We start from the raw sequence: 55,963 nt of genomic DNA on the forward strand, positions 1-55,963 counted from the left end.
CCATCCCCAGATCCTCTTCAGATGTCTCTTAGAGAATCGCAGATTCGCGATTTACGCAAAGCCCTCGCAAGCGGGAGCGGTAAGAACCCCCGCAGCCATCCCGTTGTTATCCGGCCTTATTTTTCCTGCTCTGGACGGAGCCGGCGACCGATGGTTAATCGCGTCTTAACCTCGCCCTATCTATGGTGAACTGAACCGCTTCCCGTCGGCGCCTTGCTGCGACCGGCTGTTCCAAGAGTGCTGGCGTCCAGAATGGCTATGACCGCTTCATCCCGTGCGCCGCAGGACAGTGGAAGCTCCGATAGCGAACGCTCTCCCTTCGTCCGGCTGAACGAGCTGCTGGCACCCCATCAGCCCGGCAAGCCGTTGATTTCGCTTGCCGTCGGCGAGCCGCAGCATCCCGTGCCCGACTTCGTCGGCCCGGTACTGGCCAAGCACATCGCCGATTTCGGCCGTTACCCCGCGAACAAGGGCACCGACCCGTTCCGCAAGGCTGCCGGCGCCTGGCTGTCGTCGCGGTTCAAGCTGCCGCGCACCCTCGATCCCGAGAGCGAGATTCTCGTCCTCAATGGCAGCCGCGAAGGCCTGTTCCTCGCCGCGATCGCGGCCGCGCGCTATGTCGGCCCGCGTCCCGGCAAGCCGGCGATCCTGATGCCGAACCCGTTCTATCCGGTCTACGGCGCCGGCGCCCGCGCCGCCGCTTGCGAGCCGGTCTACCTGCCGACCACGGCTGAGAACGGCTTCCTGCCCGATCTCGACGCCATCGACGAGGCGACGCTGGCGCGCACGGTGGCGTTCTATCTGGCTTCGCCCGCCAACCCGCAGGGCTCGGTCGCCTCGCGCGATTATTTCACGCGCCTGAAGCAGCTCGCCGACCGCTACGGCTTCGTGATCCTCAGCGACGAGTGCTATTCGGAGATCTACACCCGCGAAGCGCCCGGCAGCGCGCTCGAATGCGCCGGCCCTGATTTCACCCGCGTGGTTGCGTTCCAGTCGCTGTCGAAGCGCTCCAACCTGCCGGGCCTGCGCGTCGGCTTCGCCGCCGGCGACAAAAAACTCATCGGCATGTTCCTCGAGCTGCGCAATATCGCGGCGCCGCAGGTGCCGGTACCGCTCCAGCATGTCGCGACCGTCGCTTACGGCGACGAGGCGCATGTCGAGGAGAACCGCAGGCTCTACCGGATCAAGTTCGATCTCGCCGACCAGATCATCGGCAATCGCTACGGCTATCGCCGGCCCGATGCCGGCTTCTGCGTCTGGCTCAACACGTCCGAAATCGGCGACGACGTGTCTGTGTGCCTGAAACTCTTCAAGGAAGCAGGCGTGCGCGTGGTGCCCGGCAGCTATCTGGCGCGGCTCCAGCCCGACGGCTTCAATCCCGGCGCAGGCTACATTCGCCTTGCGCTGGTGCAGGATGGCGAGACTACGGCGCAGGCGCTGCACCGCCTGGTCGAGACTCTGGGTTAGGCGGGGCCCGTGAGCATGTCGACAATCGAACGTGTCATTCCCTTGGTCGGCCATCTGCCGCCCTCGATCCGCGAGGGGTTGGCGCGGCGCGTGCGCGAGCTCAGCGGTCTCGGCCTGATCGCATTGTCGGGCGTCGCCTCGGCGGCGCTGATGACCTGGTCGGTGCAGGATCCCAGCCTCAGCCACGCAACGTCGCGGCCGATCCGCAACATTCTCGGCTATGCCGGCGCAATCGGCGCTGACCTTGCGATGCAGATCCTCGGGCTCGGCGCGATCATGCTGGTCCTGACGATCGCGGTCTGGGGGTGGCGCATGCTGACCCATCGCCCGTTCGACCGCGAGGCGCTGCGGCTCGGCTCCTGGATTCTCTGCACGGTGATCGCGGCGGGCTTCGTCAGCTGCTGGCCACATGGCGGCGCCTGGCCGCTGCCGACAGGCCTCGGCGGCGTGGTCGGCGATGCCTTGGTTCGCGCGCCCGCGGTGATCTTCGGACCGCCGGGCATGATCTATCGCATCGTGCTCGGCACGATCCTGTTCGCGGCGATGGCGGCGACCTTCCTGATCGCCTGCGGCCTCGGCGCACGCGAGCATGACGACGAACTCGCGGACATCGAGGACGACGACAAGCCGCTCGAACAGGACGAGGACAGCGATCGCGGTTCGGTGTCGCTGGGCTGGCTGTTCCATGCCTTGATGAGCACGAAGGCGCGACTGACCTGGTTGCTTGGTGCGGCCTACCGCTCGCTGGTCTCGAGCGGACCGAAGACCAAGGCCGTTGCATTCAGCCGCCAGGAGCCGAAGCTCGGTGGCGGCCGCACCGCGCCGTCGATCTCGCCCCAATCCGAAGACGAGCACGACGAGGACGAACACGAGGACGACGAGGAGGAGGAAGAGGAGGAGGAGCCGGCCGCGCGCGCCCCGCGCAAGAAGGCTGCGCCCAAGGCCGCTTCCAAGAAATCCTCCGACAAGTTCGAGCTTCCGTCCGTGTCGGTGCTGGCCGCGCCGAAGGCCGGCGATCGTCAGCCGCTCAGCAAGGCCGAGCTGGAAGCCAATTCGCGCGCGCTCGAAGGCGTGCTGCAGGATTTCGGCGTTCGCGGCGAGATCGTGAAGGCCCATCCGGGTCCCGTGGTCACGCTGTACGAGCTGGAGCCGGCGCCGGGCATCAAATCGTCGCGCGTGATCGGATTGTCCGACGACATCGCGCGTTCGATGAGCGCGCTGTCGGCGCGCGTCGCCGTCGTGCCCGGCCGCAACGCCATCGGCATCGAGCTGCCGAACGCCCATCGCGAAAAGGTCTATCTGCGCGAGCTGCTGGTCGCCAAGGAGACCGTCGATTCGGTTGCGAAGCTGCCGCTCTGCCTCGGCAAGACCATCGGCGGCGATCCCGTCATCATCGACCTCGCACGCACGCCGCACATGCTGATCGCCGGTACCACCGGCTCCGGCAAATCGGTCGCCATCAACACCATGATCCTCAGCCTGGTCTACCGGCTGCGCCCGGACCAGTGCCGCCTGATCATGGTCGATCCGAAGATGCTCGAACTCTCCGTCTATGACGGCATTCCCCATCTGCTCACGCCCGTCGTGACCGACCCGAAGAAGGCGGTGGTCGCGCTGAAATGGGCCGTGCGCGAGATGGAAGAGCGCTACAAGAACATGGCCAAGCTCGGTGTGCGCAACATCGACGGTTACAACACGCGCTTGCTCGAATTGAAGGCCAAGGGCGAAGAGCCAACGCGCACGGTGCACACCGGCTTCGACAAGGAAACCGGCAAGGCGATCTACGAGGAAGAGAAGCTCTCGCTCGACCCGCTGCCCTACATCGTCATCATCGTCGACGAAATGGCCGACCTGATGATGGTTGCCGGCAAGGACATCGAAGGCGCGGTGCAGCGTCTGGCGCAGATGGCGCGCGCAGCCGGCCTGCACGTAATCCTCGCCACGCAGCGTCCATCGGTCGATGTCATCACCGGCACCATCAAGGCGAACTTCCCGACCCGCATCGCCTTCCAGGTCACGTCCAAGATCGACAGCCGCACGATTCTCGGCGAGATGGGCGCCGAGCAGCTGCTCGGCCAGGGCGACATGCTCTACATGGCCGGCGGCGGTCGCATCAGCCGCGTGCACGGACCGTTCGCGTCGGACGACGAAGTCGAGAAGGTGGTGCGCCACCTCAAGACGCAGGGACAGCCGGAATATCTCGAAGCCGTCACGGCTGAAGAACCCAGCGAGGACGAGGACGGCGCGGTGTTCGACGCCTCCGCCATGGGCGCGGATGGCGGCGGCGATTTGTTCTCGCAGGCCGTTGCGATCGTCAAACGCGACCGCAAGGCCTCGACCAGCTACATCCAGCGCCGCCTGCAGATCGGCTATAACCGCGCCGCATCGCTGATGGAGCGCATGGAACTGGAGGGCATCGTCGGACCCGCCAACCACGCCGGCAAACGCGAGATTCTGGTCGAGGAAGAAGACAGCCATATGTGAGGCGAGCCGCCTCGGACCACCATTTCACGCAAAAACGTTATCTGCTTTTGGCCGAAATCACGCTAAAAGGGCGCCCAGCCACACAGGACGACGCGTTGATCAGACATCCGGACATTCGATTCGCTGCCATCGTCGCCGCGCGAAGCGCGCGCATGGCCGGCGTGATTCTCGTCACCGCCGCGATGGTGAGTGCGGCGTCGTTCGCGCAGACCGTTCCCGTGCCGAAGCCTGCGCCGAAGGGCCGCGATGGCAGTCCGGCCGGTGGAGGACCCACGGTCACCGGCGCGACCCAGACGCCGCCGAATCCGGTGATTCCGGATCCGCGCCGCAACGTGCCGAGCAGCATCTTCCAGACCTTCGATGCCAACCAGAAGGCCCAGGCTGCCAAGGTCAGCGCCTATCTGTCGTCATTGTCGACGTTGGTCGGAAATTTCGTCCAGGTCGGCCCCGACGGCAGCAAGACGCAAGGCGACTTCTACATCCAGAAGCCGGGCAAGGTACGCTTCGAATATGACGCGCCGAGCCCGATCGACATCGTCGCCGACGGATCGTCGCTGGTGGTGCGCGACCGCAAGCTCGCGACGCAGGACGTTTATCCGCTGTCGCAGACGCCGCTGCGTTTCCTGCTGTCCGACCGCATCGACCTGATGAAGGACACCAACGTCGTCAACGTCTCGGCCGACGACGTCTTCGTCAGCGTCACCATCGAGGAGAAGCAGGCGCTGGTCGGCACCAGCCGCCTCTTGCTGATGTTCGGCGCCAAGGACGGTCAGTTGAAGCAGTGGACCGTCACAGATCCGCAGGGCTACGACACCACGATCGCCGTTTATAATCTGGACACGAGCAAGAAGCTCGATCCCGGCATGTTCAAGATCGATTTTACCAATTACGGCCCGTCGCCGGGCTAGGTGCCGTAGGGTGGGTTAGCCGAAGGCGTAACCCACCATCTCGGTCCGCAAATTTGGAAGCATGGTGGGTTACGCTGCGCTAACCCACCCTACGATTCCGCTGCTGTGGACAAGCATTTTCCTCGCGCAAATCCATGCTAAGACGCATCCCTCATGCGTTTTTCCCTGACAACCTGGAACATCAATTCGGTGCGGCTACGCATCGATCTGGTCGCAAAATTTCTCAAGAGCTCGCGGCCGGACGTGCTGTGTCTCCAGGAGACCAAGTGCATCGACGACGCCTTTCCACTGAAGCGCTTCAAGCGGCTCGGCTACGAGCATGTCGCGCTGAACGGGCAGAAGGGTTATCACGGCGTCGCCATCGTCTCGAAGATTCCGTTCGAGTCGAAGGACATCCGCACCTTCTGCGACAAGGTTGATTCACGCCATATCTCAGTATCGTTCGGTGAGAAGGCCGGGATCGCGAAGCCCCTGGTGGTGCATAATTTCTACGTGCCGGCCGGCGGCGACATTCCCGATCCCGCGCTGAACGAGAAGTTCGATCACAAGCTCCGCTTCCTCGACGAGATGAAAGCGTGCGAGCCGTTGCATCCGCGCGGCGAGGATCGCCACATCCTGGTCGGCGATCTCAACGTCGCTCCGCATGAGAACGACGTCTGGTCGCACAAGCAGCTTCTGAAGGTGGTGTCGCACACGCCCATCGAAACCGAGAAGCTGCAAGCCGCGCTCGCCGCCGGCGAATGGGTCGACGTCGCGCGGGACCGCATTCCGATGTCGGAAAAGGTCTACACCTGGTGGAGCTACCGCTCCGCCGATTGGACCCTCGGCGACCGCGGCCGCAGGCTCGACCACATCTGGGTCTCGCGCGCGCTGAAAGACGCGGTCGGCGATTTCAAGATTTTACGCGACGCGCGGAGCTGGGAGCGTCCGTCGGATCATGTGCCCGTGACGGTGACGCTCGAGGTGTGATCTTGTAGCCCGGATGGAGCGTAGCGAAATCCGGGGCAGCTTTTCCGGAGGCACGAATCCCGGATTGCGCTTCGCTCCATCCGGGCTACGGCACTGCTAGCTGGTCAGCTTCGCACCCGCCATCAATATATCGCTGGCGATCTGGCTGGAGCGCACCGCGAATTCATCGCGAAGGCGGACGGCCGCAGCGGGGTCGCTTTCGAGCACACGCTGAAACAGGCTGCGCGCGACGCGGATGACGGAGGCGTGCTCGATCGCGATCGCGCTCGACGGCCGCTTCATCGGCACGATCAGCGCGAGCTCGCCGATCAGCGCACCGGGACTTGCGATCATCTCCGCGCCGGCGCCGTCGTCGACCCGGAAGGCGCCGCGCTGGACCACGAAGCCGGCATCGGCATCGTCGCCGAGATTGAACAAGACGTCGCCGCGGACGAAGTCACGCTGCTCGGAGCCGATCGCCAGCATGCGCAACGAAGCGTCTCCCAACAGGCGCAGTGTCGGGACACGCTCGAGAAGCGCTACATCGTCGTCGATTGACATTCAGGTCCGGGGCTCAAGGGCATGCAATCTAAAACGATTCGCACGCCCCAGAAGCGTATCACGGCACCAGCTTGTAGCCACCGGCTTCCGTGACCAGGATCTCCGGGTTCGCGGCGTCCTTCTCGATCTTCTGGCGAAGGCGGTAGATGTGGGTTTCCAGCGTGTGGGTGGTGACGCCGGAATTGTAGCCCCAGACCTCCTGGAGCAGGGTCTCGCGGGAGACCGGCATCTGACCGGCCCGGTAGAGGAAGCGGAGGATCGCGGTTTCCTTCTCCGTCAGCCGGACCTTGCGCGCGTTGGCGGCGGTCAGCATTTTGGAGCCGGGCCGGAAAGAGTAGGGGCCGACCGAGAACACCGCGTCCTCGCTGGCTTCGTGCTGCCGGAGCTGGGCGCGGATGCGCGCCAGCAGCACGGCGAAGCGGAAGGGTTTTGCGACATAGTCGTTGGCGCCGGATTCCAGCCCCAAAATCGTGTCGGAATCGGTGTCATGCCCGGTGAGCATGATGATCGGAGCCTTGAACCCGCCCTTGCGTAATGAACGCACCACTTCGCGGCCATCGGTGTCAGGCAGGCCAACATCCATCAGGACGAGATCAGGGGCATTGGCCTTCGCGGCGCTCGCGCCCTTGGCGCCGGTATCGACCGCGGAGGCTTCAAATTCTTCGTGCAGCGACAATTGCTCCACCAACGTATCGCGCAGATCGGTATCGTCATCCACGATCAGGATCTTGCGGGCATTGGCCATAGGGGGTCATCCTTTTGGGGTCCGGCGCGGCGCGCATCCATGCTGCACCCAACCGAGAGGGAAGTTTAGGGGTCGCCGTTATTATTATTGTTCGTGTTGAAGTAGTGGGCTGTTACCGATTCACAAGCCAGAACCACTCTAACCCAGAATAGCAGGCCGTTTTGATGAATGTCCTGTAATGAATTCGACATCGCACGTTCACATGAAAAATAAAGCTGCTTCAGCTAGTTACACCATGAACCGAAGCGCCGGGCCGCTGTCGGCGATCCGCGTTAAGCCTGCCGCCGGGAATCCGCGCCGGGGCTGGCTGACCGCCGGAGCGCTGACGATTCCGGTGGCGCTCGGACGCGGCGGCATTTTGGCGAACAAGCGCGAGGGCGATGGCGGCACCCCGAGGGGCAGCTTCCGTCCCAGACGATTGTGGTGGCGGGGCGACCGGCACAGCCGCCCGCAGACCTTCCTGTCGGCCCGGATCATCACCGGCGAGGACGCCTGGTGCGAGGATCCCAAGGACCGTCACTACAATCAGGCAATCCGCCTCGGCGAGGGGCAGGGCGGCGACCGGCTCAAGCGGGCCGACCATCTCTATGACTTCATCATCGAAATCGACCACAATACGAGGCCTCGGATCGCCGGCCGGGGCAGCGCGGTGTTTTTGCATCTGGCCCGCGACAATTTCGGCCCGACCGCAGGCTGCGTCTCGATGACCGAAGCGGCGATGCGACAATTGCTGCGGCGGCTGGGACCAAAAACAAAAATCATCATCGGGTGAGGACACATGCTCGACAGGGATCAGATCGCCGCCGCTTCGCAGGTCCTGATCAAACATTGGCGCGACGGCACCAAGCTTGACGCGCTGGAGCCACCGTTGCGGCCTCAGAACCGCACCGAGGGTTACGCCATACAGGCCGCACTCAGCGGGACTTTGTTCGGCTGGAAGATCGCGGCGACAAGCGAGTCCGGACAGAAGCACATCAACGTCGCGGGACCGCTGGCCGGTCGGATCATGAGCGACACCGTGATCGCCGATGGCGGCACAGTCTCGATGAAGGGCAACGCGATGCGCGTCGGCGAACCTGAGTTCGCTTTCCGCATGGCGCGCGATCTGCCGCCGCGCGCGGCGCCGTATACTGTCGACGAGGTGCTCGCCGCCGTGGACAGCTTGCATCCCGCGATCGAGATTCCCGATTCGCGCTTTGCCGATTTCGCCAGCGCCGGCGAGGCGCAGCTGATCGCCGACAATGCCTGTGCGCATCTGTTCGTGCTGGGCGCGGCGACGAATGCGAACTGGCGTGCCATGGATCTCGTCGAGGAGCGGCCGCAGATCACGCTGCGTGGCCAGCGCTATCTCGGCCACGGCAAGAACGTGCTCGGCGATCCCCGCATTGCCCTGGTCTGGCTGGCCAACGAGCTGCGTGGCCTCGGCATCACCTTGCGGGCAGGAGAGGTGGTGACCACGGGCACGTGCCATCCGCCGCTGCCGATCCAGGCCGGCGATCAGTTTGTCGCGGACTTTGGCGCGCTGGGAAAGGTGGCGGTGGGGTTTGAATAGGTTCTTCCCCACTGTCGTCCTGGCGAAAGCCAGGACCCATACCGCGTGATCTACGCAAAGGGCAGAACGGTCGTTGCCGCGGTCTTCGTCAAACAGACTATCGCGGTAATGGGTCCTGGCTTTCGCCAGGACGACCAAAAACAAATTCGCTTATGATCACCGGTGCCCGAAGATCGAACTGCCCACGCGCACATGCGTGGCGCCGAGCATGATCGCGGTCGCATAATCCGCGCTCATGCCCATCGAGAGCTTCTTCAATCCATTGCGCGCGGCGATCTTGGCGGTCAGCGCGAAATGCGCCGCCGGCGGCTCGTCCACCGGCGGGATGCACATCAACCCCGAGATTGTCAGCCCGTAGGTGTCGCGGCAGCTCGCGATGAAAGCATCGGCCTCGCCGGGGGCGATGCCCGCCTTCTGCGGCTCCTCACCGATATTGATCTGGACGAACAATTCCGGGTGCTTGTCCTGGGATTCGATTTCCTTGGCTAACGCCTGGCAAATGCTCGGGCGGTCGACCGAATGGATGGCATCGAACAGCGCGACCGCCTCTTTCGCCTTGTTGGATTGCAGCGGGCCGATCAGATGCAGCGCGATATCGGGGTAAACAGAAGTTAACGCGGGCCATTTGCTTTTGGCCTCCTGCACGCGATTTTCACCGAATACGCGCTGTCCGGCGTCGATGACCGGGGTAATTGCATCCGCGGCGAAAGTTTTCGACACCGCAATCAGCGTCACGGAGGCACGTTCGCGCCGCGCATCCCTGCAGGCGCGCGCGATTTCGGCTTCGACCGCGGCGAGCGCGTTTGGTGAATGGCCGGTTAGCGGCGCGGCGTTGGCTTCAGTCATGATGTCGCATCGGAGCTGTTGTTGCGGAGCTAGTTCTAATTTTACCGAGTTCAAGAAAGAGTTTTTGAACCCTTTGCTTTACCTTAGCCGCGGGGTGGGCAGCGAAGATGGCAAACGTCAGTTTCAACCGCAAACGAGCGAAACTCAAGCAGGTTCTCGGAATCCGGGCGCGGCTTGCGTTGCTCGCGGTAATTCTGGTGACGCCTTTGATGTTCGAGCGCATCCGTTCGCTCGAAGACACGCGCACGCGGCAGATCGCGCAGGCCACGGCCGAATTCACCACCGTTGCAAGACACAGCGCCGACGCGCAGCGCGAGGTGATATCGTCGGTCGAGACCATCCTGAAATCGGAAGCTTTCATCCGCGCCTCCGTCGGCGGCATCAGCAAGAGCTGTGACGTGCTGCGCGCGAGCCTGCCGTCGAATCTTCCCTGGATCCGCACGCTTCTGATCGCCGGCCAGGACGGGCGCATCCAGTGCGCCACCAACAACATGTATGTCGGCCTCGACCTCGGTGACCGGCCGTACTTCCAGCAGGCGCAGGAAACCGGCCGCTTCGTGCTGAGCGACTTCATCCTGTCGCGCCCGGTGCCGACACCGACCGTCATGGCGGTCTACCCGGTGTCCGCCTTCAGCGGCGTAGCGGATGCCGTCGTGCTCGCCACCGTCAACCTCGACTGGATGTCGAAGGTCATGAGCAATCTGGGTGGCCGCGCCGGCATCACGGCCGTGCTGGTCGACAGCGCGGGCACCGTGCTGGCGGCACCGGCCGACCAGCATAGTGCGATCGGACGTCCGCTCGACAACATGCCGCTGATGTCCGCGATCGCCGACAAGGCGCTGAGGTCTGACCAGGACGAAGGTTCACTCTCCTTCCTCGCCGCGGACGGCTCCCGCCGCGCGGTCAGCTATATCCGCATCGCCGGAACCAATGCCCGCCTGATCGCCAGCATCGACGAGGACAAGGTGTCCGCGGCCGTGAGCCGCGACATCCGCACCGCCTATCTCCAGCTCGCTTTCGTCGTCGTGTTCGTGCTGCTCGGCGCGCTGATCGCAGCCGAGAAACTGGTGATCAAGCCGATCAGGATGCTCGCCGACATGGCCAAGCGTCTGGGCGAGGGCGATCTGTCGGCGCGCGCCGCGCGCAATCGCCTGCCATCCGAGTTCGTGCCGCTGGCCCGTGCGTTCAACGCGATGGCCGCGCAGCTCAGCCAGCGCGAACGCGAGCTGATGGCGAGCAACGACCGGCTCACGGTGATGGCCTCGATCGACATGTTGTCGGGGCTCGCCAACCGCCGCGGCTTCCAGAGCCGCCTCGACTTCGAATGGATGCGCGCGCAGCAATATGGCAGCGACCTCGCGCTGTTGATGATCGACGTCGATCATTTCAAGCTGTTCAACGACACCTACGGCCATCTCGAAGGCGATTCCTGCCTGACCAGGCTCGGCGAGTCGCTGTCCGGCATCGCCGCCGACACGATGGGCTTCGCGGCCCGCTACGGCGGTGAGGAATTCTGCCTGTTGCTGCCGAACACCGACATCGCGCGCGCCGTCGAAATCGGCGAACAGGCGCGCGCGGCCGTGCTGAAGCTGTGCCTGCCGCACATCACCTCCGACCACATGATCGTCACCGTCTCGATCGGCGTTGCCGCGACGAAGCCCAACGAGAGCTTGCGGCCGGGCGATTTGATCGAAGCCGCCGACGCCGCGCTCTACGCCGCCAAGCACCGCGGTCGCAACAACGTCGTCGAACACGGCATCATGGTGATCGACAACGGCGCGGCGGAAATGATGATGGCGGGTTGAGGGCTAACCCGCAGCCCCGGTGGCATCGAGCTCGCGCTCGGTGACCACGCGATTGCGGCCGTTGTTCTTGGCGAGATAGAGCGCGCGATCGCAGCGCTCGATGAGATCTGTGATCGGTCGAGATCGTCGAAGCTGGTGGCCATCGCAAGTCTTCGGGTCCTGGCCACCAACCTGGCATCGACCTCTTAATCACACCCCAATGGCGGCCGCACTATTTGCCCGGGACGGTCGCGAAGGTTCCCAAATTGCGGCAACCCATTGACCCCTTGAGGACTTCTATGGCCTAGTCCGCCGTCTTTAGCTGGCCCAGATCCACGAAAACCCAACGATTCCATGACCTCCGAACGCTACAACGCCCGCGACGCCGAACCGCGCTGGCAAGCCGCCTGGGACCAACAGGCGATCTTCGTCTCCAGAAACGACGATCCGCGGCCGAAATACTATGTGCTGGAGATGTTCCCCTACCCGTCGGGACGCATCCATATCGGCCATGTCCGCAATTACACGCTCGGCGACGTGCTGGCCCGCTTCATGCGCGCCAAGGGTTTCAACGTGCTGCATCCGATGGGCTGGGACGCTTTCGGCCTGCCGGCTGAGAACGCCGCGATCGAGCGCAAGGTGGCGCCGAAAGCCTGGACCTACGACAACATCGCCGCGATGAAGAAGCAGCTCCGCTCGATCGGGCTGTCGCTGGACTGGAGCCGCGAGATCGCGACCTGCGATCCCAGCTACTACAAGCACCAGCAGAAGTTGTTTCTGGACTTCCTGCGCGAAGGCCTCGCCGAGCGCGAAAAGCGCAAGGTGAACTGGGACCCCGTCGACATGACCGTGCTCGCCAACGAGCAGGTGATCGACGGCAAAGGCTGGCGTTCGGGCGCCGTTGTCGAACAACGGGAAATGAACCAGTGGGTCTTCAAGATCACGAAGTACTCGCAGGAGCTGCTGTCGGCACTGGATACGCTGGACCGCTGGCCCGACAAGGTGCGGCTGATGCAGCGCAACTGGATCGGCCGGTCCGAGGGGCTGCTGATCCGCTTCGCGCTCGACGCGGCGACGACGCCGGCCGGCGAGAGCGAGCTGAAGATTTTCACGACGCGCCCCGACACGCTGTTCGGCGCGAAATTCATGGCGATCTCGGCCGATCATCCGCTGGCGCAGGCGGCCGCGGCGAAAAATCAGGAGCTCGCCGAGTTCATCGGCGAGATCAAGCGGATGGGCACGGCGCAGGAGATCATCGACACCGCCGAGAAACAGGGATTCGATACCGGCATCCGCGCGGTCCATCCGTTCGATCCGAGCTGGAAGCTGCCGGTCTATGTCGCGAACTTCGTGCTGATGGAATACGGCACCGGCGCCATCTTCGGCTGCCCTGCCCACGATCAGCGCGACCTCGACTTCGTCAACAAGTATGCTCTCGGCAATACGCCGGTGGTGTGCCCCGAGGGCCAGGATCCGAAATCGTTCGTCATCACCGATACCGCCTATGACGGTGACGGCCGCATGATCAATTCGCGCTTCCTCGACGGCATGACCATCGATCAGGCCAAGGACGAGGTGGCGAAGCGTCTCGAGAGCGAGCTGCGCGGCAACGCTCCGGTCGGCGAGCGTCAGGTCAATTTCCGCCTGCGCGACTGGGGCATTTCGCGCCAGCGCTATTGGGGCTGCCCGATTCCTGTCATCCACTGTCCGAAGTGCGACGTGGTGCCGGTGCCGGATGCCGACCTCCCCGTGGTGCTGCCGGAGGATGTGAGCTTCGACAAGCCAGGCAACGCGCTCGATCATCACCCGACCTGGAAGCACGTGACCTGTCCGCAATGCGGCGGCAAGGCGCAGCGCGAAACCGACACCATGGACACCTTCGTAGATTCGTCCTGGTACTTTGCGCGCTTCACCGATCCCTGGAACGAGAACGCGCCGACGACGCCAGAGGTCGCCAACCGGATGCTGCCGGTCGACCAGTATATCGGCGGCGTCGAGCACGCGATCCTGCATCTGCTCTACAGCCGCTTCTTCACGCGCGCGATGAAAGCGACCGGGCACATCGCACTGGACGAGCCGTTCGCCGGCATGTTCACGCAGGGCATGGTGGTGCACGAGACCTACCAGAAGGCCGACGGCACCTACGTCCAGCCGGTCGAGGTGAAGGTCGAGACCGGCGCCAACGGCCGCCGCGCCACGCTGCTGACGTCAGGCGAAGACATCCAGATCGGTCCGATCGAAAAGATGTCGAAGTCTAAGAAGAACACGGTCGATCCCGACGACATCATCGAGACCTATGGCGCCGACGTCGCCCGCTGGTTCATGCTGTCGGACTCCCCGCCCGAGCGCGACGTGATCTGGAGCGATGAGCGCGTCCAGGGCGCCTCGCGCTTCGTGCAGCGGCTGTGGCGGCTGGTGAACGATTCCGTGGAACCCGGCAAGGCCGCGCCGGCGGCCCGGCCGGCCAGCTTCGGCCCGGACGCCACCGCCTTGCGCAAGGCCGCCCATGGTGCGCTGGACAAGGTCACCACCGGGATCGAACGGCTGCACTTCAACGTCTGCCTCGCCCATATTCGCGAATTCACCAATGCGTTCGCGGAGGTCTTGCAGCGTCCCGGCCAGCCGGCTCCAGATTTGGCTTGGGCGATCCGAGAGGCGAGCCAGATCCTGGTCCAGCTGTTCTCCCCGATGATGCCGCATCTGGCCGAGGAATGTTGGCAGGCTCTCGGCCACAGCGGGCTGGTTTCCGAGGCCAATTGGCCCCAAATCGAACGTGATTTGCTGGTTGAAGACAGTGTGACCCTGGTGGTTCAGGTCAACGGCAAGAAGCGGGGCGAGGTCACAGTTGCAACAGCGGCCGAGAATCCGGAAATCGAGGCTGCCGTTTTGGCCCTCGATGCGGTAAAACTGGCCCTGGATGGCAAGCCCGTCCGCAAGGTGATTATCGTCCCCAAGAGGATCGTGAATGTTGTCGGCTAGGATCCGCATCGCAGCCCGCTTGCTGGCGGTCGCCGCACTGGCGGCCATGACGGCCGGCTGCTTCCACCCGATGTATGCCGAGCACACCGACGGCACGCCCGGCCTGCGCGAGAAGCTGATGGGGGTCGATCTGCCCCCGATCTCCAAAGCCAATGCCTCGCGCGAGGCCCGCGTCGGCGTCGAGGTCCGCAACGCGCTGGCCTTCAAGCTCTATGGCACCGCCACCGGCATGCCGCCGACCCACCGCCTGGAGATCCGCTTCTCAAGCAGCAAGTCGTCGCTGATCGTCGATCCCAATACCGGCCTGCCGAGCAGCGAAAACTACGGCCTCGACGCCCAGTACAATCTGATCGAGGTCGTCAGCGGCAAGTCGGTAATGACCGGCACCACGTTCTCCCGCGTGTCCTACGACATGCCCGGCTCCTATCAGCGTTTCAGCCGCAACCGCGCAATACGTGATGCCGAGGATCGTGCCGCCAACGAGATCGCCGAGAACATCACGACTCGCCTCGCCTCGTTCTTCACCGCGGGCACTTAATTCATCCCGTCCCCCCGGTTCGCCCGGAATGACGAATCCCAGGCAACATGGTCGCGCTGCGCGGAAAAGAGATCGACGCCTTTCTCGCCCGCCCCGATGTGGGCCGTTCGATCATCCTGCTCTATGGACCTGACGCCGGCCTGGTCCGCGAACGCGCGGATGCGCTGATTGCCTCGGCTGTCGACGATCCCAACGATCCGTTCTCGCTGGTCAAGGTCGATGGCGACGAGCTCTCCGCCGAGCCGTCGCGCCTCGTCGACGAGGCCATGACGGTGCCGCTGTTCGGCGGCCGCCGCGCCATCCGCGTGCGCGCCGGCTCGCGCAGCTTTGCCAGCGCTATCGACACGCTGGCTGAGATGGGCGTGAAGGATTGCCGCATCGTGATCGAGGCCGGCGAGCTGCGCCCGGAATCGCCACTGCGCAAGGCCTGCGAACGCGCCAAGACGGCCGTCGCGATCGCCTGCTATCCCGATAGCGAGCGCGACCTGGCCAAGCTGATGGAAGACGAGCTCCGCATCGCCAATTTGCGCATCGCGCAGGATGCCCGCGCGGCGCTGATGTCGTTCCTCGGCGGCGACCGCCAGGCCTCCCGCAACGAGCTGCGCAAGCTCACGCTCTATGCCCATGGCAAGGGCGAGATCACGCTGGATGACGTGATGGCTGTCGTCGCCGATGCGTCGGAGCTGAAACTCGATCCGATCGTCGATGGCGCCTTCGCCGGCCGACCCGAGATCGTCGAGAACGAGTTTGCCAAAGCCATGATCGCCGGCACCTACCCCGGCGTGATCATCTCTGCGGCGCAGCGCCAGGCGGCGTGGCTGCACAAATCGGCGCTCGCGATCGCCGACGGCACGCCCGCTTCCGCCGTGCTCGACAGCGGCTATCCGCGCCTGCATTTTTCGCGGAAGCCCGCGGTCGAAACCGCACTGCGCAATTTCAGCGTGGCGCGGCTCGCCGCCATCATCGAGCAGCTCGCGACCGCCGCGCTCGACACGCGCAAGCAATCCACCCTCGCCGCCGCCATCGCCCAGCGCACGCTGATGGCGATCGCCGCGAACGCGAAGCGGCGGAGCTGAGCACGCCGCTCTGCCCCCCGTCATTGCGAGGAGCCCTTGCAACGAAGCAATCCAGAATCTCTCCGCGGAAAGATTCTGGATTGCTGCGCTCGCGATGACGAGGACGGTGCGTGCCCCTCATCCTGAGGAGCGCGCTCTTGCGCGCGTCTCGAAGGATGCAGGCCGGGCCCTCGCCCTTCGAGACGCCGCTCCGCGGCCCCTCAGGGTGAGGGTGAGAGAGCGGAACTAGCGGCTACAGTGCGCCCTTCGCCAGCCGCCGCATCACCTCGTCGAGCTGATCGAGGTTGCGGTAATTGATCTGCACGGAGCCGCCGGGGTCGCGGTGGCTCACCGTGACCTTCAGCCCGAGCGCATCGCTGACGCGCTTTTCCAGATCGATCGTATCAGGATCCTTTTCCTTCCCCCCGGTGCTGCGGGCCTTCTGCGGCTTGCGCTCCGGCACGCCCTCTTCATGCGCCAGCGCCTCGGTCTGGCGGACGTTGAGGCCTTCGTCGACGATACGCTTGGCAGCCGCGAGCGGATCAGGCACGCCGATCAGCGCGCGGGCATGACCAGCGGTCAGATCGCCGCTCGTGATCAAGGCTTGCACCTCGGCGGGAAGCTTCGTCAGCCGCATCATGTTGGCGATGTGGCTGCGGCTCTTGCCGACGACTTTGGCGATGTCGTCCTGGCTGCGTTTGAACTCGTTGGCGAGCGCGTGATACCCGAGCGCCTCTTCCATCGGGTTGAGGTCTTCGCGCTGCACGTTCTCGACGATCGCGAACTCCAGCGCATCGCTGTCGCTGATGTCGACGGGGACGATCGGCACTTCGTGCAGGCCGGCCATTTGCGAGGCCCGCCAGCGCCGCTCGCCGGCGATAATCTCGAAGCGGTCCTGCGCACCCTTCACCGGCCGCACCACGATCGGCTGGATCACACCATGCTGCCTGATCGAATCGCTGAGCTCCCTGAGCTCGCTTTCCGAAAAGCTGCGGCGCGGATTGCGCGGATTGGGCTTGATGAACTCGATCGGCACCTTGCGTTGTGCGCGCGGCCGATCGACATGCTGAGCCTCGCCGCCGACGTCACCGATCAGACTCGCAAGACCCCGGCCCAGTCGCGAACGCGCTTCGTCGGCCATCGCCAGCTCCCTTGGATTCACGCTGCAGCACTCCAGAACTGAATTATCGAAACTCGTAACTCGTAGGATGGGTAGAGCGAAGCGAAACCCATCCTGTTGGCGCGACCCATGATGGGTTTCGCTGCGCTCTACCCATCCTACAGATCAGCGCACCTTCAATGCGTCGTCCGCAGCTCGCGCTCGCGCTGGATCACTTCGGTGGCGAGCCGCAGATAAGCTTCGCTGCCGACGCATTTGAGATCGTAGACCAGCACCGGTTTGCCGTAGGACGGCGCCTCCGAGATGCGCACGTTGCGCGGGATCATGGTCTTGTAGACCTTCTCGCCCATGAACTGCCGGACGTCGGCAACGACCTGGTTCGAGAGATTGTTGCGCGAGTCGAACATGGTCAGCACGATGCCGTGGATCGACAGGTTCGGATTGAGCGTCGAGCGCACCTGCTCCACCGTCTGCAGCAATTGCGACAGACCTTCGAGCGCGAAGAACTCGCACTGCAGCGGCACCAGGATTGCGTCGGAAGCCGCCATCGCGTTCACGGTGATCAAGTTGAGAGAGGGCGGACAGTCGATCAGCACGTAGGTGTAATCGGCGTCGGGCGAGACGTTGTTGTTGAGCGCGCTGATCGCGTCGCGCAGCTTGTACGCACGACCGGGCGTGGTGCCGAGCTCGAGCTCGAGGCCGGAGAGATCCATGGTCGAGGGCGCGATATGCAGCCGCGGCACCGCAGTCGACACCACCGCTTCCCGCAGGCTCGCCTCGCCCACCAGCACGTCATAGGTCGAGCAGGAGCGGTTGCGGCGATCAATGCCGAGGCCGGTCGAGGCGTTGCCCTGCGGATCGAGATCGACGATCAGGACACGCTCGCCAATCGCCGCGAGCGCCGTGCCGAGGTTGATCGCCGTGGTTGTTTTTCCCACGCCGCCCTTCTGATTCGCCAGCGCCAGAATGCGCGGATGGCCCTGCGGGACGGCGGCGGTCTGTTCTTGCTGCGGTTCGTCAATCACGCTCATCGCAAATTCCCCACTCGGCCCCTGACGCCTCACCCGCGCCGTTCGACGGAAGCCAGCTCGACGATCCAACCGTCGCCTGTCCGGCTTTGGTGGAGCTGCGGCTGAATATTCCAATATTTAGTGGCTTCGGTCAATTCAGACTCTACATCTTGACCCTTGAGAAACAACGCTTTTGCGCCTTGGCGCATCAGCGGCTCCGCAAAGCCGATGAGTTGGTGTAGCGGAGCCAGCGCACGCGCGGTGACGCAATCGACCGGGCCGGTGATTCTATCCACATTATCCCCGATCTCAGCGAGATGTACGACTCCCGGGGATGTAGTTATGCGGACGGCTTCGCGCAGGAAGGCCGCCTTCTTGGCGATTCGCTCGACCAGATGGACGCTGGCCCCGGCCGTCCCCGCCATGGCGCAAGCCAGCACTATGCCGGGGAAGCCGCCGCCACTGCCGAGATCGGCCCAGCGTTTGGCCGATGGGGCGAGAGCGACGAGCTGAAGGGAGTCGGCGATGTGCCGGGTCCAGAGATGCGGCAATGTCGAGGGCGCAACCAGGTTGGTCTTGGCCTGCCACTCCCGGAGCAGTGCGATGTAGCGATCGAGCCGGGCCTCCGTTTCATGTGAAACGGGCGCAAGCTTGAGCGCTGCAATCTTGTCGGCTGCGATGACGGCGTCCAGCGATCGATGGTTGGCGCTGGCCTTGTCGATCTTCGGTCTGGTCGGCGCCGGTTCGAAGCGACCACCGGCGCCCTCTCCCGCCGAGGGTTTTCCTGATGACGATCTGCCGCCGCCCGGCCCGCGCTGTTTCACGTGAAACCTATGCGATCGCTTTGGACGTCTTCCGCGCTTCGCGGCGGAGATAGGCCGCAAGGATGCCGAGCGCGGCCGGCGTCATCCCGTCGATTCGGCCGGCTTGGCCAACCGTGAACGGACGTGCCTTCTCCAGCTTGGCCCGGACCTCATTGGAGAGACCGGGGACCTGCTGGTAGTCGACGTCCGACAGCACCATCCCCTCGTCCCGCCTGAAGGCTTCAACGTCGGCGCTCTGGCGCTCCAGATAGACGTCGTACTTCGCGTCGATCTCGAGATGGGCGGCAATGACGGGATCAATGGCAGCGAGCTCCGGCCAGATCGCACGGACCTGACTCCAGCCGATGTCGGGATAGGCCATCAGCTCGAAGGCCGACCGCCGCTGGCCGTCCCGGTTCAGGGACAGTCCATGCTTGATCGCTTCGTTCGGGGTGATCGTCAGCGACTTCGACAGCGCTCGAGCCGCATTCAGGGCGTCCATCTTGGCGCGATGATGCACGGTCCGGGCGCTCCCGACGCATCCCAGGGCGATGCCCTTCTCGGTCAAGCGCTGATCGGCATTGTCTGCGCGCAGGGTCAGCCGGTACTCGGCCCTGGAGGTGAACATCCGATAGGGTTCGCTGATGCCGCGGGTGACGAGGTCGTCGATCATGACGCCGAGATAGCCATCGGCGCGGTCGAACACGGTCAGCGCGGCGCCGCTCGCGGCCAATGCCGCGTTCAGCCCGGCCACGATGCCCTGGCCAGCGGCTTCCTCGTACCCCGTGGTGCCGTTGATCTGCCCGGCCAGGAACAGGCCGCGCAGACGCTTGGTCTGGAGGGTCGGATCGAGCTCCCGGGGATCGACGTGGTCGTATTCGATGGCATAGCCCGGCCGGACCATCTTGACCCGCTCCAGGCCGGGAATGGTTGCGAGGATGGCGAGCTGGACCTCCTCCGGCAGCGAAGTGGAGATGCCGTTGGGATAGACCGTGCTGTCGTCGAGCCCCTCCGGCTCCAGGAAGATCTGGTGACCATCGCGATCGCCGAAGCGAACGATCTTGTCCTCGATCGAGGGGCAATAGCGCGGTCCGGAGCTCTTGATCTGGCCGGAGTACATCGGAGAACGATGGACATTGGCCCTGATCACGTCGTGGGTCGCAGGCGTGGTGCGGGTGATCCCGCACTGGATCTGTGGCGTCGTGATTCGCTGGGTCATCACCGAAAACGGCTCCGGAGGCTCGTCCCCCGGCTGCATCTCGACCGCCGGCCAGTCGATCGTGGTGCCATCCAGACGCGGCGGTGTCCCTGTCTTGAGCCGTCCAAGGGTGAACCCGGCGCGCTCGAAGGACGTCGAAAGGCCCATTGCCGGCGCCTCGCCAACCCTGCCGGCCGGCCAGTTCTTCTCTCCGAGATGGATCAGACCGCGGAGGAAGGTGCCGGTGGTGACGACGACAGCCCCTGCCCGAAGTTCGCGGCCATCTGCCAGGCGCAGGCCGATCACCCGTCCCTCGACCACGATCAGCTCGTCCGCCTCGCCTTCGATGACGGAAAGACCCTCGGTCTCCCGGATCGCCGCCTGCATCGCGGCGGCATAGAGCTTCCGGTCGGCCTGGGCGCGCGGACCACGCACCGCCGGGCCCTTACGTCGATTGAGGACGCGAAATTGGATGCCGCCGGCGTCTCCGACCCGGCCCATCAGACCATCGAGCGCGTCGACCTCGCGAACCAGATGGCCCTTGCCGAGACCGCCAATCGCGGGATTGCAGGACATTGCGCCGACCGTGGAGAAACGGTGCGTCACCAGGGCGGTCGCCGCGCCCATCCGGGCAGAGGCAGAAGCGGCCTCACAGCCGGCGTGGCCGCCGCCAATCACGATGACGTCGAAGCTCTCTCGCTCTGTTCGCATGGGCGGACTTCTAACTCAGAGGCGGGCAAGCCGGAAGTGGAAACTGGTCAAGGCAGTTGTTTCACGTGAAACGGGGAAAGCGGAGCCCAAGTGTTTTCCGCGAAAACAACCCCATGCACAGTAGAATGGCCCTTGGAAAGATTACCATTTTTAGTCAGGGGAAATGGAGATTACGAAGGGAAAAGCGTGGTCCGTAGGTCGCAACGCCTGAGGACGGACGGTGATCGGAAAGGCCACGGCAGAGCCTACAACCGGCATTGCGGGGTGCCCCTTCCGCACTCCCGCTCCTTAAGGCGCCATCGCTCGCAGCGCAGTCAGTCCCGAGGTCGACCGAGTGAACCTCAAGGGCCAATGTTTCACGTGAAACAGCTTGAACAGCGGCTGCCGCGTTTCACGTGAAACGGAAGAGGTGGAACAAAGGCTAGTTCTACAATGAAGAACTAGCGCTACTTCCCAACACAGAATTTCTGGAAAATGGCACCCAAGACGTCTTCGACATCCACCCGACCCAACAGCCGGCCCAAGGCATAGGCCGCAGCGCGCAGCTCTTCGGCGGCGAGCTCCTCACCCTGTTCTACGAGATCCAGACTCCGGCGCAAGCTGTCCGCTGCCCGGCGGAGCAGATCCCGTTGGCGGGCCCGGGTCACCAAGGCCCCCTCGGTCGTTCCGAAGAAGTCGGCGGCGAATTTCACGAGGGCATCGACCAGCTCGGGGATGCCGTCCCCCCGGCTCGCTGCGATTCCGAACTCACCGCGCGGGCCGACGTCCTCGACCCCGCCAAGATCGATCTTGTTGCGTACGATCCAGACCGAGCCGCCGGAGCGACTGCCTGCGTTGCCGGACTTCCCCAGCAGCGGCATCGCGGCCGGATCAACAGCGCGCCCACCCTCCACCAGCCACAACACGAGGTCGGCGTCTTCGGCTCGCGCCCGCGCCCGGCGCACACCCTCCTGCTCGACTGGATCGTCGGTCTCGCGAATCCCGGCCGTGTCGATCACCGTGACGGGATAGCCGTCGAGATCGAGCTGCACCTCGATCACATCGCGCGTCGTACCGGCATGCGGCGAGACGATCGCGACGTCGCGGCGCGCGAGCTGGTTGATCAGCGTCGACTTGCCGACATTCGGCTCGCCCGCGATCGCAACCACCAAGCCGTCTCGCAAGCGTTCAGCTTGTCCCTGTGCCGCAAGGACTTCTGTGATTTCGTCGTGCAGCGCACTGATCGCCTTCACCGCAGGCGCCATCAACTCGGCGGGCACATCGCCCTCGTCGGAGAAATCGATGCCGGCCTCGATCAAGGCCGAGGCGTCGATGATGCGCTCCCGCCAGTCGCGCGCGCGATTGCCGAGGAGACCCTGCAGCTGCCGTAACGCCTGGCGGCGCTGGCGGTCGGTGTCGGCGTGAATGAGATCGTCGAGGCCCTCCGCTTCGGTCAGGTCGAGCTTGCCGTTCTCGAAGGCGCGCTGGGTGAATTCGCCGGGCTCGGCGGCGCGCATATTCGGAATTACGGAGATAGCGGCGAAGAGTGCCGCCAGCACCGCGCGGCCGCCATGGACGTGAAATTCGGCGACGTCCTCGCCGGTCGCGCTGGCGGGGCCTGGAAACCACAACACCACCGAATCGTCGATCGGCTGGCCCACGCCGTCATGAAGCAGCCGGCGGCTGGCCTGTCTCGGCGCCGGCAGCTTGCCCGCCAGCGTCGTCAACGCCAGGCTGGCGCCTGGCCCGGAGACGCGCACCACCGCGAGCGCACTCGGCGGACGGCCGGACGACAGCGCAAAGATGGTCTGGTCTCGCGGATGCATGGCCTATTTGTCCGGCTGAAAGGGAAAAGGCAAACATCTGTTTCTGCCGACGAACGGCGGGTTTTGCTGCGCCAAATCCTGCAGCAAAACCTATGTTGCAATGCAATATATCCAGTGGCAATTGCTGCGAGAATTACTCACTGCGGAATGATAAACGAGCCGGATAATAAATATTACCAAGTAGTATCAAGGCCTTATTACAAAATCCGGTCGAGGCAACAAACACGCCGCCATGCTGCACCTTCGCTGCAGCAAACCCGCACAAAAAAAGGGCGCCCGGAGGCGCCCTTTGATCATATTGCACCGCAATCAGGTGTTCATCGAGTCGAAGAACTCGGAATTGCTCTTGGTCGAACGCAGCTTGTCGAGCAGGAAGTCGATACCGTCCATCGTCCCCATCGGATTCAGGATGCGGCGGAGCACGTACATCTTCTTCAGGACCACCGGATCGGTGATCAGCTCTTCCTTGCGGGTGCCGGAGCGCGAAATGTCGATCGCCGGGAAGGTCCGCTTGTCCGAAACCTTGCGGTCGAGGATCAGCTCCGAGTTACCGGTGCCCTTGAACTCTTCGAAGATGACTTCATCCATGCGGCTGCCGGTATCGACCAGCGCGGTCGCGATGATCGTCAACGAGCCGCCCTCTTCGATGTTGCGGGCGGCGCCGAAGAACCGCTTCGGCCGCTGCAGCGCGTTGGCATCGACACCGCCGGTCAGCACCTTACCCGATGACGGCACCACGGTGTTGTAGGCGCGGCCGAGGCGCGTGATGGAGTCCAGCAGGATCACCACGTCGCGGCCATGCTCGACCAGGCGCTTGGCCTTCTCGATCACCATCTCGGCGACCTGGACGTGGCGCACCGCCGGCTCGTCGAAGGTCGAGGAGACGACCTCGCCCTTCACCGAGCGCTGCATGTCCGTGACTTCTTCCGGACGTTCGTCGATCAGGAGCACGATCAGATAGCACTCGGGATGATTATGCGCGATCGAGTGCGCGATGTTCTGCATCAGCACCGTCTTGCCTGTGCGCGGCGGCGCGACGATCAGCGCGCGCTGGCCCTTGCCGATCGGCGCGACGATGTCGATCACCCTTGCAGAAAGGTCTTTCCGCGTCGGATCGTCGATTTCCATGCGGAAGCGCTGATTCGGAAACAGTGGCGTGAGGTTGTCGAAATTGACCTTGTGCTTGGCCTTTTCCGGGTCCTCGAAATTGAGCGTGTTGACCTTCAGCAACGCGAAATAGCGCTCGCCCTCTTTCGGGCTGCGGATGTGGCCTTCGATGGTGTCGCCGGTGCGCAGGCCAAAACGGCGGATCTGCGAGGGCGAAACGTAGATGTCGTCCGGGCCCGGCAGATAATTCGCATCGGGCGAACGGAGGAAGCCGAAGCCGTCGGAGAGAACCTCGACGACGCCTTCGCCGACGATATCGGTCTCGGCGAGCGCAAGCTGCTTGAGGATGGCGAACAGCAGCTCCTGCTTGCGCATGGTGCTGGCATTCTCGACCCCGTTCTCTTCCGCGAACGAGACGAGCTCGGCCGGCGTCTTCGACTTGAGGTCCTGGAGTTTGATTTCCCGCATTGGGGTGGTCCTGTGGGGTAACCTGGGGAGGGGTGCGAGGAGGCTCTGAAATGCGGACGCGAAAAGGTAAGGTCCGCAGGTCTGGCAAGGAGAGCGCCGGTGAGGCTTCAAACCTGATGGGGTGTCCGGCCTCTGGAAAGCTCAGACACGACCACATCCGCCTGCGTTGGGTGGGATATTGCTAATATAGAAAATCGCCTCTCACTCCGCAAGCAGAAGCACTGAGCGATTGTTCGCGACCCCTGCCTAGAACGGCTTCACGATCACCATGATGACGATCAGAATCATCAGGCCAGTGGGTACCTCGTTGATAATCCGATAAAATTTCTGGCTCCGGGGGCGCCGATCCGCGGCGAAATCCTTCAGCCAGCGCGAAAAAAAGCCGTGGACCGCGGACATCGCGAGGACCAGTGCCAGTTTTACGTGCAGCCAGCCGAAGCTGAACCAATGGCCAGCCCAGGCGAGATAGAGCCCGGCGAGCCAGGTCACGATCATGGCGGGGTTGATGATGGCCTTGAACAGCCGCCGTTCCATGATCTTGAACGTTTCCGACTGCTTCGAGCCGATGTCGGCCTCGCAATGATAAACGAACAGCCGTGGCAGATAGAGCATGCCCGCCATCCAGGAGATGACGGCGATCACATGCAGCGCCTTGATCCAGAGATAGACGTCTTCAAACATGTCTGGGATCCGGATTCCTGCCCAGCCGCGGGGAACGCTGGGGATAGTAAGAACTCGTTAAGGTCTTGCCTGCACACATATCCGTCCGTAGCGCCCTTCTCCAATAAGAATCTTAGATTCTTAAGGTTTGAGTCTATGTGACGGTGAATTGGACTCACACATTTCCGTCCGCCCGTTCACACGCGCTTGTTCACATCCATCAACATATCCCTGATCACTCTGGCCGCCCTCGATAAGGCGGTCAGCTTCAAAGGCTTGCGCGTTTCTGTCGGCAGCTTATCAAGAGGGTTATCGGCACAATCCCGTTTCCCTTTCGACGGGGCGCCGAACTTGTTCTCACGGGCAGTGGTGTGAAGAAAATTGGCACTTGTCCCGCCCCCGGTGTCGCGCATCCCTTTCCGAGGGGTTAAGGTCCACAGAAATCCACAAACCAAACCGGTTTCATACAAAGGGCTTTTGTGCCGACCTCGAACAATTATTTCCATCTGCACCTCGTGTCCGATTCCACCGGTGAGACGCTGATCACGGTCGCGCGGGCCGTTGCCGCCCAGTACGCCAACGTGACCCCGGTCGAGCACGTCTATCCGCTGGTGCGCAGTCAGAAACAGCTCGATCGCGTGCTCGACGAGATCGAGGAAGCGCCGGGAATCGTGCTGTTCACGTTGCTCGAGAAGGATCTGGTCGCCAGGCTCGAGGACAAGTGCAAGGGGATCAATGTTCCGAGCCTGTCGATCATCGGCCCGGTGATGCAATTGTTCGAGGCGTATCTCGGAGCCGCCACGACCGGCCGGGTCGGTGCCCAGCACGTGCTCAACGCCGAATACTTCAAGCGCATCGACGCGCTGAACTACACGATGATCCATGATGACGGTCAGCATGTCGAAGGGCTCGACGACGCGGACGTGGTGCTCGTCGGTGTCTCCCGCACCTCCAAGACCCCGACATCGATCTATCTTGCCAACCGTGGCATCCGCACCGCCAACGTGCCGCTGGTTCCAGGCATTCCGGTGCCGTCGCAGTTGGAAACGTTGACGCGACCGCTGGTGGTGAGCTTGCATGCGACGCCGGAACGCTTGATCCAGGTGCGCACGAACCGCCTGCTCTCGATGGGCGCCGATTCCAGCGGCGACACCTACACGGACAAGCAGTCGGTCGCCGAAGAGGTCGCATTTGCCCGCAAGCTGAGCGCCAAGCACGATTGGCCGCTGCTCGACGTCACGCGGCGCTCGATCGAGGAAACCGCCGCGGCGATCATGAAGCTCTATAGTGATCGTCAGCGTAACCGGCCTTCTGAATAGTTTTGGGAATAGTTTCGTGATGGGTCTGTGGCTCGGCAAATCCTCATTGATCCTGGCCTCGCAGAGCAGCGCGCGAAAGATGCTGCTGGCCAATGCCGGGCTCGAGTTCAAGGTGATCACAGCTGATATCGACGAGCGCGCGATCCAGGCCGCCTCCGGGCTGTCTGGTCCGCGCGAGATTGCCTTGCTGCTGGCGCGCGAAAAGGCCAAGGCGGTCTCGGCTCATCACGCTGGAAGCACCGTCATCGGTGCGGATCAAACGCTGGCGCTTGGCGATCGCATCTTCAACAAGCCTGCGGGCCGCGCCCAGGCGCTGGCGCAACTGCGCGATCTCTCCGGACACAGCCATGAGCTGAATTCTGCCGTGGCGATAGCACGTAATGGTGAGATCATCTTCGAGGACGTCTTGGTCGCCCGCCTCACCATGCGGCAGATGACCGAGGCCGAACTTTCGACCTATCTCGACATCGCCGGCGATGCCGTCACCACCAGCGTCGGCGGCTATCAGCTCGAAAGCCTGGGGATCCATTTGTTCGAGCGTATCGAGGGCGACCACTTCACCATTCTCGGCTTGCCGCTGCTGCCGCTGCTTGCGTTCCTGCGGCACGAGCGGCTAGTTGCGGTGTGATTGGCAAAGATGGCTGGGCGCTGATGCGAATCTTGGGACTGACCGGCTCGATCGGGATGGGAAAATCCACCACCGCGAAATTATTCGCGGAGGCTGGCGTCCCTGTCTACGATGCCGATGCCGCCGTCCATCAGCTCTATGAGGGCGAGGCTGCGCCCGCGATCGAGGCCGCCTTCCCCGGCACCACCGCGAACGGCAAGGTCGATCGGTCAAAACTGTCGGCGCGTGTGGTGCACGATGCTGCGGCCATCAAGCAGCTGGAGCAGATCGTCCATCCGATGCTGGGCGCTTCCCGCAAAAAATTCTTCGCCGACGCCGAAGCCGCCAAGGCGCCCGTCGTGGTGCTGGACATTCCACTGCTGTTCGAGACTGGGGGCGAGACGCGGGTCGATGCCGTAGTCGTGGTGACGACGTCTCCGGAACTGCAGCGCGAGCGGGTGCTGGCGCGCGGCACGATGGACGAGGCCAAGCTCGACGCCATCATCGCCAAGCAGACACCCGACGCGGAAAAGCGCAGGCGTGCCGATTTCGTCGTGGATACGTCCCACGGACTCGATCCGGTGCGCGCCCAAATCGCGCACATCCTGGCGGCGGTCGTTAAGATGCCGCAGCGGCGCGCCTGATTCGGCGCCTGACACGGCTTCTCAGATCATGCGCGAAATCGTTCTCGACACAGAAACCACCGGCCTCGACCCGCTGCGGGGAGACCGCCTGGTCGAAATCGGCTGCGTCGAGATGCTCAATCGCATGCCGACGGGGCAGAGTTTCCACGTCTATATCAATCCCGAAAGGGACATGCCGGCAGAAGCCTTCGCGGTGCACGGGCTGTCGGCCGAGTTCCTGGCGACCAAGCAGCTGTTTCACGAGGTCGTCGACGATTTTCTGGAGTTCATCGGCGATGCGCCGCTGGTGATCCACAATGCCTCGTTCGACATCAGCTTCATCAATGCCGAGCTCGACCGGATCAAGCGCCCGGCGATCCCGCGTGAGCGGTTGGTCGATACGCTGCTGCTGGCACGGCGTAAGCATCCCGGCGTGTCGAACCGGCTCGACGATCTCTGCTCGCGCTATGCGATCGACAATTCACGCCGCACCAAGCACGGCGCGTTGCTCGACGCCGAGCTGCTTGCGGAAGTCTATGTGGATCTGGTCGGGGCGCGGCAATCGCAGCTGCTGCTGGCCTCGGAATCCGAGGAGACTCGCGCCAACGGGGCTGCTGATGCGCCACGGCGGCAGCGGCCAGCGCCGCTCGCGCCGCGGATTTCAGACGCCGAGCGCGAGGCCCACCGGGCCTTCATCGCAACGCTCGGCGACAAGGCGATCTGGAACGAGTTCTTGCCCGCTCCAGCTGTCGCTTCGGCCGGTTAGGCCTGACCGCTCGGCTGAGCGGCCATTTGCCGCTCCATGTTCTGACGATAGAGGCCGACGAAGTCGACCGGGTCCAGCATCAAAGGCGGGAACCCGCCGTCGCGCACGGCCGTGGCGATGATCTCACGGGCGAACGGGAACAGCAGGCGCGGGCATTCGATCATTACCAGCGGATGCAAATTGTCCTTCGGCACGTTGGAGATGCGGAACACGCCGGCATAAGCGAGCTCGAACGAGAACATGATCTTGCCGGCGGTCTCGGCCTTGCCCTCGACCGACAGGGTCACCTCGAACTCCTGTTCGCTGAGGTTGTTGGCGCTCACATTGATCTGGATGTTGATCTGGGGCGGTTGGCTCTGCTGCTGGAGCGAGCTGGGCGCATTCGGATTTTCGAACGAGAGGTCCTTGGTATATTGCGCCAGGACGTTGAGCTGGGGAGCCTGGGCCGCCTCGGGAGGGGTGCCGTTACCGTTGGTCATAAGAGTGTCTCCTTACCCGATTGGGCTGAATTTCGCGGCGGTTGGCTAACATAGGGCTACCTCGTTCCACAAGGACGAACGGTCCCGGATGGGGAATTCCGGCCACGGCCACAACTGCGGCGTTCATCCCGCCGATCCAGCGCAACTGCGCCTTAAACGATTGAAGATGCGCGATTTCCGGCCAGGATCGGGTTTCCCCTTAAGCATAAAACGCGCTACACTCGGTGCTGTGCCAAAAGGCGCCATTGGCCGGGCAAGATTTCGTGCCTACATCCCACGGACCTGACGCGCGGACCCGAAATGGTGATGTGGACTTGCCGTTCCGGTATGGAACGGTCTACTGGCCGGATCGATTTTCCCGGCACGATCCTTTCGAGACGGCCCCTTCTACAGACGACCAGAAAGCGAATACGACGTGGACATCTACACCATCATCTTCCTGGCGCTGGCGGTCTTCATCTTTCTGAGGCTGCGCAGCGTGCTGGGGCAGCGCACCGGCAACGAGCGGCCGCCGTTCGACCGTAACGCGCTCCAGGGTGCCCAGGACAAGAACGTCGTCACCATGCCGGGCAAGGTCATCGACCAGGCTCCGTTGGCGCCGACGGCCGAGCCGGCCCCGCCCTCCGACCGCTGGAAGGGCCTGACCGAGCCGGGCACCGTGCTCGCCCAAGGTCTCGATTCCATCGTCGAAAAGGACTCCACCTTCGATCCGCGCCATTTCATCTCCGGCGCCCGCGGCGCCTATGAGATGATCGTGCTGGCCTTTGCCAATGGCGACCGCCGCGCGCTGCGCGACCTGCTGTCGTCGGAGGTCTATGAGAGCTTCGATGCCGCAATCAAGGAGCGTGAGAAGAACGAGCAGAAGACCGAGACGCGCTTTGTCTCGATCGACAAGGCCGAACTCGTCGGCGCCGAGCTGCGCGACCGCACCGCCCAGCTCACGATCCGCTTCGTCTCGCAGATGATCTCGGCCACGCGTGACAAGGCCGGCAACATCGTCGATGGCAGCGCCGACACCGTCGCTGACATCACCGACATCTGGACTTTCGCCCGCGACATCACCTCTCGCGATCCGAACTGGAAGCTGGTTGGCACCGGAAGCGCGAATTAAGGCTTTCCTGAAGACCAGCGCGACGGCGCTCTGCGCAGGTGCCGTCGCGCTGTCGTCGTTTTCACTTGGCGCCGAGGCGGCGCGGCGCCACTATCGCAGCCATCACCATCATCTCCCGGAATTGCCTGCCGCGCCGCCGCGCGCCTTGCCGTATCCGCAGCTTCCCCTGCCGTTCGAGATTCCCGGCGCGCAATATCTGCCGCTGGCCTGGGCCGACGTGAAGGGCTGGGGCGACGACAATCATCTCGCCGCCTACCGGACCTTTCGCGCGAGCTGCCGTCCGATCAGCGCCCAGACCGGCGCGCCCGAACCGAAGGCTTTGGGCGCCTCTCTGGCCGAACCCTGCCGGGTCGCCAAATCGCTCGAGCTTACCGACGACGCCAGGGCCAAAACCTTTTTCGAGGAAAATTTTGCGCCGCTACGGATCTCTCGCCTCGGCGAGCCGGATGGTTTCGTCACCGGCTATTACGAGCCGGTGCTGGAGGGATCGCGCACGCAGACCGACGTCTACAACGTCCCGGTCTATCGCCGCCCGTCGAACCTGTTCGTGCGCGGCTACAAGCAGGATTCGGTCAGCCTGCCCAACAAGGGCCCGGTCTATCGCAAGATCGGCCGCCGCAAGCTGGTCCCCTATTACGACCGCGCCGAGATCGAGGACGGCAAGATCGCCGGCCGCGGACTCGAGATTGCCTGGCTGAAGGACCCGACCGATCTGCTGTTCGCCCAAATCCAGGGCTCGGCGCGGATCAAGTTCGACGATGGCGGCACGGTCCGGCTCAACTACGACGCCTATAACGGCTATCCCTATACAGCGGTCGGTCGCATCCTGATCGAGCGCGGCATCATTCCGAAGGAAGAGATGTCGATGCAGAAGATCAGGGAGTGGATGGCGCAGACACCAGACGGTGCCAAGGAGCTGCGGCGCCAGAACCGCTCCTACATCTTCTTCCGCGAGGTCAATCTGTCCGACAAGGAGGAGGCCGTCGGCGCGCAGGGCATTCCGCTGACGGCCGGCCGCTCGATCGCGGTCGACAAATCGCTCCACGTCTACGGCACGCCGTTTTTCATCGAAGGCGAGTTGCCGATCGATTCCGAACGCGCGAAGACGCCGTTCCATCGGTTGATGATCGCGCAGGACACCGGCTCGGCCATCATCGGTCCGGCGCGCGCCGATCTCTATTTCGGCGCGGGCCAGGAGGCCGGCCGCGTCTCCGGCCGGCTGCGCCATGCCATGCATTTCGTGATGCTGGTGCCGAAGGGTCTCGATCCCACGGCGCGTGCCGCGCGGCTGCCGGTGCCGGACCCGCGGCCGTCGGAGAAGATCGCGAAGCTGTTTCCGCAAACAGAGCCCGCGAAGGACAAGCCGGCGGCAGCCGAGGCGCAAAGCAGGAGCGAGACGGTCGCTGTCGCCGGTCCAGTCCCGCTGCCGGTGCCGCGTCCCGTGATCGAGCCGGTTCAGGAGCCGCGGCGGCCGGTGAAAAATCGTTCCCATCGGCAGCAATGAAGCGATCGTCCCGTCCGCCCGTGCTGGAGCCTCGTCCCTCGCCGCGCCGTCGCGCGCTGAGCGAAGAAGAGCGCGCGCTGTGGGATACGGTCGCAAAGCAGGTCAAGCCGCTGAGGAAGCCTCGTGCGGTGAAGGCGCAAGCTGCGCCGCGCACCGAGCCTTCCCCCGCAGCGCCCCCCACGCGGCCTGCGCCATCACCACGTCCGATTGCCGCTGCCCCGGCACTGCGTGCAGCGAAGCCGGCGGTGCCGCCGCTGGCGCCGCTCGGCAAGCGCGAGCGCACAAAGTTGTCGCGCGGGCGCAGCGAGATCGAGGCGCGGCTCGATCTGCACGGCATGACCCAGATGCGCGCGCATCGCGCACTGACCGGATTTCTGCACCGCGCTCATCATGACGGCCTGACCTTCGTGCTCGTCATCACCGGCAAGGGCCGAAGCGGCGGCGAAAGCGGCGTGCTGCGCCGCCAGGTGCCGGAATGGCTGAGCCTGCCGGAATTCCGGGCTTTTGTGGTCGGCTTTGAGGAAGCCGGTATCGGCCATGGCGGCGAGGGCGCGCTTTACGTGCGGATCAGGCGGGCGAGATTCTAACCGCGGGCTCGCTGCAACCTCTCCCGCGTGCCTTGCGGGTGAGGTTTCGGAGCCCGCGGGACGATCGTCTGCTTCACTATTCTGCTGAAGACGTAGCGACCAACCCATCACTCCCGAATGCTGCACCGCGAACGGAGGACGCCGCTCGCGGCATTCGCCTATTTGACGGCTTCCCTTTTGCCGCGCTTGCCGCTTTCGTTTCGGCCGCTTACACAGTCATGTGAACGTCATATGGCGCTGCTAGCGCAAGCGATCATTTTTGACGGCCCAAGAGAACGGCCAAGGGAGGTTTACTTGATGGCTCTTAGACACTTTGGAGCGGCTGCCGCTATTGCGCTCACGGTTGGACTATCGGCCTCGCCGGCCTTGGCCGTGACCGAAATCCAGTGGTGGCACGCGATGACCGGCGCCAACAACGACGTCATCGTCAAGCTCGCCACCGATTTTAACGCGTCGCAGAGCGACTACAAGGTGATCCCGACCTACAAGGGCAACTATCCCGATACGATGAACGCCGGCATCGCGGCGTTCCGCGCCGGCAACGCCCCGCACATCATGCAGGTGTTCGAAGTCGGCACCGCGACCATGATGGCCGCGACCGGCGCCGTGAAGCCCGTCTACAAGCTGATGGCCGACGCCGGCGAGAAGTTCGATCCCAAGATCTACCTACCCGCCATCACCGGCTATTATTCGACGTCGAAGGGCGAGATGCTCTCATTTCCCTTCAACTCGTCCTCGACCGTGATGTGGGTCAACCTCGACGAGCTGAAGAAGGCGAACGTCGAAATTCCGAAGACCTGGCCCGAAACGTTCGAGGCCGCCAAGAAGCTGAAGGCTGCCGGTCATGACACCTGCGGCTTCTCGGGCTCCTGGGTCACCTGGGTCAATCTCGAGCAGCTCTCGGCCTGGCACAACGTGCCGCTCGCCAGCAAGGCCAACGGCCTCGACGGCTTCGACACCGTGCTCGAGTTCAACGGACCGCTTCAGGTCAAGCATCTCGAAACCCTGGTCGAGCTGCAGAAGACCAAGACCTATGACTACGCAGGCCGCACCAACACCGGCGAGGGTCGCTTCACCTCCGGCGAATGCCCGATCTACCTGACCTCGTCGGCGTTCTTCGGCAACGTCAAGGCGCAGGCCAAGTTCAACTTCACCGCCGTGCCGATGCCGTATTATCCCGACGTCAAGGGCGCGCCGCAGAACTCGATCATCGGCGGCGCTTCGCTCTGGGTGATGGGCGGCAAGTCGGCCGAGGAATACAAGGGCGTCGCGAAGTTCCTGACCTTCCTCTCGGACACCGATCGCCAGGTCTATATCCACAAGGCCTCGGGCTATCTGCCGATCACCAAGGCGGCCTATGCCAAGGCGAAGGAAGAGGGCTTCTACAAGGATCAGCCCTATCTCGAAACGCCGCTGCTCGAGCTGACCAACAAGGAGCCGACCGAGAACTCGCGCGGTCTGCGCCTCGGCAACATGGTGCAGCTGCGTGACGTCTGGTCGGAAGAGATCGAGCAGGCGCTGGCCGGCAAGAAGACTGCCAAGCAGGCGCTGGATTCCGCCGTCGAGCGCGGCAACACGATGCTGCGGCAGTTCGAAAAGACCGCCGTCAAGTGAGGCAATGAGCGGCAGGCCGCGACCCGGCCTGCCGCTCTGCTGGCATCATGCAAAAGCAAGCCATTTTCCAGTCAAGGCTGTTACCGTACGCGCTGGTTGCGCCGCAGCTCGCGGTCGTCCTGATTTTCTTCTATTGGCCGGCCCTGCAGGCGGTGATCCAATCCTTCCTGCTCCAGGACGCCTTCGGTCTGTCGACCACCTTTGTCTGGTTCGAGAATTACATCGAGCTGTTCAAGGACGCAGCCTATTTCGAGGCGATCGTCCGAACGTTCTTCTTCTCGTTCGCGATCGCCGTCTCGTCGTTGTCCTTCGCGCTGCTGCTCGCCGTGATGGCGGACAAGCCGCTGCGTGGCTCGATGCTCTACCGCACGCTCCTGATCTGGCCCTATGCGGTGGCGCCGCCCGTGGTCGGCGTGCTCTGGATCTTCATGCTGCATCCCTCGCTCGGCGTGCTCTCGCGCTATCTGCGCAACATGGGCATCGACTGGAATCCGCTGCTCGACGGCGACCAGGCCGCGGCGCTGATCATCCTCGCCGCCGCGTGGAAGCAAATCTCCTATAATTTCCTGTTCTTTCTCGCCGGCCTGCAAGCGATCCCCAAGAGCGTGTTCGAGGCCGCCGCGATCGACGGCGCACGCCCGATGCGGCGGTTCTGGACCGTGACCTTCCCGCTGCTGTCGCCGACCATCTTCTTCCTGCTGGTGGTCAACATCGTCTACGCCTTCTTCGACACGTTCGGCATCATCGACACGATGACCCGCGGCGGACCCGGAACGTCGACGGTCACGCTGGTCTACAAGGTCTATTCCGACGGCCTGCTTGGCGGCAATCTCGGCAGCTCGGCGGCGCAGTCGGTGATCCTGATGGTCATGGTCATCGTGCTCACCGGAATCCAGTTCCGGTTCGTCGAACGCAAGGTGACCTACTGATGGTCGAGGAAGAGGGCTTCCGGCGCTACATCGCCCATATCATCCTCTGGATCGGGATCGCGATCGTCGCTTTCCCCGTCTACATCGCGTTCGTCGCTTCGACCCAGGACAACGCGCTGATCGCCAACGGACAGATGTCACTGCTGCCGGGGGGGCATTTCTTCGAGGTCTACTACCAGACCATTTTCGTCGGCACGAGCGGATCGACCCGCGAGCCCGTCGGCAACATGATGCTGAACTCGCTGGTGATGGCGCTGCTGATCGCGGTCGGCAAGATCGCGATCTCGATCATCTCGGCCTATGCGATCGTCTATTTCCGCTTTCCGTTCCGGATGCCGATCTTCTGGATCATCTTCATCACCCTGATGCTGCCGGTCGAGGTCCGCATCTATCCGACCTACAAGATCGTCGCAGATCTGCACATGCTCGACAGCTATGCGGGCCTGTCGCTGCCGCTGATCGCCTCGGCCACCGCGACGCTGCTGTTCCGCCAGTTCTTCATGACGGTGCCGGACGAGCTGCTGGAGGCCTCGCGCATCGACGGCGCCGGTCCCCTGCGCTTCTTCTGGGACACGCTGCTGCCGTTGTCGCGCACCAACATGGCGGCGCTGTTCGTGATCCTCTTCATCCTCGGCTGGAATCAATATCTCTGGCCGCTGCTGATCACCACCCGCGACGACATGCAGACCATCCAGGTCGGCATCCGCAAGATGATCACCACCACTGACGCGCTGACCGAATGGCCGATCGTGATGGCGACCGCCGTGCTCGCGATGCTGCCGCCGGTGTTCGTCGTCGTCGTAATGCAGAAATTGTTCGTGCGCGGACTCGTGGAGACGGAAAAGTAAATCCCATGGCTAACGTCACTCTGCGCAACGTCCGCAAAACCTATCCCGGCGGCTTCGAGGCCATCAAGGGCGTCAACGTCGATGTCGGCGACGGCCAGTTCTGCGTGCTGGTCGGTCCCTCCGGCTGCGGCAAGTCGACATTGCTGCGCATGGTCGCAGGCCTCGAGACCGTCACCGGCGGCGAGATCGACATCGGCGGCCGCATCGTCAACCAGATCGAGCCTGCCGACCGCGATATCGCGATGGTGTTCCAGAATTACGCGCTCTATCCGCATATGAGCGTCTTCAACAACATGGCTTACGGCCTGCGCAACCGCGGCATGAAGGAGGCCGAGGTCAAGAGCCGCGTCGACGAAGCCGCGCGCGTGCTCGAGCTCACCTCGATGCTGGAGCGCAAGCCGCGCCAGCTCTCCGGCGGCCAGCGCCAGCGTGTCGCCATGGGCCGCGCCATCGTGCGTCAGCCAAAAGTGTTTCTGTTCGACGAGCCGCTGTCCAACCTCGACGCGAAACTCCGCATCGCGATGCGGGTCGAGATCCGCAAATTGCAGCGCCGGCTCAACACCACGTCGATCTACGTCACCCACGACCAGCTGGAGGCGATGACGCTCGCCGACATTCTCGTGGTGATGAATGGCGGCCAGGTCGAGCAGGTCGGAAATCCGCTCGCGATCTACGAGAAGCCGGCGACGACCTTCGTCGCCTCCTTCATCGGCGCGCCGCCGATGAACCTGATGTCGATTCGCGCCGATGAAATCAAATCGCAGCTCGGCAGCACTAACGCCGGCATCCTCGGCATCCGCCCGGAAGACTTCGTGATCACCGACCAGACCCCGGCCGGCGGCGTCACGCTCCCGCTCACCGTGGAAGCGATCGAGCGCGTCGGCGCCGAAACCTTCGTCTACGGCACGCGGGCTCAGGACGAGCAGCGCATCGCTGCCAATCCCGGCGAGCTGCCGCCCGGCGAGGTCATCGTCCGCATTCCCGGCTCGGAGGCGCCGCCGATCGGCGAGAAGATCCGCGTCGCAGCAATGCGCCAAAAGCTGCATCTGTTCAGCGGCGACGGCCGGACGCGGATGGAAGCCTGATCGGGTTCCCCGGGTCGATCTCTCAAAAAGCGCGAAAACAACCCCGTGCACAGTAGAAGGGGGTTTGTTTTCGTTGAGAAAAATCGCCCCGCAATTTCGTCGTGCCGGACTTGTCGCAGGCATTTCGCGCCACGACGACAAGTCGGCATTTGTGCATGTCAGAGTGGGTGAGCTGCCAATCCACAGCCCCCGCTACGTCCTTGAACCTGCACGCGGATATGCCCATATTGCTGATCAAGGGGTGCCTGTACGGGGCCCTGATGCACCAAAGTCGCTTCGAGAGGACTTTGTAAACTATGTCTCGTGTTCCCACGCTTTCCAGTCCGTTCCTTCTGGGCTTCGACGAGATCGAGCGCGTGCTCGATCGGGTCGTCAAGGGCGCCGACGGTTACCCTCCCTACAATATCGAGAGGTGCGACCGGTCGGAAGGCCAGCCCGAGCGTTTGCGAATCACGCTGGCGGTCGCCGGATTCACCCGCGACCAACTCGATGTAACCATTGAGGAAAACCAGCTCGTCATTCGCGGACGGCAGCAGGACGACAAGACCCGGCAATACATCCATCGCGGCATTGCCGCGCGCCACTTCCAGCGCACTTTCGTGCTGGCGGAGGGGATGCTGGTGCTGGGTGCGGATCTGAAGAACGGATTGCTGGCGATCGATCTTGCCCGGCCGGAACCGGAGAGGATCGTTAAGACAATCGCTATCAATGAGCACGAATAATGGAACGAGTAGCGGACTCGACCGCTTAGTTTCTGTGAAGGAGTCGAGACCATGAGTGAAGGTCACGTTGCGTTCGAATACGAAGCCAAGAACGTCTCGCCGGAGACGCTGGCAACCCTCGGCGAAGGCCATATCGCCTATGTGAAGCAGATCCGCTCCGAGGATGTGCCGGGCCTGTTTCCCGAAGCGCCGAAGATCGCGCCGGGCCTCAAGCTCTTCGCGCTCCACGCCGCCGATGGCACGCCGATCATGCTGACCGACAGCCGCGAAGCCGCGATCGCCAACGCCTGGAGCAACGAGCTGCAAGCGGTGAGCGTGCACTGAGCACGCGCGCGTCGCACGAATAGAGTTTCAAGCGGGCATGCCTTCGAAGGAAGGCGTGCCCGTTTTTATTTCGACGACGGATCGCTGCAATCCCCACGTCATTGCGAGCGAAGCGAAGCAATCCAGAATCTCTCCCCGGAGAAATTCTGGATTGCTTCGTCGCTTTGCTCCTCGCAATGACGGAGTGTGAGGCTAAGGCGTGCCCAGCTCTCGTGTCCCGGACGCGGAGACGCTTTACGCCGCAGTCGCCGGCGGCAGCGCGAGCACCGAATAGATCGCCTGGGCATCGCGCGAGGCGCGGAGTTTTTTCGCGATGTCCTGGTCGCGGAGCAGGCGGGCGATGCGGGCTAGTGCCTTCAAATGATCGGCGCCGGCGCCTTCGGGGGCGAGCAGCAGGAAGACGAGATCGACCGGCTGGCCGTCCATCGATTCGAAATCGATCGGACGATCGAGGCGCGCGAACAGTCCGAAGATCTTTTCCAGCTTGGGCAGCTTGCCGTGGGGAATGGCGACGCCGTAGCCGACCGCGGTGGTGCCGAGCTTCTCGCGTTGCAGGAGCACTTCGAACACGGAACGCTCGTTCTGCCCGGTCAGCTCGGCGGCCCTGGCCGCGAGTTCCTGAAGCGCCTGCTTCTTGCTGTTGACTTTCAATGCCGGGAGAATCGCCTCGGGCGCGACCAGATCGGTAATCGGCATGGAAGTCTTCCGAGGTGAATGAAAACGTCAGGTTCCGAATTGGCCAGCCTGGACAAAGAACCTGGGCGGGCCGACGTCAAGAAGATGAAGCAGGAGGCGGACTTAGCTCGCCCCTGATGTGGGGGGCTTCTACTCCAACGCAATCCCGGTGCCAACTCCCGCGTGCAGCTTTGCCCCGGTCATTGTTAAGGCGGAAAGGAGCCCCCGCGCCGGGCCGCAGGGGCGTCGTCCGACGGCCTCAGGCCTTGCCAGCCACCTTGCCGTCCGCCTTGACCCCCGGGGGGTCGATCCAGCCGACATTGCCGTCGGCCCGGCGGTAAATGATGTTCACCCGGCCCGAGGAGCCGTGCTGAAACACCAGGCAGGGCGCCCCGCTGAGGTCGAGTTCCATGACTGCTTCGCTGACGGACAGCGGCTTCAGCGAGGTGGTGGCCTCGGCGATGATGACGGGGCTGTAGCCGGTGATTTCGTCCTCGTCCTCACCTTCGCCCGGCGCCTCCAGCACGTAGCTGGTGGCATCCATGGCGGCCAGCGCCGCGGAGGCGACATGGGCCTTGCGGGCGGAGCGGTCCTTGAGCCGGCTCTTGTAGCGCTTGAGCCGCTTCTCGATCATCAGCAGCGCCTGGTCGGCACTGGCATAGGCATCCGGTGCGTTCGAATCGGCCTCAAGCGTAATTCCCGAATCAAGATGCAGCGCACAGTCGGTGCGGAAGCCGAAGCCGTCCTTGCTCAGCGTGATGTGGCCGGAATAATTACCGTCGAAATATTTGCGCAGGACCTCTTCAGTCCGGTCGGTGACGCGGCCGCGCAGGGCCTCGCCGACGTTGACGCTCTTTCCCGAGATGCGGAGAGTCATGTGAACCTCGCTTGGTTCGTGCCTGGCCAGGATCGGGCCCGATAGCGGATCGAGAGTAGCGCGATTTGGCGCCGACGCAATCAGGCCGGTTCGGGATTGCGGGAGCGATCGGCCATGGCGGTGGAGAGGACGTTACCAAGAGCGCTCTGCTTGTCGCGACGGCGTTGCACCGAGGAAGGAATGCGCATGGCTTCGCGGTACTTCGCGACCGTGCGGCGGGCGATATCAATGCCCGAGCCGCGCAAGCGTTCCACGATGGTGTCGTCGGACAGGATCGCGGACGGCGCCTCCGCATCGATCAGCAGCTTGATGTGGTGACGCACGGCTTCGGCCGAATGCGCCTCGCCGCCATCGGCCGAGGCGATCGAGGCCGTGAAGAAATATTTCAGCTCGAACGTGCCGCGATTGGTCGCCATGTATTTGTTGGCGGTGACGCGCGACACCGTGGATTCATGCATCTGGATGGCGTCGGCGACGGCCTTCAGATTCAGCGGTCGCAGATGCGCCACGCCATGGGTGAAGAAGCCGTCCTGCTGGCGCACGATCTCGGTTGCGACTTTCAGGATGGTGCGAGCGCGCTGGTCGAGCGCACGCACCAGCCAGGTCGCGTTCTGAAGCGCGTCGGTGAAATACGATTTGTCGCCGTCCTTGCCGATCTTCTTCGAGAGCTGCGAATAGTAGGTCTGGTTGACCAGCACGCGCGGCAAGGTGTCGCTGTTGAGCTCGACATGCCAGCCGCCATCGGGGCCCGGGCGGACATAGACATCGGGCACCATGGTCTGGAGCCGGGCCGTACCGAACTTCATGCCGGGCTTGGGATTGAGCCGGCGGATCTCGCCGATCATGTCGGCGATGTCCTCGTCGTCGACGCCGCAGAGCTTGCGCAAGGCCGCGACGTCGCGCTTGGCGAGGAGATCGAGATGCTCGACCAGGGCCTGCATCGCGGGATCGTAGCGGTCGAGCTCGCGGAGCTGGATCGCCAGGCATTCGCTCAAATTGCGCGCGCAGACGCCGGGCGGATCGAATTTTTGCAGCACGGCAAGAACGTTCTCGACATCCTGCTGCGATGCCCCCAGCCGTTCGGCGGCCTGGCCGAGATCCGGGGGCAGATAGCCGGCCTCGTCGACGAGGTCGATCAAATACTGGCCGATCATGCGCTGCGCTGCGCCGGTGAAGGCAACCGAGAGCTGCTCGGCGAGATGGTCGCCGAGCGTGGTCTCCGCGGCGACGAAGGCTTCGAGATTGTAGTCCTCGTCACCGGAGGCGCCGCCGCCCCATTCGGTATAGGTGGTCGGCGCCGCATCCTGGGCGTTGCGCGCGGCCGCTTCGGCGGGTTCCTCGGAGAAGACGTTGTCCAGCCCGGTGTCCATGGTCTGCTCGATCTCGGCGCGGGTGCCGAGATCCTTGCTCATCCACTCTTCCTGGCCGGGCTCGAAGGCTTCGCCCGGGCCGCCGCCCGGCTCGTCGTTGTGGCCGCCATCGCTGTCGTTGAACTGGCCGGTCTCGGCCGGGCCCTCGCCCACGGGCGGCTCGTCGTTGGCCCGTTCCAGCAACGGGTTACGCTCGAGTTCCTCTTCGACGAACGTCGTGAGATCGAGGTTGGACAATTGCAGCAGCTTGATCGCCTGCATCAACTGCGGCGTCATGACTAGCGACTGCGATTGCCGGAACTCTAATCTCTGCGAAAGCGCCATGAAGCAAGAACCGATCCCAAAAAGTTGGTCCGATTTTTGCTTATCTTAGTCCGAGCCCGATGTACACGTCTTGACGAAATGGAAAAACGGGCTAGAGGCGGAATTCCTCGCCAAGGTAAAGGCGGCGCACGTCCGGATCGGCGACGATCTCATCCGGGCTGCCCTCGGTCAGGATTTCCCCGGCATAGACGATGTAGGCGCGATCGGTGAGGCCGAGCGTCTCGCGCACATTGTGGTCGGTGATCAGCACGCCGATGCCGCGGTTGGTGAGATGGCGGACAAGGTCCTGGATGTCGCCGACCGCGATCGGATCGATGCCGGCAAAGGGCTCGTCGAGCAGCATGTAGTTCGGACGCGTCGCCAGCGCGCGCGCGATCTCGACGCGGCGCCGCTCACCGCCGGACAGCGCGATCGACGGCGATTTCCGCAGGCGCGTGATGTTGAATTCGTCGAGCAGCGAGTCGAGCTGCTGCTCGCGCTTCTTGCGCGAGGGCTCGACCACTTCGAGCACGGCGCGGATGTTCTGCTCGACGGTGAGACCGCGGAAGATCGAGGCTTCCTGCGGCAGATAGCCGATGCCGAGCCGTGCGCGCTGATACATCGGCAGCTTGGTGACGTCGTGGCCGTCGAGCTCGATGGCGCCGCGATCGGCCTTGATCAGGCCGGTGATCATGTAGAACACGGTGGTCTTGCCGGCGCCGTTGGGCCCGAGCAGGCCGACCGCTTCGCCGCGGCGCACATAGATGCTGACGCCGCGCACGACTTGGCGGCTGCCAAAACTCTTTTCCACGCTATGCACAGCCAGGAAGCCCGGCCGCTTCAAGAGCTGAGGCCCGCCGGAACCGTTGGCCCTGCCGGCAGCCCTCACGGGATGAACCGCCTGGGCCCGGGGCGGCTCGGCCTCATAGTCGCCTTGGAACTGATCGGGCGCATGCATCGGCTGGTTCCGGGCGATCGACGGCGCGTCCCTGACTGGGCTGGCCACGAGGCCGCCGACGCTGTCACCGAGCGCGGTGATGTCCTGGCGCGCAAATCCTGGCCGGCCGCGTTTGGCGGGGCGCCGACGGAACATGCTGAAGAGATCGACCATCCCCGCCTTCTAGCCTTTCGCGACGATCCTGCGCGGTTTTCGCGCGATCTGCCCGCGCCGGCCTCAGGATTCGCCGACGCAGCATGAATGAAGGCATGTCTCATGCCCAGTGAAACACGCCCGAAAAGCGGCGAACCCCGCTTCGAAAGCCCTTCGCGCTAGATACAGTCTCGGCGGGCAACCTTCAACCTCGGATCGGGATCATCCAGATCAAGGCGTTGAAATCGCGAACGGAATTTACTTTGGCTTGTTTCCGCCGGGCAACTGCAAAGGCGGGGCCGCGCCCGGGGCCACCGGCGTCCCGCATTTGCCGTTCTGTCCGCCCTGGGACTGGATGAACAGGCCTTGCACCCTTCCGCTGTCCGACTCCACTCTGGAGACGCCGGTGGTCATGTCGACCAGGAGGCGGTCGCCGCGCAGCACGTTCTGGCACTGCGTCAGCACGACCTGGCTGCCAGCTCCGCCGAGCATGGTGATGAGATTGGTCTTCGTATCGAACACCGCGGTCTCGCCGGTCACCACCTGGTCCTTTTGGGTGACCACGACATTGCCGCGTGCCTCCAGCCGCTTGATCGAGGAGCTACCGCCCGGGCCCGGTGTCGCCGACTGGATCGGCGCGGCCTTCGCACCCTTTGCTGCCGCAGGCTGCGGCGTCGCCGGCTTGTCGCCGCCCGAGTCGTAGAACACCACCAGCGTCTTCGAGGTCATGGTGGTATCGCCCTGCACGACCTTCACGTTGCCCGAGAAGGTCGCCTCCTTTTTCTTATCGCGCATCTCGAGCGATGCAGCGTCGATCTGGATCGGCTGATCGCGGTTCTGCGAAAAACCCTGCATCGCGTTGGGCACGCTCGCCGAGCTCTGTGCGTGCGCCGCATCTGCAGTGAGCAGCAAGAGACCGGAGACAAGCGTCGCTACACTGACAGCAATGCGACGCTTGCTCAGATGAAGATGGGTCATGAGAATCATTTTGAATTCGCGGATTTGTTCTTGGACTTCGCCGCCGGCGGCGGCGTGGGCTCGACCGGCGCGGGCGCGCTGGCGGCGGGATCGTCCAGCTTGTCGAGGTGCATCACCACATTGCCTTCGAAGCGGATGACGTCGCCGCCCTCCGTGATCCGCAGCCGATCGGCGGTCAGCGTTCCGTTGGTCAGCTTGACGTCGACATGCTCATCCGAGGAGACCGTGCCCTTGCCCATGTCGACGAAGGCCGAGTTCAGCCGCGCCTCATAGCCGGTCGAGGTGCGCAGGAAGATGTCCTTGTGCAGGTCGAGCTGCTGCTGCTTGTTGTCGAATCTTCCGGTGCGGGCATCGAGAAACAGGGTCGATTGGTCTTCCATCAGCACTTTCGCGCGCAAATCATGGAGATCGACATGATCGGGATCGGTGATGTCCTGGGTCGCGGTCTTGGCCCAGAGCTCGTAGGGCCGTTGGTCCGGAGTAAAGCCGGACATATGCGGCGATTCCATCGTGATCTTGGTGCCTGTGACCACGAGATTTCCGGAGTCGAGCTTCACGGGGATCTGGAACGGGTTGAAAATGGTCGAGATAAGGACGAGCAGACCCATTGCCGCAGCCACTGTCGCCGGCACCGCGACGCGCAGAATCCGCACCAGGCGGCTGTGGCGCGCCGCGCTGGCGAACTTCGCCGCAAGCGCGGCATCATAGGTGACATGATGGGCCGAATTCACCTGGGCTCCTGAGGTGTCGCTCGCCTGGTCCGGCTGGCGGGCGCCCCATTGTAGCCGGCAACGCCAAAATATGCAGCCAGCGACAGGCCGTTACGAAAGTGTCTGAAACGGGGCGACCGCCCCAACCCGGCCGCGACGCGAAACGCTAGGAATGCGCGAAAATGTCCTCTTCGGCCCAGCCCTGGAGATCGAGCAAAGCACGGGTCGGCAGGAAGTCGAAACAGGCCTTGGCCAGCGCGGTGCGGCCTTCCCGCGCCAGCATGGCATCGAGCCGCTCGCGCAAGCCGTGCAGATGCAGCACGTCGGAGGCGGCGTAGGCGAGTTGCGGCTCGGTCAGGCTGTCGGAACCCCAATCGCTCGATTGCTGCTGCTTGGAGAGGTCGACATTGAGCACCTCGCGCACGAGGTCCTTGAGGCCATGGCGGTCGGTATAGGTGCGGATCAGGCGGGAGGCGATCTTGGTGCAGTAGATCGGCCCGGTCATGACGCCAAACGTCTGGTACAGCACCGCGACGTCGAACCGCGCAAAGTGGAAGATTTTCGTGTTCGCGGGATTGGCCAGCAGGGCCTTCAGGTTCGGCGCGTCGGTATGACCCTTGGGGATCTGCACCACGTCTGCGCTGCCGTCGCCGGGCGAGAGCTGCACCACGCAGAGCCGGTCACGATGCGGGTTCAGGCCCATGGTCTCGGTGTCGATCGCCACCGCTCCGGTGTAGCGGGACAGATCGGGCAGGTCGCCGCGGTGCAGGCGTACGGTCATGGCGTTTCAAACCTCAATCGAATCGGTGCGCTTTTGCAAGCTAATCCCCGGGACAGATGCTGGCGAGGGCCGGCCGCGATGTATCCGCTGGCAGCCGCCGGCGCAAGCATCAGGCGCGGCTAGTAATTCAGGCGCACGAGCACGTCGTTGGTGGCGAACGGGCTGGCGGGCGCATCGCAAGCGCCGCGTCGCGCGAAGACGCAGGCCGGCTTGTCATCGCTCATCATCGCGCAACTTCGTTGCGAGAAATCCGCCGGCAGCTCGCTGGCCAGGCTCGCCGGGCCGATGATGCGGTTGAACCCGGCCTGGTGCGTCTGCACCACAGCCGGAAGGCGTCCCTTGGCCAGGGGGTCGTCCCGATAAAAGGAATAGATCGGCTTGCGGGCCGCGAGCTGCCCGCGTCCGGGCACAAAGGGATAGTTGATCGCGTAGAGGGCCAGACCGCAGGCTTCAGGATCGGCCTCGAGCTCCGCCATCAACTGGGCCACGCCGATGCCGCGCATCCAGTTGTCACGCATGATGAGCGTAGCGCCCGACAGACCGAGCGAGAGCAGCAGCCAGCCGCCACATACGACGGCGAGTGCCCGGGAGCGCCACGCGCTTTGCCGGCGCATCATCTCGACCCAATCGGCGGAGCCAAGCGCCGCCGCGATGATCAGCAGAGCGATCGACAGGAAAATGAAACGGTATTCCTTGTGCACGATCATGCTGTGAAACGCGACGTTCACGACGGCCGCGACGATCAGCAGGGGGGCATGTCGCCAGCCGCGCCAGAGCGCCAGCAGCATCAGCAGCGTCGCGCCCGACCACAGAATTGAAGCCTGCAGAACGTACGCGGCCGCCGGCGCGTCACCGAATTCCGATGCCCGGTCATGCAGGAGGTTTTGCTGAATATTCCGGACGAGCCACGCAAACGGCGCTGAGCCGTGGGCCAGGTCGAGGGCGCCGGACAGCGCCAGGACGATGCAAGCGCCCGCGACCAGCGCAATCGCGTTTCGCAGGTCGCGCCAGCACGCCGCCAACGCAAACACCGAACAAGCCGGTACATATTGAAAGCGCCAGACACAGGCGAGAGCAAGCAGTGCGCCTGCGGTGAAGAGCCGGTTTCGCGCGAGTTCGCCCGTCAGCAGATAGGCCGCCGGCAGGATCACGGCCGTCGCCAGCGGTTCGCTCAGCGTGTGGGGCGCGTAGTAGACCAGCTCAAACCAGACCGCGGCGGCAAACGCCGCGACGACGGCATGCGATCTGGAGATGCGTTCGCCGAAATGCCAGGCCGTCACGACGATCGACAACGAGGCAAGCCCGACCACCAGGCGAGGCACGACGAAGGCGCCCCACCCGCCCGGCGCAAGCCAGTCCCCCAGAGCGACCGGCCCTGCGAACAAGGTCGGCAGAAACCAGCTCCGGATACCGTCGCGCCATTCCCAGGTGACGACCCCCTGGTGGCCAAGCAGGCGCCAGGCCGGCTCGAGATATTGATACAGCTCGTCGACGTGAACGATGTTCGGCCAGAAGGCGAGCGGCAGCCGGACTGCCGCAGCCAGCAGCAGCAATGCGCACAAGGCACCGTACCGCGTCGCGAAGCTCTCGGCTCTGACGGCGGGCGCGATGTCGGGCAGAGCCGCGGCGCTGGTGGTCATTGTCGTTTGGTGTCGCCGGCCAAACCGGAGTGGGGCCTGACGTAAACGGTCTCGTAAGCGCCGGTGTATTGCTCGCGCCAGCCTCGCCGCTCCACCAGAAACTGCCGCAGCTGTTCGTGCGCCTTGACCCACAGCACCGCGTCGATCCGGTATTTGTCGAGCACCATGTCCCACGCGGCTTCGTCGATCTCCCAGCTCACCAGCTTGAAATAGTCGCGCAGCAAATCGTCCGGATAGGCGGTCGCGGCGCGACCATCGACGAATGGGGGGACGGTGCCGTGCGTCGCGAAGATCAGGTAGCCGCCGACGTTCCAATTGTTCAGGACCCGCCGACCTGCGAGATGCTCTCGCAGGTAGCCGGCATCTTCGCTCGACAGCATCGGCGGAAGCGCGAGCGCCGGCGCAACGCGCAAATAGACAATCGGCAGGGTGCCGAGACCGACGATGCCCGCGGCCAGCAACGGTCCACGCACGTCAAGCGCAGTGAGACGCCGAGGCAGCAAGCGGCTGAGGTGAAGCGCCATCGGTGCGGTCGAGAAGATGAAGAAGAAAGCGATGTACCTGAACTGATACAGTCCCAGAATCAGGAACAGCCAGGACATCAGTCTCGGCTCGAGCGGGATGGGCCTGGAATTTCTGTAGCGGAGCTCGAACGCGACAAAGGCCAGCATGTACAGGATGCCGGGAATGCTGCCCGGCATTTCCATGTTGTGATAGTAGGACAGCCATTCGCCGATATTGCCCTGGACGAAGTGCCCCATCGTCGCGGCGGCACCGGCATAAATATTCCAGCCGAGCGGATTGACGAAGGTCGCGGCAAGGCACCCGATGCCCGCGAGAGCAAGGATCCTGAGATCGGCCCAGGCCCCTCTAAGCACGGCGGCGCCGCAGAAGACGCCGATCACGAAAAAGCCGAGCAGAAAACCGCCGTGCAGATTGGCCCAGAGCACCATCAACAGGGGAAGCACGAACCATCGCGTTCGTCGCAGGCATTCGCGATAGAAGACGACGCAGAACAACATCGTGCATGTATTCGGCGAGACCGCGAGATACATGTTCGGCGAAGCTTCGTAAGCGGGATAGAGCAGGCAGGCCAAGAAGACCGAAACGCAGACCGCGATCGCCGACGCGCCGTAGCCAAGAGAGATCGCGGTCAGGATGCCGACGATCGCCGCGCCGCAGGCCGCCGTCAGCAGGACGAGGCCGCCAAAGCCTGCGTATTGAAACGTCGCACTGGCAAGCGCGTCCCAGAGCCAGGACAGATTGAGCCATGGCTTGTCGCCGTGGGTTGACGACCAGGGGTCCTGCAGCGGGATGGCGTTGCGTTCCCGGATGAGATCTCCGGCCGCCAGATGCCAGCCCAAATCGTAGTGACCGAGCAGAAGCGGCGCGTTCAAGACGTAGAACAGGCAGATGAATGAGATCAGGAACAGATAAATCCCCGATCTCAGGAAAAACGGGCTGATCGCGTTCGCAACCTTGTCGAATGCCGGCTCGTGCCAGACCTGGTGCTGATCCACCGCTTCCCTCACGACAAAGCGAGCCCGATGGCTCCGCGCTCGCCGACGGCCGGATGCGAGCCTGCCGGCTGACTTAGGACCAGTTTGTCTAAAGTGGGGTAAATTTGGATCGTGCAATCGAGGGGGTTTGGCGGAATAAATTCGGCTGGAGGGCGGGCTTCCGAAGCTTTCAAGCAGCTGTTTAGACTTGAAAATTCCAGCGTCCAATAATAGTTATTAGAGGTCGAACGGAGGTTCCGGTATGGCTGTGAGCGCCGATTTAGGAGAGACGCTCGAGAGCGTGATGAACGAGCTCGTGGCGTCCGGTCGATACCATTCCAAGAGCGAGGTGCTGCGTGAGGGCGTACGCCTCGTCCAGGAAAGAGAGGCCAGGCTGGCGGCCCTGGACGCTTCGATTGCACGCGGACTCTCAGATGCCGACGCAGGCCGGACCAGAGCGGGCTCTGACGTGCTCGATCGGCTCGAAGCCAGACTGGCGGTCCAGACGGACGGCAAGTGATCCTCACCGTCAGCGCTGAGGCAGAGGCCGATCTCGAACAGATCGTGGCGTATGTCGCGGAGCAAAGTCCTGCGAGCGCCCTCAAGCTCGTTCGCACGCTACGAGAAAAATGTGAGTCTTTGCTGGACGCCCCACGCGCCTATCCCTTGGTGCCGCGCTACGAGCAATTTGGTGTGCGCAGGGGTCCGTTCGGTCAATTTCTGATTTTCTATCGTGTGGGTGACGACGCGGTTGAGATCATTCACATCCTCCACAGCGCGCGCGACTACGAGGCGTTGCTGTTCCCTGAGGAGCCCGACAAGCAATTTCAATCGCTTAGGGAAAAGATGGTGCCCAGGAAAGGATTGGACGAAACACCGGGGCGGCTATTGAAATCACTCAACTTTTTCGACCGTCGAAATCCGTCTGTGTACCAGTCCTGTGTCCAAGTCAATCGGCCGTCATCCTTTTCAGGCAGGTACACGTCCAGAGGGAGACCGGGCTCCCACGCAGCCCTTGGACAAGTCATCGAGGATCACGCAATCGGGACCCGCGCCCCCCGAACAGGAGGCGTCGCAACTGGCGACGAAACCAGCGATGCTGCGCTCCAGTGCCTTCAATTCCGCCAGCTTTGCTCGCACGACGAGCAGGTGCTCTTGAGCAAGATCACGCGCTTGCACGCATGGGCTATTGGGATCCTGTACAAGGGCTACAAGCGAGCGCACCTGATCGATCGAGAACCCAAAATCGCGGCAACGGCGAATGAACGTCAGGCTCCTAACGTCAGCCTCGCCGTAGACCCGCTGATTGCCAGCCTGACGGCCTGCTGAAGCAATGAGCCCAATCTCTTCGTAGAACCGGATTGTCGAAGCACTTGTGCCGGTCTTCTTTGCGAGAGCACCAATCTTGAGATGCTTCATCTGTTTGACTTACCTGTGTTTCTTTTCGCTTGAACCTCAAGCTACTTGAAGATGTACGGTCTGGGCAAGTCTCACCTTCGAGCACTTGGAGATTGCCATGACCATCGTTGAAGCACAGCCCATCGCCTGCACGCTTGCACCCGGAGAGTACAAGGACCGGCTTGATTGGATTGCCGATCTGAACAGAGAAGCGCTTCTCGATTACGAGCGTCGTGAGCTTGTTCTCGTGTTGCGGTACGCACCGGCAGCCCGCTCTCGCGTCCGGGATTTAGTCCGTAGTGAGCAGGCGTGCTGCGCGTTCCTCGCTTTCGACCTTCAACAATCGACCCACGAATTGCGGCTTACCGTCACCGCGCCCGAAGAGGCCCGCGAAGCCGCAGATTTGCTTTTTGAGAAGTTCATTGCGGAAGCCCCAGTACCGCCTACCTCGTCTTCGTGTGCATGCGCTGCCTCAGCCTTGACAACAAAATCTGCATCAAAAGAGCCGCTCGGATCAAAGGCCGCCAGCGCCACCGCAATGACGATCTCAACGGGCGCGTTGGCGTGTGGGGCGTGTTGCGTGCTTCCATTCACGCTGCCCGCTACCGTTCTCGCCAGCACAGGCTCCCTGTTGTCCTCGTTCGTGCACATGCACTGGTGGATGACGAGCCTCTCCGTTTTGGCGGTGATGGCAGCATGGGGATGGCTCGCATGGCAGACGCATCGAACAAAGCGCAAGCCGGCGACAGCAACCGTGCTGATGATGACAGCATCGACCGTGTTCATGGCGATCTCGTTGATGTGGCCGTTGATCGAAAAGCCGCTGATCCACGCATTACGAGCGTGAAGATTTCAGAGCGCTGTTTGCGTGCTTGAACGGACGGGTAGGCTATGGATACGTCAGGCCCATGAAAACGATCTTCGTCTATACTGGCGCGGCAGTTGCCGAAATCTCGGGCTGCTTTGCTTTCTGGGGCTGGCTACGCCTTGAGAGGCCAATCTGGTGGCTCATACCGGGCGTGTTCTCGCTGCTCTTGTTCGCATACTTGTTGACGCTCGTAGAGACCGAGGCGGCGGGACGTGCCTACGCCACCTATGGCGGCATCTATATCGTGGCATCGCTCGTCTGGCTCTGGGCGGTCGAGAGCACTCGCCCTGATCGCTGGGACGTTACCGGCGCGTCCCTCTGCTTGATTGGCGCGGCGGTCATTCTTTGGGGACCGCGGGGATCGTAAGGCCAGCCCCACTGGCGCATCGCGTCGGCGATGTTGCCACTCAACCGAAGACCTTTTCGGGCGCATCGGCGTGGACCCTTTGCGCCGCATGACGGTTCGGCTATGGCGGCTCGATGGATGAGCCGGTGGAATGCTGGCCGAGCATCAGACCACGTTTGCAGAGGACGAGCGCGAGTTGATCAGGGGTGCAACGAAGCAGGGCATCGGGACCATTCCATGCATGGCTGCTCGCTGTGCACTCAAGCCGCGAGGCTCTGAGGCGCGATAGGACCATCACTGATACACCAACCACTCGTCCGCTAGGGACCCTAGCGGCTCTTTCTGAGGCCCGTCAGCAGCGCGCTCTGGGTTGACAAAAGGGCAATCAATTGGGTTGCTGTATCGGAAGAAAAACACCCCTCGGCGCGAGACATTCGATGAGCCTCGCCACAGTTGGGTACTTCTGAGTTCCTCAATCACCAATCCACCGCGCACCCCCTAGGCGTCCCGTGGCTGACACCGTCAGCCGTTCAGGACGGGCACCTTTGGGGGCGCTTCAAGCATCCCTGAACATGCGAAACAACAGCACACAACAACACGCTTCAACCAACTCGACCGGAGCCGGAACAGCCACTCCGTGGACCATCAGCAAGAGCACCTCTGCCCCACCGAAGTACGACTTCGAGGACACCGCAGAAGGCTGCCAGCAAAGCCCCATCATCTCAGTCCCAATTGCCGACATCGCGACGCGAGCTGATTGGCAGGTGCGCGATCAGATCAACGAGGCACTCGTCAGGGATTACATCACCCACTACGTGCACGGTGCGAGCATGCCTCCTGTTCGGCTGGCGGACGTGGGGGGAGCGCTCGTTCTCGTGGACGGGTGGCACCGGCTCCTAGCCCAGAAGCAGCTCGGCCGCGATGCCGTCGAGGCAACCGTCGAGGAGCTGAGCGAGCATGAGGCTCAGTGGCAGGCCGCGCTGGCTAATACCTGCAACGGGTTACGGCTGAACCGCGCGAGCGAGAAGCGCAGGGTCTTCGAGCTGTACATGCGACAGCGGCGCAATCGTGTGGGACGGCTTGGCCTCAAGTCGTATCGGGAGATTGCCAAGGACCTCGGGGGCCTCGCTTCCAAATCATCGATTGAGACTTGGATGAAGAAGATGTTCCCGAAGGTGGCAGCCAAGATGCGCTCAGGCCGCGACGATAATGCCGGGGCACGCGATCCTAGAAGGCCGTTCAGCACCGCTGAAGTGCGCGTTCGCGAGGCCCTTACACTGGCTGTTGCGGAGGCACGAGGAGTTCCCTGCTGGGGCAAACGAAGGACGCTTGTCCAGGAGTTCGCCAAGGCCCTGCTCGAGCCCGCCAAGTCTCAGAGCAAACAACCCCCTGAGATCAATAGTGATTTTTAGCTGCTGTCCAGACTGGACACCGCATCAGCCAAAACAGGGGCTTCATCATTGAGCGCAAACGACAATTCGGCCGCTATCTCAGCAACGATGCTGCCGGGAAAGGTGATCGAGGGCGAGTTGGACGGTGAGCCGGTCGTGCTCGTCGGGACGGTCCCGACGGGCTACACCGCTATCCTCTGCCCTACGGGCTGGGCCACTCTCCGCCGTTGGAAGCTGACCACTCTCCGGGTCGCTCGGGGCGGCCTCTACGCAGCGGGTGAGGGCCGCGCAGGAGGCTTCGCGGCGGCGCGTTTCCTGCTCGGCAGCTCGGGCAACTTCGCGGTTCGCCACCGCAACGGCAACCCGTTCGACATCAGGCTTGTGAACATCGTCGCGGTCGCACGCGGCCTCATCAGGCAAGCAGGCATCGAGACGACGCGGGGGCCAGGATACAGGAACCCCGACGTTGGGTGGGGTGACTGTCGCTGCCACTCTGGCAAGCGGCTGAAGACACCCAGCGCCCGGCAACGCATCGCGGATGCTCTCGCTCCACCCGACCCGGGATAGTTGGCAGAAAACTGTGAAGCCCCCACTCGACCCCATCTTGTGGCGGGCTTCCCCCGGGGCGGGGTCCGGGCCAATGACGCTCGCGGCCTGACACTCGCCGCGCGCCAAGGATTGCCATCGCCCACCGCTACTCTTGCCGGACCTTCAAGCGCATCTAAGGTGCACCTTGGTGGAACAAGGGGAGCGGGGGCATGGCGTCACCGGAGCTGAGCAAGGCGGCACGGAATGAGAAGCGCAAGTTGACGGCGACTTACTTCAACAACATGGCGATTGCGTTGTTTGTCGCGGGTGTTGCCGCCCCCTACTACGCGATGCTCGCCATGCCTGTCTCGGATTACGTTAGAATGTGGGACGCCTTCGGCACTTCGGCCGGTCCCCGCCTGACCACCATCGTCGCCTGGCTCGGTTCTTGGGCCATCTCGCTCTTGCTGCACTACACGGCGCGAGGCGTCTTGGAGAGCGTCGAGGAGTGATCAATGTCGCCCTGCTAGGCGCGGGCCAGTCCGGGCGGGCAACTGCTGTCCGCTGAGGTATGCCCGTGCGGACAAGTCCAGAGCGCCAGAAAACGTGTCCGCTAGGGTTGACTTCGGTCAACGGACGTGAGAAACAACGGACGATACCCTAGCGGACAACAGAGGCGATCATGGCCACGATCTTCTACGCGCGAGTTTCCACCACCGACCAAACCGTCGAGCATCAGCGGATCGGAGCGGAGGCGGCAGGCTTCAAGATCGACCGCGTCGTCGCGGACCATGGCGTCTCGGGCATCAGCACTCGCCTTGCAGAACGTCCTGAGGGCAAGCGCCTTTTCGACATACTCCGCAGCGGAGACACTCTCGTCGTGCGCTGGATCGACCGCCTCGGGCGAAACTACGGCGACGTTTGCGACACCATCAGGGAGTTCATGCGGCGCGGTGTTGTGATCCGCACAGTGATCAACGGGCTCACTTTCGATGGCGCAACCAAGGACCCTATGCAGCAGGCTGTCAGGGACGCGCTCATTGCCTTCATGGCGGCCACTGCGCAAGCCAACGCCGAGGCCATCAAGGAAGCACAGCGGGGCGGCATCGCTCTCGCGAAGGCTACAGCAGGTGAGACGAAGTATCGGGGACGCAAGCCGACGTTCGATGAGGGGCAGCTCGAAACTGTCCGCAACATGCTGGAGCAATCAGCGGGGGTCGGGCAGATCGCGACTGCAACCGGGCTGAGCCGACAGACGATCTATCGGATCAAGGAAGACCCGGTCGGGGCCGAGGCCGCGCTGCGGAGTTGGGCTGCTTAGACGGCCAGCTCTAAGTGCATCTTCCGGGCCCAATCAGTGTTTTTCTTCGGAGCCTTGTCCGAGCTGCCGAAGCGTTCTAACTTCGTTCTGGTGTAACGGTCCGTCAAAGCAAGTGTGTGAGTGTCTGCGCAGTCAGCAGGGAAGCGGGTGATGGCCATCGAGTACCGCCTTCGGATCGACAGCGATCTATCGCCAGAGACGTTCCCTATGGCGCGGCTCGCCGACTACCTGTCGTCACTCGCGAAGTTGCTCGGGCAACCGTCGAACGTCCACTTCCAAGACATCCTCACAGGCTCCTCGGTCCTCGTCGCTCGGGTTGACGATGTCGGGGTCTCCAATGTGCGCGAACGGATTAGGGGCGTCTCCACGGGGTTTGGCCCCAAGGATGCTCTGAAAGCGTTTGATGAGATCGACGCGCTGCTCCGCCAGGACAACGCGACCGCTACCCTTGTGAGCGAGCACGAAGGCATCGTCATTCCCTTTCCCGGCAAGGCACGCCCCGAGCCGGTTGTCTTCGGCCCATTCAAGCAGGATGGGACCCTCGATGGACAAGTCATCCGGGTAGGCGGAACCGATGACACCGTGCCGGTTCACCTGAGAGACACCGACGCCATACACACCCACCTTCACGCCTCGCCTGAGGTGGCCCGCAAGGTCGCGCAACACCTCCTCGGGCCAACCATTCGTGTCCACGGCACGGGCACATGGTTTCGAGATGGCGACGGGACGTGGGAGTTGAAGTCGTTCAAGATCGCCGACTTCGAGGTGCTGGGCGAAGAGCCCCTCTCGGAGGTCGTGCGCGGCATCCGCCAAGCGGGTGGTAGCCAGTGGAACGAGGTGCCCGATCCTGTTCGCTTGCTGATCGAACATCGGCGGGACGACGGGGAAGTCCAGTGATCGCTGCATTCGACGCAACCGTCCTTGTCTACGTCGTCGATGAAAACGCCCCCGCTCCGATCGATCTTGGCACGGGCAAGCCTGTCACCGACTGCAAACAGCGTATCGAGTACCTGCTCGAAACGCTGCAGAAGGACGACGCGAAGATCGTCATCCCAACCCCAGCGCTCGGCGAGGTCTTGGTCAAAGCCCGGCAGATGGCCCCCGAGCTGTTGCGGCAGCTCAACTCGTCGAAGCACTTCCGAGTAGCGCCGTTCGATGCGAGAGCGGCTGTAGAATACTCTTCGATGCACGCCCAGAGGATCGGAAAGGGTACCACCAATCGCACCAAAGCGAAGTTCGACGAGCAGATCGTCGCAATCTCGCGCGTCGAGAATGTCCAAGTCATCTATTCGGACGACGGGGACATCAAGAAACTCGCGGGGCCCAAGATCAAGGTCATAGGAATTGCAGAGCTACCGCTGCCGCCTGCAAAGGCGCAGAGCGACATGTTCGATCAGCACTACTCCCAAGACCCCAACTACGGGAAGTGGGGGTAGGCAGCGTCAAGCCGCACGGGCAGCGGCTTCTTCGCCTCGAAGCTCGTACCTTGGCAGCTTGCAGACTTCGACATACAGCCCGGCAGGATCACCATAGACCCGCTCGTCTACGCTCTCGCCAGCGTGGCCAGTGATCATGCGTCGCTTTTCCTGATCCAACCCGTGTTTTCGGCTCTTCGTGATGAAGCGATGCCGCCAGCCATGATTTGGGGCCACCCGCTTATCGGACACGATAGCCCGCACGAACTCCGCAATCCGGTTCTTCAATGCACGCAGCTTGCCCAGCATCTCGCCGTCCTTGGTGACAGTCAGGAATAGGTAGCCCTTGGCTGATGACATGACGAACTCGATGAAGCCTAGCTCGATCAGATGGGGGTGCAACGGCACCTCACGTGCTTCCTTGCTCTTCACCGGACCAGCCTCTGGTGTGATCTTCGCCACGTAATGATCACCCTCACGGCGAATGTCGTCGCGCCTGAGCTGAGCCATCTCGCCAATCCGAGCGCCACTGTAGGCGCACAGCCAAGGGAGCCACCGCTTCGCCGCAGCCGTCTTTGCCTGCTCTTGCGGGGCACCGCTGTAGCTTAGAGCGGACCTCAGGATCGCCGCAGCTTCATCGTCAGTGAACCCCTTGCCTCGCTCGCGGACCTTTTTCCCGATCTTCAGCGTCACCCCCTGAGCCGGATTGCTCGGCAGCTTGTGGTTCCGAACTCCCCAGCCGAACACCGACTTCATTGCTGACAGATCGACATCCTTCACGGTCTTCGGGGAGCGGCCGTCCGCAAGCCTCTTGTCCTTCCAGCCGACGACGTCGTGCGGGGTGATCTGGGTAGCGTCATCGTGCCCCACGAAGACAGCAAACCGTGTGAAGACCGACTTGTACTCGCTGATAGTCTTCTCGGTGACACCGGCCGCCCGGCTCTCCAACTCCCAACCAGCGAAAAGTGCGGCGAAGGTCAGTCCAGCCCGGTCCTTCGGAGCAGCGTCGGGGTCCCATTCAGGAAACCGCTGCTCGACCATGTCCGGCCCATAGTCGCCCCTCCCCCGCCGCTCCAGCAACGCGGTCGCGTCCTTCAGAGCGCCGTGCATGGCACCCGCCAACCGCCTGCGGCTATCATCGTCAACTTGCAGAGCCATCAGCGCCAACATCTCCGAGGCGAACGGCTCCATCTGCTCTGCGCCGGTCGCTGGATCGCGCTTCTGTGCCTCGCGGTTGAGAATGCCCCAGACCGTGGCCCGGCCCGGATCGTCCTCCCAAGTAGCCTTGGCCGCTCGATACCATTCACCCGCGAGTGCGATGGTTTCTTTGTGCGTTAGTCGGTGCGGCCCCTCGCGCAGGGAGCGCCACACGTCATCGAGGTAGGCGAGTGCTTTGGCCTGCCGTGCCTTGGCCTCCCGGGGGTCATGGGTGCGCAGCGACACCTTGATCGTTCCGGCGCGACCGACCTGCACCGCCGCAGTCTCCTCCCCCACGGGGACGTGCAG

The 55,963-nt window shown here is 63.3% G+C and carries 55 protein-coding genes and 2 pseudogenes (1 of these 57 cut by a window edge); 33 read left to right on the top strand and 24 right to left on the bottom strand.

Annotation, left to right across the window (positions count from 1 at the left end):
• Positions 1-252 precede the first annotated feature (252 nt).
• From AC0L3A_RS24785 to xth, 4 genes are all read left to right on the top strand, one after another.
• On the top strand, positions 253-1,467 hold the full coding sequence (locus AC0L3A_RS24785) for an aminotransferase class I/II-fold pyridoxal phosphate-dependent enzyme (RefSeq protein ID WP_354127092.1): 1,215 nt from the start codon (positions 253-255) through the stop codon (positions 1,465-1,467).
• A 9-nt stretch (positions 1,468-1,476) separates the two neighbouring features.
• Complete coding sequence (locus AC0L3A_RS24790) at positions 1,477-3,951, top strand: DNA translocase FtsK (protein WP_035993868.1); 2,475 nt, start codon at positions 1,477-1,479, stop codon at positions 3,949-3,951.
• Between the two features lie 152 nt (positions 3,952-4,103).
• Positions 4,104-4,859 carry an outer membrane lipoprotein carrier protein LolA gene (locus AC0L3A_RS24795; RefSeq protein WP_219681963.1) on the top strand — a complete coding sequence of 252 codons (756 nt, stop codon included), beginning with the start codon at positions 4,104-4,106 and terminating at the stop codon, positions 4,857-4,859.
• A 153-nt stretch (positions 4,860-5,012) separates the two neighbouring features.
• Complete coding sequence (xth, locus tag AC0L3A_RS24800) at positions 5,013-5,828, top strand: exodeoxyribonuclease III (protein WP_007598633.1); 816 nt, start codon at positions 5,013-5,015, stop codon at positions 5,826-5,828.
• Between the two features lie 96 nt (positions 5,829-5,924).
• Here the strand turns inward: xth and AC0L3A_RS24805 are convergent, their stop codons facing one another.
• Positions 5,925-6,368, bottom strand: a complete 444-nt coding sequence (locus AC0L3A_RS24805) for a cyclic nucleotide-binding domain-containing protein (RefSeq protein ID WP_007598631.1) — start codon at positions 6,366-6,368, stop codon at positions 5,925-5,927.
• A 58-nt stretch (positions 6,369-6,426) separates the two neighbouring features.
• Complete coding sequence (locus AC0L3A_RS24810) at positions 6,427-7,113, bottom strand: response regulator transcription factor (RefSeq protein WP_007598630.1); 687 nt, start codon at positions 7,111-7,113, stop codon at positions 6,427-6,429.
• A gap of 235 nt (positions 7,114-7,348) precedes the next feature.
• Here AC0L3A_RS24810 and AC0L3A_RS24815 point away from each other — a divergent pair, with 235 nt between their 5' ends.
• Positions 7,349-7,885, top strand: a complete 537-nt coding sequence (locus AC0L3A_RS24815; protein ID WP_007598629.1) for a L,D-transpeptidase family protein — start codon at positions 7,349-7,351, stop codon at positions 7,883-7,885.
• A gap of 6 nt (positions 7,886-7,891) precedes the next feature.
• The gene (locus tag AC0L3A_RS24820; RefSeq protein WP_007598628.1) at positions 7,892-8,665 is read left to right on the top strand and encodes a 2-keto-4-pentenoate hydratase; all 774 of its coding nucleotides are present in this window, start codon (positions 7,892-7,894) and stop codon (positions 8,663-8,665) included.
• Positions 8,666-8,821: 156 nt separating this feature from the next.
• On the opposite strand, the gene AC0L3A_RS24825 is transcribed toward AC0L3A_RS24820, so the two are convergent.
• On the bottom strand, positions 8,822-9,511 hold the full coding sequence (locus tag AC0L3A_RS24825; RefSeq protein ID WP_007598627.1) for a YggS family pyridoxal phosphate-dependent enzyme: 690 nt from the start codon (positions 9,509-9,511) through the stop codon (positions 8,822-8,824).
• A gap of 107 nt (positions 9,512-9,618) precedes the next feature.
• Between AC0L3A_RS24825 and AC0L3A_RS24830 the strand changes: the two genes are divergently transcribed.
• Complete coding sequence (locus AC0L3A_RS24830; protein ID WP_007598626.1) at positions 9,619-11,316, top strand: diguanylate cyclase domain-containing protein; 1,698 nt, start codon at positions 9,619-9,621, stop codon at positions 11,314-11,316.
• Positions 11,317-11,319: 3 nt separating this feature from the next.
• Here the strand turns inward: AC0L3A_RS24830 and AC0L3A_RS24835 are convergent.
• Positions 11,320-11,427, bottom strand: a pseudogene (locus AC0L3A_RS24835) (GGDEF domain-containing protein); the annotation flags it as partial.
• 222 nt (positions 11,428-11,649) lie between these two features.
• Here AC0L3A_RS24835 and leuS point away from each other — a divergent pair.
• From leuS to holA, 3 genes are read left to right on the top strand one after another with little or no spacing between them, the layout of a single operon-like run.
• Positions 11,650-14,274: a leucine--tRNA ligase gene (leuS, locus tag AC0L3A_RS24840; protein WP_354127091.1), complete on the top strand. Its 2,625-nt coding sequence runs from the start codon at positions 11,650-11,652 to the stop codon at positions 14,272-14,274.
• Positions 14,261-14,812, top strand: a complete 552-nt coding sequence (lptE, locus tag AC0L3A_RS24845; protein WP_007598624.1) for an LPS assembly lipoprotein LptE — start codon at positions 14,261-14,263, stop codon at positions 14,810-14,812. The genes leuS and lptE overlap by 14 nt, the downstream gene beginning before the upstream one ends.
• 47 nt (positions 14,813-14,859) lie before the next feature.
• Positions 14,860-15,888: a DNA polymerase III subunit delta gene (gene holA, locus AC0L3A_RS24850; RefSeq protein ID WP_007598623.1), complete on the top strand. Its 1,029-nt coding sequence runs from the start codon at positions 14,860-14,862 to the stop codon at positions 15,886-15,888.
• A gap of 232 nt (positions 15,889-16,120) precedes the next feature.
• Here holA and AC0L3A_RS24855 read toward each other — a convergent pair whose 3' ends face one another.
• From AC0L3A_RS24855 to AC0L3A_RS24890, 8 genes are all read right to left on the bottom strand, one after another.
• A complete protein-coding gene (locus AC0L3A_RS24855; protein WP_007598622.1) occupies positions 16,121-17,008 on the bottom strand; it encodes a ParB/RepB/Spo0J family partition protein in 888 nt (295 codons plus the stop codon).
• A gap of 155 nt (positions 17,009-17,163) precedes the next feature.
• The gene (locus tag AC0L3A_RS24860) at positions 17,164-18,018 is read right to left on the bottom strand and encodes a ParA family protein (RefSeq protein ID WP_007598621.1); all 855 of its coding nucleotides are present in this window, start codon (positions 18,016-18,018) and stop codon (positions 17,164-17,166) included.
• A 29-nt stretch (positions 18,019-18,047) separates the two neighbouring features.
• The gene (gene rsmG, locus AC0L3A_RS24865; protein WP_007598620.1) at positions 18,048-18,821 is read right to left on the bottom strand and encodes a 16S rRNA (guanine(527)-N(7))-methyltransferase RsmG; all 774 of its coding nucleotides are present in this window, start codon (positions 18,819-18,821) and stop codon (positions 18,048-18,050) included.
• A gap of 7 nt (positions 18,822-18,828) precedes the next feature.
• Complete coding sequence (gene mnmG, locus AC0L3A_RS24870) at positions 18,829-20,709, bottom strand: tRNA uridine-5-carboxymethylaminomethyl(34) synthesis enzyme MnmG (RefSeq protein WP_007598619.1); 1,881 nt, start codon at positions 20,707-20,709, stop codon at positions 18,829-18,831.
• A gap of 446 nt (positions 20,710-21,155) precedes the next feature.
• Positions 21,156-22,514: a tRNA uridine-5-carboxymethylaminomethyl(34) synthesis GTPase MnmE gene (gene mnmE / locus AC0L3A_RS24875; RefSeq protein WP_007598617.1), complete on the bottom strand. Its 1,359-nt coding sequence runs from the start codon at positions 22,512-22,514 to the stop codon at positions 21,156-21,158.
• A 309-nt stretch (positions 22,515-22,823) separates the two neighbouring features.
• On the bottom strand, positions 22,824-24,089 hold the full coding sequence (rho, locus tag AC0L3A_RS24880) for a transcription termination factor Rho (RefSeq protein WP_007598612.1): 1,266 nt from the start codon (positions 24,087-24,089) through the stop codon (positions 22,824-22,826).
• Between the two features lie 246 nt (positions 24,090-24,335).
• On the bottom strand, positions 24,336-24,770 hold the full coding sequence (gene hemJ, locus AC0L3A_RS24885; protein ID WP_007598610.1) for a protoporphyrinogen oxidase HemJ: 435 nt from the start codon (positions 24,768-24,770) through the stop codon (positions 24,336-24,338).
• 176 nt (positions 24,771-24,946) lie between these two features.
• Positions 24,947-25,162, bottom strand: a complete 216-nt coding sequence (locus AC0L3A_RS24890) for a hypothetical protein (RefSeq protein ID WP_007598608.1) — start codon at positions 25,160-25,162, stop codon at positions 24,947-24,949.
• Positions 25,163-25,228: 66 nt separating this feature from the next.
• Here AC0L3A_RS24890 and AC0L3A_RS24895 point away from each other — a divergent pair, with 66 nt between their 5' ends.
• From AC0L3A_RS24895 to dnaQ, 4 genes are read left to right on the top strand one after another with little or no spacing between them, the layout of a single operon-like run.
• Positions 25,229-26,068 (top strand): pyruvate, water dikinase regulatory protein, encoded by an 840-nt coding sequence (locus AC0L3A_RS24895; protein ID WP_007598606.1) that lies wholly within the window; start codon positions 25,229-25,231, stop codon positions 26,066-26,068.
• Between the two features lie 19 nt (positions 26,069-26,087).
• Entirely contained in the window at positions 26,088-26,696 is a 609-nt protein-coding gene (locus AC0L3A_RS24900) for a Maf family nucleotide pyrophosphatase (protein WP_473255388.1), read from the top strand.
• Between the two features lie 23 nt (positions 26,697-26,719).
• Positions 26,720-27,319 (top strand): dephospho-CoA kinase, encoded by a 600-nt coding sequence (gene coaE, locus AC0L3A_RS24905; protein ID WP_473255370.1) that lies wholly within the window; start codon positions 26,720-26,722, stop codon positions 27,317-27,319.
• 28 nt (positions 27,320-27,347) lie between these two features.
• The gene (gene dnaQ, locus AC0L3A_RS24910; RefSeq protein ID WP_007598597.1) at positions 27,348-28,064 is read left to right on the top strand and encodes a DNA polymerase III subunit epsilon; all 717 of its coding nucleotides are present in this window, start codon (positions 27,348-27,350) and stop codon (positions 28,062-28,064) included.
• Here dnaQ and secB read toward each other — a convergent pair.
• A complete protein-coding gene (gene secB / locus AC0L3A_RS24915) occupies positions 28,061-28,543 on the bottom strand; it encodes a protein-export chaperone SecB (protein ID WP_007598595.1) in 483 nt (160 codons plus the stop codon). The genes dnaQ and secB overlap by 4 nt on opposite strands.
• Before the next feature lie 415 nt (positions 28,544-28,958).
• Between secB and AC0L3A_RS24920 the strand changes: the two genes are divergently transcribed.
• The 9 genes from AC0L3A_RS24920 (at position 28,959) to AC0L3A_RS24960 (ending at position 37,267) form a co-directional block, all read left to right on the top strand.
• Positions 28,959-29,654 carry a Tim44/TimA family putative adaptor protein gene (locus AC0L3A_RS24920; protein ID WP_007598593.1) on the top strand — a complete coding sequence of 232 codons (696 nt, stop codon included), beginning with the start codon at positions 28,959-28,961 and terminating at the stop codon, positions 29,652-29,654.
• Positions 29,632-31,158, top strand: a complete 1,527-nt coding sequence (gene mltA / locus AC0L3A_RS24925; RefSeq protein WP_007598591.1) for a murein transglycosylase A — start codon at positions 29,632-29,634, stop codon at positions 31,156-31,158. Before AC0L3A_RS24920 ends, mltA begins: the two co-directional genes overlap by 23 nt.
• On the top strand, positions 31,155-31,745 hold the full coding sequence (locus AC0L3A_RS24930; protein ID WP_007598590.1) for a Smr/MutS family protein: 591 nt from the start codon (positions 31,155-31,157) through the stop codon (positions 31,743-31,745). The genes mltA and AC0L3A_RS24930 overlap by 4 nt, the downstream gene beginning before the upstream one ends.
• Positions 31,746-32,042: 297 nt before the next feature.
• Entirely contained in the window at positions 32,043-33,359 is a 1,317-nt protein-coding gene (ugpB, locus tag AC0L3A_RS24935; RefSeq protein ID WP_007598589.1) for a sn-glycerol-3-phosphate ABC transporter substrate-binding protein UgpB, read from the top strand.
• Positions 33,360-33,406: 47 nt separating this feature from the next.
• Positions 33,407-34,288 (top strand): sn-glycerol-3-phosphate ABC transporter permease UgpA, encoded by an 882-nt coding sequence (gene ugpA / locus AC0L3A_RS24940; RefSeq protein ID WP_473255371.1) that lies wholly within the window; start codon positions 33,407-33,409, stop codon positions 34,286-34,288.
• A complete protein-coding gene (gene ugpE, locus AC0L3A_RS24945; protein WP_007598587.1) occupies positions 34,288-35,136 on the top strand; it encodes a sn-glycerol-3-phosphate ABC transporter permease UgpE in 849 nt (282 codons plus the stop codon). Before ugpA ends, ugpE begins: the two co-directional genes overlap by 1 nt.
• A 5-nt stretch (positions 35,137-35,141) precedes the next feature.
• Complete coding sequence (locus AC0L3A_RS24950; RefSeq protein WP_473255372.1) at positions 35,142-36,221, top strand: sn-glycerol-3-phosphate import ATP-binding protein UgpC; 1,080 nt, start codon at positions 35,142-35,144, stop codon at positions 36,219-36,221.
• A gap of 296 nt (positions 36,222-36,517) precedes the next feature.
• Positions 36,518-36,943 (top strand): Hsp20 family protein, encoded by a 426-nt coding sequence (locus AC0L3A_RS24955; RefSeq protein ID WP_007598583.1) that lies wholly within the window; start codon positions 36,518-36,520, stop codon positions 36,941-36,943.
• Between the two features lie 51 nt (positions 36,944-36,994).
• The gene (locus AC0L3A_RS24960; protein WP_007598581.1) at positions 36,995-37,267 is read left to right on the top strand and encodes a BQ00720 family protein; all 273 of its coding nucleotides are present in this window, start codon (positions 36,995-36,997) and stop codon (positions 37,265-37,267) included.
• A gap of 234 nt (positions 37,268-37,501) precedes the next feature.
• Here the strand turns inward: AC0L3A_RS24960 and ptsN are convergent, their stop codons facing one another.
• The 9 genes from ptsN to AC0L3A_RS25005 all read right to left on the bottom strand — a co-directional run bounded on the left by ptsN (position 37,502) and on the right by AC0L3A_RS25005 (position 47,211).
• Entirely contained in the window at positions 37,502-37,963 is a 462-nt protein-coding gene (gene ptsN, locus AC0L3A_RS24965; RefSeq protein ID WP_007598573.1) for a PTS IIA-like nitrogen regulatory protein PtsN, read from the bottom strand.
• A 238-nt stretch (positions 37,964-38,201) separates the two neighbouring features.
• A complete protein-coding gene (gene hpf, locus AC0L3A_RS24970; protein ID WP_007598572.1) occupies positions 38,202-38,819 on the bottom strand; it encodes a ribosome hibernation-promoting factor, HPF/YfiA family in 618 nt (205 codons plus the stop codon).
• A gap of 80 nt (positions 38,820-38,899) precedes the next feature.
• The gene (rpoN, locus tag AC0L3A_RS24975; RefSeq protein WP_007598570.1) at positions 38,900-40,513 is read right to left on the bottom strand and encodes an RNA polymerase factor sigma-54; all 1,614 of its coding nucleotides are present in this window, start codon (positions 40,511-40,513) and stop codon (positions 38,900-38,902) included.
• A gap of 91 nt (positions 40,514-40,604) precedes the next feature.
• Positions 40,605-41,603: an LPS export ABC transporter ATP-binding protein gene (gene lptB, locus AC0L3A_RS24980; protein WP_354200321.1), complete on the bottom strand. Its 999-nt coding sequence runs from the start codon at positions 41,601-41,603 to the stop codon at positions 40,605-40,607.
• A gap of 237 nt (positions 41,604-41,840) precedes the next feature.
• Positions 41,841-42,569 carry an LptA/OstA family protein gene (locus AC0L3A_RS24985; protein WP_354200319.1) on the bottom strand — a complete coding sequence of 243 codons (729 nt, stop codon included), beginning with the start codon at positions 42,567-42,569 and terminating at the stop codon, positions 41,841-41,843.
• Entirely contained in the window at positions 42,566-43,291 is a 726-nt protein-coding gene (gene lptC / locus AC0L3A_RS24990; RefSeq protein ID WP_354168486.1) for an LPS export ABC transporter periplasmic protein LptC, read from the bottom strand. The genes AC0L3A_RS24985 and lptC overlap by 4 nt, the downstream gene beginning before the upstream one ends.
• Before the next feature lie 145 nt (positions 43,292-43,436).
• Complete coding sequence (locus AC0L3A_RS24995) at positions 43,437-44,051, bottom strand: ribonuclease D (RefSeq protein ID WP_007598566.1); 615 nt, start codon at positions 44,049-44,051, stop codon at positions 43,437-43,439.
• A 119-nt stretch (positions 44,052-44,170) separates the two neighbouring features.
• Positions 44,171-45,691, bottom strand: a complete 1,521-nt coding sequence (locus AC0L3A_RS25000; protein ID WP_473255373.1) for a glycosyltransferase family protein — start codon at positions 45,689-45,691, stop codon at positions 44,171-44,173.
• The gene (locus AC0L3A_RS25005) at positions 45,688-47,211 is read right to left on the bottom strand and encodes a hypothetical protein (protein ID WP_473255374.1); all 1,524 of its coding nucleotides are present in this window, start codon (positions 47,209-47,211) and stop codon (positions 45,688-45,690) included. The genes AC0L3A_RS25000 and AC0L3A_RS25005 overlap by 4 nt, the downstream gene beginning before the upstream one ends.
• A gap of 241 nt (positions 47,212-47,452) precedes the next feature.
• Here AC0L3A_RS25005 and AC0L3A_RS25010 point away from each other — a divergent pair, with 241 nt between their 5' ends.
• Positions 47,453-47,710, top strand: coding sequence for a type II toxin-antitoxin system ParD family antitoxin (locus AC0L3A_RS25010; RefSeq protein ID WP_354200315.1), 258 nt, complete (start codon positions 47,453-47,455; stop codon positions 47,708-47,710).
• Positions 47,707-47,967, top strand: a pseudogene (locus AC0L3A_RS25015) (type II toxin-antitoxin system RelE/ParE family toxin); the annotation flags it as partial. The gene AC0L3A_RS25010 and the pseudogene AC0L3A_RS25015, both read left to right, overlap by 4 nt.
• Before the next feature lie 192 nt (positions 47,968-48,159).
• Here AC0L3A_RS25015 and AC0L3A_RS25020 read toward each other — a convergent pair.
• On the bottom strand, positions 48,160-48,609 hold the full coding sequence (locus AC0L3A_RS25020; protein ID WP_473255389.1) for a MerR family transcriptional regulator: 450 nt from the start codon (positions 48,607-48,609) through the stop codon (positions 48,160-48,162).
• Positions 48,610-48,706: 97 nt separating this feature from the next.
• On the opposite strand from AC0L3A_RS25020, the gene AC0L3A_RS25025 reads away from it, so the two are divergent.
• The 8 genes from AC0L3A_RS25025 (at position 48,707) to AC0L3A_RS25060 (ending at position 54,478) form a co-directional block, all read left to right on the top strand.
• Positions 48,707-49,435, top strand: a complete 729-nt coding sequence (locus AC0L3A_RS25025; RefSeq protein ID WP_473255375.1) for a hypothetical protein — start codon at positions 48,707-48,709, stop codon at positions 49,433-49,435.
• Positions 49,436-49,496: 61 nt separating this feature from the next.
• A complete protein-coding gene (locus tag AC0L3A_RS25030) occupies positions 49,497-49,823 on the top strand; it encodes a YnfA family protein (RefSeq protein ID WP_473255376.1) in 327 nt (108 codons plus the stop codon).
• Positions 49,824-50,311: 488 nt separating this feature from the next.
• A complete protein-coding gene (locus tag AC0L3A_RS25035) occupies positions 50,312-51,214 on the top strand; it encodes a hypothetical protein (RefSeq protein WP_473255377.1) in 903 nt (300 codons plus the stop codon).
• Between the two features lie 48 nt (positions 51,215-51,262).
• Complete coding sequence (locus AC0L3A_RS25040; RefSeq protein ID WP_473255378.1) at positions 51,263-51,760, top strand: HNH endonuclease; 498 nt, start codon at positions 51,263-51,265, stop codon at positions 51,758-51,760.
• 191 nt (positions 51,761-51,951) lie between these two features.
• Positions 51,952-52,233 carry a hypothetical protein gene (locus AC0L3A_RS25045; RefSeq protein WP_473255379.1) on the top strand — a complete coding sequence of 94 codons (282 nt, stop codon included), beginning with the start codon at positions 51,952-51,954 and terminating at the stop codon, positions 52,231-52,233.
• Positions 52,234-52,403: 170 nt separating this feature from the next.
• Positions 52,404-53,042: a recombinase family protein gene (locus tag AC0L3A_RS25050; protein WP_473255380.1), complete on the top strand. Its 639-nt coding sequence runs from the start codon at positions 52,404-52,406 to the stop codon at positions 53,040-53,042.
• Between the two features lie 150 nt (positions 53,043-53,192).
• Positions 53,193-53,939 carry a hypothetical protein gene (locus AC0L3A_RS25055; protein WP_473255381.1) on the top strand — a complete coding sequence of 249 codons (747 nt, stop codon included), beginning with the start codon at positions 53,193-53,195 and terminating at the stop codon, positions 53,937-53,939.
• Entirely contained in the window at positions 53,936-54,478 is a 543-nt protein-coding gene (locus tag AC0L3A_RS25060; protein WP_473255382.1) for a PIN domain-containing protein, read from the top strand. The genes AC0L3A_RS25055 and AC0L3A_RS25060 overlap by 4 nt, the downstream gene beginning before the upstream one ends.
• A 6-nt stretch (positions 54,479-54,484) precedes the next feature.
• Here the strand turns inward: AC0L3A_RS25060 and AC0L3A_RS25065 are convergent, their stop codons facing one another.
• Positions 54,485-55,963 carry the 3' portion of a DUF6538 domain-containing protein gene (locus AC0L3A_RS25065; RefSeq protein WP_473255390.1) on the bottom strand. The gene runs 105 nt beyond the window's last position, so the window shows 1,479 of its 1,584 coding nt (coding positions 106-1,584); its start codon lies off the right edge, out of view; the stop codon is at positions 54,485-54,487.

Source organism: Bradyrhizobium sp. MI1.3, from assembly GCF_055811695.1.

Excerpts from the sequence above, each read along its gene's own strand:
- AC0L3A_RS25050 (WP_473255380.1), top strand. The coding sequence starts at position 52,404 with ATGGCCACGATCTTCTACGCGCGAGTTTCCACCACCGACCAAACCGTC.
- AC0L3A_RS24785 (WP_354127092.1), top strand. The coding sequence starts at position 253 with ATGGCTATGACCGCTTCATCCCGTGCGCCGCAGGACAGTGGAAGCTCC.
- xth (WP_007598633.1), top strand. The coding sequence starts at position 5,013 with ATGCGTTTTTCCCTGACAACCTGGAACATCAATTCGGTGCGGCTACGC.
- ptsN (WP_007598573.1), bottom strand. The coding sequence starts at position 37,963 with ATGCCGATTACCGATCTGGTCGCGCCCGAGGCGATTCTCCCGGCATTG.
- dnaQ (WP_007598597.1), top strand. The coding sequence starts at position 27,348 with ATGCGCGAAATCGTTCTCGACACAGAAACCACCGGCCTCGACCCGCTG.
- AC0L3A_RS24795 (WP_219681963.1), top strand. The coding sequence starts at position 4,104 with ATGGCCGGCGTGATTCTCGTCACCGCCGCGATGGTGAGTGCGGCGTCG.
- AC0L3A_RS25055 (WP_473255381.1), top strand. The coding sequence starts at position 53,193 with ATGGCCATCGAGTACCGCCTTCGGATCGACAGCGATCTATCGCCAGAG.
- AC0L3A_RS25025 (WP_473255375.1), top strand. The coding sequence starts at position 48,707 with ATGACCATCGTTGAAGCACAGCCCATCGCCTGCACGCTTGCACCCGGA.
- coaE (WP_473255370.1), top strand. The coding sequence starts at position 26,720 with ATGCGAATCTTGGGACTGACCGGCTCGATCGGGATGGGAAAATCCACC.
- hemJ (WP_007598610.1), bottom strand. The coding sequence starts at position 24,770 with ATGTTTGAAGACGTCTATCTCTGGATCAAGGCGCTGCATGTGATCGCC.
- AC0L3A_RS24820 (WP_007598628.1), top strand. The coding sequence starts at position 7,892 with ATGCTCGACAGGGATCAGATCGCCGCCGCTTCGCAGGTCCTGATCAAA.
- AC0L3A_RS24930 (WP_007598590.1), top strand. The coding sequence starts at position 31,155 with ATGAAGCGATCGTCCCGTCCGCCCGTGCTGGAGCCTCGTCCCTCGCCG.
- AC0L3A_RS25010 (WP_354200315.1), top strand. The coding sequence starts at position 47,453 with ATGGCTGTGAGCGCCGATTTAGGAGAGACGCTCGAGAGCGTGATGAAC.
- AC0L3A_RS24985 (WP_354200319.1), bottom strand. The coding sequence starts at position 42,569 with ATGATTCTCATGACCCATCTTCATCTGAGCAAGCGTCGCATTGCTGTC.
- AC0L3A_RS24890 (WP_007598608.1), bottom strand. The coding sequence starts at position 25,162 with ATGCGCGACACCGGGGGCGGGACAAGTGCCAATTTTCTTCACACCACT.
- rpoN (WP_007598570.1), bottom strand. The coding sequence starts at position 40,513 with ATGGCGCTTTCGCAGAGATTAGAGTTCCGGCAATCGCAGTCGCTAGTC.
- lptE (WP_007598624.1), top strand. The coding sequence starts at position 14,261 with ATGTTGTCGGCTAGGATCCGCATCGCAGCCCGCTTGCTGGCGGTCGCC.
- lptB (WP_354200321.1), bottom strand. The coding sequence starts at position 41,603 with ATGGTCGATCTCTTCAGCATGTTCCGTCGGCGCCCCGCCAAACGCGGC.
- mnmG (WP_007598619.1), bottom strand. The coding sequence starts at position 20,709 with ATGCGAACAGAGCGAGAGAGCTTCGACGTCATCGTGATTGGCGGCGGC.
- AC0L3A_RS24830 (WP_007598626.1), top strand. The coding sequence starts at position 9,619 with ATGGCAAACGTCAGTTTCAACCGCAAACGAGCGAAACTCAAGCAGGTT.
- ugpB (WP_007598589.1), top strand. The coding sequence starts at position 32,043 with ATGGCTCTTAGACACTTTGGAGCGGCTGCCGCTATTGCGCTCACGGTT.
- AC0L3A_RS24900 (WP_473255388.1), top strand. The coding sequence starts at position 26,088 with ATGGGTCTGTGGCTCGGCAAATCCTCATTGATCCTGGCCTCGCAGAGC.
- rho (WP_007598612.1), bottom strand. The coding sequence starts at position 24,089 with ATGCGGGAAATCAAACTCCAGGACCTCAAGTCGAAGACGCCGGCCGAG.
- secB (WP_007598595.1), bottom strand. The coding sequence starts at position 28,543 with ATGACCAACGGTAACGGCACCCCTCCCGAGGCGGCCCAGGCTCCCCAG.
- AC0L3A_RS24855 (WP_007598622.1), bottom strand. The coding sequence starts at position 17,008 with ATGGCCGACGAAGCGCGTTCGCGACTGGGCCGGGGTCTTGCGAGTCTG.
- AC0L3A_RS24825 (WP_007598627.1), bottom strand. The coding sequence starts at position 9,511 with ATGACTGAAGCCAACGCCGCGCCGCTAACCGGCCATTCACCAAACGCG.
- AC0L3A_RS24950 (WP_473255372.1), top strand. The coding sequence starts at position 35,142 with ATGGCTAACGTCACTCTGCGCAACGTCCGCAAAACCTATCCCGGCGGC.
- mnmE (WP_007598617.1), bottom strand. The coding sequence starts at position 22,514 with ATGCATCCGCGAGACCAGACCATCTTTGCGCTGTCGTCCGGCCGTCCG.
- ugpA (WP_473255371.1), top strand. The coding sequence starts at position 33,407 with ATGCAAAAGCAAGCCATTTTCCAGTCAAGGCTGTTACCGTACGCGCTG.
- AC0L3A_RS24995 (WP_007598566.1), bottom strand. The coding sequence starts at position 44,051 with ATGACCGTACGCCTGCACCGCGGCGACCTGCCCGATCTGTCCCGCTAC.
- AC0L3A_RS25045 (WP_473255379.1), top strand. The coding sequence starts at position 51,952 with ATGGCGTCACCGGAGCTGAGCAAGGCGGCACGGAATGAGAAGCGCAAG.
- AC0L3A_RS25000 (WP_473255373.1), bottom strand. The coding sequence starts at position 45,691 with ATGACCACCAGCGCCGCGGCTCTGCCCGACATCGCGCCCGCCGTCAGA.
- AC0L3A_RS25020 (WP_473255389.1), bottom strand. The coding sequence starts at position 48,609 with ATGAAGCATCTCAAGATTGGTGCTCTCGCAAAGAAGACCGGCACAAGT.
- AC0L3A_RS24805 (WP_007598631.1), bottom strand. The coding sequence starts at position 6,368 with ATGTCAATCGACGACGATGTAGCGCTTCTCGAGCGTGTCCCGACACTG.
- AC0L3A_RS24810 (WP_007598630.1), bottom strand. The coding sequence starts at position 7,113 with ATGGCCAATGCCCGCAAGATCCTGATCGTGGATGACGATACCGATCTG.
- AC0L3A_RS24860 (WP_007598621.1), bottom strand. The coding sequence starts at position 18,018 with ATGAGCGTGATTGACGAACCGCAGCAAGAACAGACCGCCGCCGTCCCG.
- AC0L3A_RS24955 (WP_007598583.1), top strand. The coding sequence starts at position 36,518 with ATGTCTCGTGTTCCCACGCTTTCCAGTCCGTTCCTTCTGGGCTTCGAC.
- ugpE (WP_007598587.1), top strand. The coding sequence starts at position 34,288 with ATGGTCGAGGAAGAGGGCTTCCGGCGCTACATCGCCCATATCATCCTC.
- leuS (WP_354127091.1), top strand. The coding sequence starts at position 11,650 with ATGACCTCCGAACGCTACAACGCCCGCGACGCCGAACCGCGCTGGCAA.
- AC0L3A_RS24960 (WP_007598581.1), top strand. The coding sequence starts at position 36,995 with ATGAGTGAAGGTCACGTTGCGTTCGAATACGAAGCCAAGAACGTCTCG.
- holA (WP_007598623.1), top strand. The coding sequence starts at position 14,860 with ATGGTCGCGCTGCGCGGAAAAGAGATCGACGCCTTTCTCGCCCGCCCC.
- AC0L3A_RS24815 (WP_007598629.1), top strand. The coding sequence starts at position 7,349 with ATGAACCGAAGCGCCGGGCCGCTGTCGGCGATCCGCGTTAAGCCTGCC.
- hpf (WP_007598572.1), bottom strand. The coding sequence starts at position 38,819 with ATGACTCTCCGCATCTCGGGAAAGAGCGTCAACGTCGGCGAGGCCCTG.
- AC0L3A_RS25030 (WP_473255376.1), top strand. The coding sequence starts at position 49,497 with ATGAAAACGATCTTCGTCTATACTGGCGCGGCAGTTGCCGAAATCTCG.